Origin of the sequence: Mesorhizobium sp. M1342, from assembly GCF_040317955.1 — a bacterium.
Classification (GTDB): domain Bacteria; phylum Pseudomonadota; class Alphaproteobacteria; order Rhizobiales; family Rhizobiaceae; genus Mesorhizobium.
This window is the reverse complement of record NZ_JAMYLI010000010.1, coordinates 1-56503: the sequence shown is the minus strand read 5'-3', so window position 1 is coordinate 56503 and position 56503 is coordinate 1. Positions and strand designations below refer to the sequence as shown.

Sequence of the window (56503 nt, the reverse complement as noted above, 5' to 3'; positions counted from 1 at the left end):
CTTTGCCGCCGAATCGATCCTGGTCCTGGAAAACCGGCTGGCAGGTCTCGACAACATCCTGAGCAAGGCGCCCGCCGACCTCCCGGTCTATGTCGCCACCAGCGCGGTGATGGACGCTATCGCCGGATTTCATATGCATCGCGGCATCCTGGCCATTGGCCGCAAGGGAGAGCCGCAGCCGGCCGAAGACCTGCTCGATGGCTTGCCGCCTCGGGCGCTCGTCGTAGTGCTCGTCGGCATCGCCAACCATGACAATATGGGCTCGATCTTCCGCAATGCCGCCGCCTTTGGCGCCGACGCGGTTCTGCTGGATGCGACATGCTGCGATCCGCTCTATCGCAAGGCGATCCGCGTTTCGGTCGGCGCCGCCCTCAAGATCCCCTTCGCATCGTTCTCCGACACCGCCCGCTTCACAACGATGCTCGCCCGGCGTGGCTTCGAACAATTCGCGCTGTCGCCCCGCGGGAGGACCGACATCCGCGATGCGCAGCGTAGCGAGCGCCTGGCGCTCTATCTCGGCACCGAGGGCGAAGGCTTGCCGGACAACCTGCTCACAAGCCTGCGCAACGTGCGGATCACCATGGCGGAAGGCTTTGACAGCCTGAATGTCGCCGCGGCTTCAGCCATCGCGCTGCATCATTTTTCGGCTAGAGCAATTCTAGGAAAAGTGTGAAGCGGTTTTCCGTCCAGAATTGCGTCAAAGCAAAGAGTTAGGGCATTTCGCCGTTTCCGTGAAACGGTGAAATACTCTAAAGAAGCCTGATTCAGCTTGTGGCGTCAGCCTTCTGCAGCGCGCGCACGCGGTCGGCAAGACTGCGGTCACCGTTGCCGGAGCGGGCGTCCGACGGTACCGCCAATGCCTTGGCGACCGGCGAACCAGGCCCCTCGAGCTTCGCCGTCAGATGGACGACCTCCGCCGCCAGCGCGTTCATCTGCTCGCGCAAGGCAGAGCTGCTGTCCGTGGCCTTGGACGCGGCCAGTGCGGTGAGGTCGGCCTTCAGCCGCTTGTTCTCGCGCGCCAGCGCCGTCAGCCTCGCCTCGAGCTGCTCACGGTCACTGTCGAGCTTGGCGATTGCCTTGTCCAAATCATCACTCCTGGCGACATCGCCGCCCTTGCCGACCAGCCGCAAGGCTGGCGCGCTGTCTTCGGATTTCGATCTTTCGCGCATGCGTGCCAGTTCCTTTTCGCGGCGGTCGAGTTTGTCTTCGCGATCGGCAAGTGTGGCCAGCAGCCGCTCGACCTTCTTGTCGAGCTCGGCGGTCCTTTTCTTCTCGGCTTTCAGAGCGTCCCGCGCGGCCTTGCTTTCGGCCGCGATTTCCTGGCCGCGCCTGTCGGCTTCCTTGCGCTGGCCGCGCAGCATCGCAATGTCACTGGCGAGTTTCTGCATTTCGGACTCTCGCGCCACGAGCTCGATCTGCCGGCTGCTCGAGGAAAAACTGGCATCGTCATACATGCGCTCCAGCTTTTCCAGCTCAACTGCGCGCTTTTCCAGCTTGCGCTCGGTTTCCTTCAACCGCTCCGAAAGCTGCTGCAACTCGCCCTCTCGTTGACGCAGCGCTTCGTTCTTCGCGCCCAGCTCGGTCAGCGCCTGGTTCTTGTCCGTCCGCTCGACCGCCAGGCCCTTCATGGCCTCGCGACCGCGATTGATCTCGACGAGTTGTTCGGCCGCCTTCTCTCGCAACGCCTTGACGCTGATTTCCAGGCGGCGCGTCGTCATAGCGTATTCGGCGCGGATGCGATCCTTGTCCGCCTGGATCTCGGTTTGCGTCAGAGGGATCGAGGATTCGACGCGTCTGCGTGTAAGCGCGACCGCACGACGCCATATGGCCGGAGCCACCATGAGCGCCAGAAAGCCAGCGCAGAGAAAGCCGAGGACGAAGAACAGGACCGACTGGACCAAGTGACTACCCGTTGTGGCCGGTAAGCATCAAACAAGATAAACCAAAAGCGCATAGAGCGCTTGACTGTGCCACGTTGACATGGCGGAAATCCAGCGTTGCGGCAAGGGTTTGCCGCAACGCCACGAGTTTAATGCATGTCGACCCAAAAGCGGTCCCGGTTTTGGGCAACGACAGCCAAGGACTTCAGCTTAGAACGGATTCCAGGTGGCGCGCTCGGTAAGCTTCAGATAGCCGAGATTGACGCCAAGCCGGGCACCGACACCGGTGCGGATCGGCACCAAAATCACATTGTTGTTCTTCAGCACGTTGAAGCCGACGCCAGCCACCACATAGGCCGAACCGGCGACGCCGCCATAGCGGTTGTAGAGGCTGCCCACATCGTCGAGATTGTAGACCAGCATCATCACCCGCGACCCCTCGCCGCCGAAATCCCAGCCGAGTGACGGGCCTTGCCAGAACACTTTGTGGTCGCCGGCATTCTTGGTGTAGAGCGTGCCTTCGCCATAGGTCAGGCCACCGATCAGCGCACCCGAGCCTTCTTCGCCCAGCAGATAGCCGTTGGGCAGGCCGTAGGAGGCAAAAATCTTCTCGATCACCGTGGCGAGCCCGCCCGATGTCGCGCCAAAAAATTTGTGACCGGAATCGACAATCTCCTGAGCGGTGTATTCCTGGGCCCGCAGGGCTGAAGTCGAGAAGACGAGAACGCCCAGGAGCGTGACCGCCATTGAGAAGACACGGAGAAAGCTCCGGTCGTAGTATCGGGAAAACATGCTTCCAATCTCCGTCAGGGAGCACCTTCGCCGACGCCTCGCACCCCGTACGGCTCTTTTAGCCGGCCGTTAAGGGTAACTGTTAGGGGCAAACTATGCCGTAATCCTTTTTCAACCATTAAGCTCACACATGAACATGGCGGTTCGAAGGCTGTTTGGGGTCGCTCAAGTGGGGCCGGCAGCCTGCGTGAACACGCCATTTGCCACAACCACAATTTGGATTTGTTGCTGCACGCACGGGCGCTGTGTATTCAGAAAGCCCGAGGAGAGAGTGCGTGATTCGTGTGGCAGGCGACGATCGATCGCCCGGCCATGAGTTGTGAGATTTTGCAGGGATTTTTCGCCGATGGCCGATCTGTTCACCCTTTCCGCACCCGATCTGGCAGCGCTTTTGTGCAGTCGGGTCTGCCACGACATCATCTCGCCGGTCGGCGCGATCAACAACGGGCTCGAATTGCTTGATGAAGGCGGCGCCGACGAGGACGCGATGAAGCTGATCCGCCAGAGCGCCCGCAACGCTTCGGCCCGCCTGCAGTTCGCCCGCATCGCCTTCGGTGCCGCCGGCTCGGCCGGCATGTTGATCGATACCGGCGATGCCGAAGCGGTCGCCATCGCCTTCCTCAAGAACGAAAAGCCGGAACTGACCTGGAACGGGCCCCGCGCGTTGCTGCCCAAGAACAAGGTCAAGCTGCTGCTCAACCTGATCCTCGTCGCCAATGCCGCCATTCCGCGCGGCGGCAAGCTTTCCGTGACGCTGGAAAATCTTGAGACCGAACCGCGTTTCGCGCTTGCGTCGGCCGGCCCGATGCTGCGTGTGCCGCCGAAGTTCCTCGAACTGCATTCCGGCCACAAGCCGGAGGAACCGATCGACGCGCATTCCGTGCAGCCCTACTACACGCTGCTTCTGGCGCGCGAAGCCGGCATGACGATATCGATCCACGCGACGCCGGAAGAAATCGTCCTTTCTGCGGCCTGATTGCGCAGCCGATAAAGCGAAGTATTTCTACATTGAAATCTGTAATTCCAGCTCATCGACTTGAGATGCATCTGGTCGTCCAGGCAGTGCCAAAGCATTCGCGAATAAAAGCAGGCACCTGCCTATCTTTGTAAAAATTTTACCTAACGCCTTTTCGGCTTCTTTACCAGATTGGCCTATGGTCCGCCCTGGATGCCCCCGACGCTACCGGACTGCCAGAAGACAAAGAGGACCCGGAAATGAAACGCTGCATGTTCGTCGACGATTCAAGCGTCATCAGGAAGGTTGCAAAACGCATCCTGGGCGGCTCCGAAATGATTGTCATCGAGGCCGCCAGCGGACTTGACGCGCTGGAGATGTGCGCCGCCGACATGCCCGACATCATCGTCGTCGATGGCGCCTTGCCCGACGTACCGGCGGTCGATCTCATCCGTCGCGTCCGCGCCATGGAGAGCCCGATAAGGCCGCAGATCCTGATTTCCCTGGTCGAGCTCGATATTGCTTCGATCATGCGGGCCAAGCGCGCCGGCGCCCAGGGCTATCTCTTGAAGCCGTTCAACCGCCCGCAACTGCTCGAGCGCTTTCGCACCTTGAAGAGCGCACCTGATTCGACACCCTTGAGCAATTCCAGAAAAAGTGCGTGACGGTTTCCTGCTCGGAAGCCCAAAAACAGACCGTTACCAGCCCGTCATGCAAAAACCCGGCCGAAGCCGGGTTTTTTTGAAAAGATTCGAACGATTCGTCGCTCAGGCGCTGACGCGAATGTCTTCCGGTTCGCGCAGCACATAGCCGCGCCCCCAGACCGTTTCAATGTAGTTCTGACCGCCCGATGCCGCATCGAGCTTTTTGCGCAGCTTGCAGATGAAGACGTCGATGATCTTCAACTCAGGCTCGTCCATGCCGCCATAGAGGTGGTTGAGGAACATTTCCTTGGTCAGCGTGGTGCCTTTGCGCAGCGAAAGCAACTCCAGCATCTGGTATTCCTTGCCGGTCAGGTGCACGCGCTGGCCGCCGACTTCGACGGTCTTGGCATCGAGGTTGACCACCAGGTCGCCGGTGGTGATGACCGACTGGGCGTGGCCCTTGGAGCGCCGCACGATGGCATGAATGCGGGCAACCAGCTCATCCTTGTGGAACGGCTTGGTCATGTAGTCGTCCGCGCCGAAGCCGAGGCCGCGCACCTTGTCCTCGATGCCGGCCATGCCGGAGAGGATGAGAATAGGTGTCTTGACCTTGGAAAGGCGAAGCGTTCTCAAGACCTCGTAGCCCGACATGTCAGGCAGGTTGAGATCGAGAAGAATGATATCGTAGTCGTAGAGCTTGCCTAGATCGACGCCCTCTTCACCGAGATCGGTCGTGTAGACGTTGAAACTTTCCGATTTCAGCATCAGTTCGATGCTTTGTGCGGTTGCACTGTCATCTTCTATCAGCAGAACACGCATTTCATTCCCCTTTTCTGCTGCCGGACCATTTCACGACCCGTCCGGACCCGGAGCAGTGGTTGCCTTGTGCAGAGGCTGCCATTGAATGGTTAACAAATCCTAATTTCCCGTCCATGACGGTACCAGATTTTTTAACCTCTTTCTACACCCTCTTGAATCTAATAACGAATCTCAGAACCAAATTCCTAATGCAACACATTAACAACCTGGACTAAGCGACTCCAGGGACTCATCGACGTCGCTTCCGCATCGGTGGCCGGAATTTTTACCCGGCCTTAAGTCCTGACCCGTATGATTAACAATGCCCGTAAACGAATGGTTACCGCCGGCAAAAAACTTTAGGGTTTTGTTTCCCATAGTTAGGGGAAAGGCGGTGGACACGGGTGCGGCCTGGGCGTTTCCAGGTGGTTTGGACGATAGATGCGGGTGTGCGTTTCCGGGAGTACCGAATCATGAAGTCACGTGAAAACCTCGTTCGGCTGAAACAGTTTCAGGTGAATGAGAAGCGGCGGCAGCTGCTGCAGCTCGACATGATGATCGCCGAGTTCGAACGCATGGCCGTCGAACTGGAGCTTCAGATCACCGCCGAGGAAAAGAAGGCCGGCATCACCGACATCAACCATTTCGCCTATCCGACCTTCGCCAAGGCGGCTCGCCTGCGCCGCGACAACCTCAGGAATTCCCAAAGCGACCTCGCCCAGCAGCGAAGCGCCGCCGAATCATTACTCGGCGAAGCTGAAGCGGAGCTTTCCAAGGCGGAAATGCTGGAATCGCGCGACACGAAGATCCGCGAAGCGGAAGTCGGTGGCCGCAGCGCCATGATCGGCTAAGACTTGGCGGTTTGCCGCGCCAACGCCCGCCATCAGGCTGGCGCATTGTCGCGGCTTGCGGCTCCGGCGGGAAAAATGAATCCGCCCTACGCGGCCCAATCCCCTTCACTCTCGGCAATTGCCCTTGCACGGGCATCCTTGATATCCGGCGCATGCTGCTCCGCCCATGACCTGATCTGGGTAAGCAGCCCCGCCAGGTTCTGGCCGAGCTCGGTCAATTCATATTCGACGCGCGGCGGAATGACCGGGAAAATCTCGCGCCGCACCAGGCCGTCGCGCTCGAGCACCCGCAGCGTCTGCGTCAGCATCTTCGGCGTGATGCCTTCGAGCTTGCGGGCGAGCTCGCCATTGCGCAGCCGGCCTTTGCGCAGCGCGCAAACCACCAGATAGACCCATTTGCTGGCCAGCATCTCCAGCACGGTGTGCGAAGGACACGTCCGCCGGAACGCATCATAGCCGAAACCGCAATCATCTTCACTATCCATGGGTGCGTATATATCAGAAAGGTACATACTGGACAAGAGACTATTACTATCCAAATGATAGTGGCATCAACCGAGCAGGAGACATCTCAATGCGTGCCGTTATCCAGAAATCCGTCGGCGGACCCGACGTCCTTGTCATCGCCGATCAGCCGGATCCCACGCCAGAGGCCGGCGAAGTGCTGGTTCGCGTCAAGGCCGCAGGCATCAATCCGGTCGACGGCGCCGTCCGTGCCGGCTACTACCCCTTGCTCGGCGAGCCGCCCTTCATCCTGGGTTGGGACATCTCGGGAACTGTCGAAGCACTCGGCCCCGGCGTCACCGGCTTCAAGATCGGCGACGAGGTGTTCGGCATGCCGCGCTTCCCCAAGCAGGCGGCGGCCTATGCCGAGCTGGCTGCCGTGCCTGCCGATCAAATCGCACTGAAGCCGAAGGGCGCGGACCACCTCCAGACGGGCGCCTTGCCGCTGGCCGGCCTCACCGCCTGGCAAGGGCTTGTTCGTCACGGCAGACTGAAATCGGATCGGCGCGTATTGGTGCATGCGGGAGCCGGCGGCGTCGGTCATCTGGCGGTGCAGATCGCCAAGGCGCGCAGCGCCTACGTCGTCGCCACGGCCAGCCCGGGCAAGCTCGATTTCGTCCGCAAACTGGGCGCCGACGAAGTCATCGACTACACCAAGGGCGATTTCACCGATCAGGTCCGCGACATCGATCTGGTGCTGGATCCAATGGGCGGCGACCACGCCCAACGCTCGCTGAAGGTGCTCAAGCGTGGCGGCGTGCTGGTGTCATTGCTCGATGTCAGCGACAACACAAGGGCCCAGGCCGGCGCGCGAGACATTCGGGTCGAGCGTATGTCCGTCGTGCCCGACAGTGAGGGCCTGCTGGAACTGGCTCGGTTGATCGATGCCAACAAGCTTGCCGTCCATGTGGCGAAGAGCTTCCCGCTGGACCAGGCGGGGGCCGCTCACGCCTTCCTCGCCACCAAGCCGATCGGCAAGGTTGTGCTGTCGCTCTGAGCGGGAGCGGTGAAAAACAGAAGGGCGCGGGGTTAGCCGCGCCCTTCGTCTAAATTCGCGATGGTCAGTGCCGGTATTGCTGGATGCGTGTCGTGCGCAGCCCGGCAAGGCCATATTCGTCGATCGACGCCTGCCAGGACAGGAATTCCTCGGTGGTAAGCTTGTAGCGTTGGCATGCCTCGTCCAGGCTCAAAAGCCCGCCGCGCACGGCCGCAACCACTTCCGCCTTACGCCGGATAACCCAGCGACGTGTATTGGTCGGCGGCAGATCGGCAATCGTAAGAGGGCTGCCGTCAGGCCCGATAACATATTTGACTCTCGGTCTAACCAGATCGGTCATCGTACTCTCTACAAAAAACTCAAAGACCCAATCCCCGCCACGTTACCGCCACAGCTTTAAAAATTGCCTAAGCAGACCCTAATGACTAGGTAAGGATCATGAACGCCGCGTTAGTCTTTTCGCCGGCATTTGAAACATCTGCCCGCAAACCCTGATTTGCCGGGGAAAATGCATCCCCTGGCGGAGATCGGACGCAACCGGTGAATCGCCCTGCACGCTGGCGCGCCGGTAAAGCTTGACCTATATTCTCGACATTGGCATTGAGGCGCCGTGCAGAACGAAAGCATCATGAACAGTCTCGATCTTCCCGGACGTCCCGAAAACACCCGCATCGTCGTCGCCATGTCGGGCGGTGTCGATTCCTCTGTCGTCGCCGGCCTGCTGAAACGTGAGGGCTACGACGTCGTCGGCGTCACCTTGCAGCTCTACGACCACGGCGCGGCGACGCACCGGGCCGGCTCATGCTGCGCCGGGCAGGACATCGACGATGCCCGCCGTGTCTCCGAGACGCTCGGCATCCCCCATTATGTGCTCGACTACGAGGAACGCTTCCGCAAGGCGGTCATCGATCCCTTCGCCGAGAGCTACGTCGCCGGCGAGACGCCGATCCCGTGCGTTTCCTGCAATCAGACGGTGAAGTTCGCCGACCTCCTGGCCACCGCCAAGGAGCTCGGCGCCGACGCGCTGGCCACCGGCCACTACATCCGTTCCGGCGCCAACGGCGCCCACCGCGCGCTCTACAGGCCGGTCGACGCCGACCGTGACCAGAGTTATTTCCTGTTCGCCACCACGCAGGCACAGATCGATTATCTGCGCTTTCCCCTTGGCGGCCTGCCGAAGCCTCAGGTTCGCGCCATTGCCGAGGAGATGGGGCTGGCGGTTGCCGCCAAGCAGGACAGTCAGGACATCTGCTTCGTGCCGCAGGGCAAGTATTCCGACATCATCGCCAAGCTGAAGCCAACCGCCGCCAATCCGGGCGACATCGTCCACATCGACGGCCGCGTGCTCGGCCGCCATGAGGGCATCCTGCGCTACACGATCGGCCAGCGCCGTGGCATCGGCATCGCTTCCGGCGAGCCGCTTTACGTCGTCCACCTCGATGCCGACCGCGCTCGCGTCGTGGTCGGCCCGCGCGAGGCGCTGGAGACGCACAAGATCTATCTGCGCAATATGAACTGGCTGGGCGACGGACCGCTCACAGACGTCCCTGCTGGCGGCCTGGAGCTGTTCGCCAAGGTCCGCTCGACGCGGCCGCCGCGCCCGGCCGTGCTGCATCATCGTGCCGGTGCCACATGGGTGGAACTGATCGACGGCGAGTCCGGCATCGCGCCGGGCCAGGCCTGCGTGCTCTACTCCGACGACGGCAACGAAGCTCGCGTGTTCGGCGGCGGCTTCATCGAGCGTTCGGAGCGTGGCGCCGAGGCCGAGGCGATGCTGACCCGGCTTGCCGCCAGGCCGGCCCAGATACCTGCCGAATAAGATACCTGCCGAATAAGGTTCCCGCCGAATAATCCGCGCTTCAGGAATTCGACTTGGTGTGGGTGACCGTGCCGGCGGTCAGGATGCGCAGCACCCTGATCGCTTCCTCGCCGCTGGTACGCGGTTCGGCACGCGTCTCGATGCACTGGATGAAATGCTCCAGCTCGCGTGTCAGCGGCATGCCCTGGGCAACCGCGACATAGGACGGCTCATTGGTGGTGAAGGCCCATTGGCCGCTGTCCTGCCACACCGCGTGGCGGTAGACGGCTAGCTTGCGTTCCCATGGCTCGACGTCGTCGAACACCGCCATCGCCTTGGTGCCGACCACGGTGAGCCGCCGCTCGCGATAGGGGTTGAGCCGCGAGGTGAAGAGATGGCTGCGCAGGCCGTTGGGAAAGCGCATGTGCAGATGGGCGAAATCGCTGAGACTGTCGAGCAGAGCGGCGCCCTCGCCGCGCACCTCGATCGGCTCGGTGCCGGTGATCGCCAGGATCATCGACAAATCGTGCGGCGCCAGGTCCCACAGCGCATCGTTCTCGGTGTGGAACTTGCCGAGGCCGAGGCGGTGCGAGTGGATGTAGCGCACTTCGCCGAGTTCGCCCTTGTCGATCAGCCCTTTCAGCGTCTCGAAAGCGGGGTGGAACCGCAGGACATGGCCGACCATGAAGACGCGGCCATTGTCCTTGGCCGCCTGCACCGCACGCTCGGCGTCGGCAACCGTCAGCGCGATCGGCTTTTCCACCAGCACGTCCTTGCCGTTCTCGACGGCGCGTACCGCAAGGTCGGCATGGAATTGCGGCGGCAGCGCCATGACGATGGCGTCGATATCGTCACGCACGAACAGCTGGTCCGGCTCGATCGCCAGGCAGTCCTGCTCGCTGGCGAAGCCTTCTGCCCGAGCCCGGTTGGTATCGGAGACCGCGTGCAGCGCGCCGAGCGCCTTTAGAGTGCGGATGTGGTTGCTGCCCCAGTATCCGCAACCGAGGACTGCTATGCGCGGCTTCATCTGTTTCAAACTCTAAAAACTCTTGGCCGAGACATAGCGACGTGCCCCTTCGAACTCAACCCCGGCGGCGGCAACCAAATGTCCGCACGGCAAAGCTTTTCGATAATGACGATAAGCCGCCAAGCCGGTTGCTTCGAAGCTTGACAGGCTCACCCTCCCAACCTTATATCCGCGCGACCTTGGCGAACGCCCCCGACATGCCTTTCGATTTGAGGCGGATTTCGGGCCTTTCGCCGCCTTGGCGGGGTAGCTCAGTTGGTTAGAGCACGGGAATCATAATCCTGGGGTCGGGGGTTCAAGTCCCTCTCCCGCTACCACTTCAAACCCCACTATCGTACGCAATGGCCGATTGTGGCGGGCTGCCCAATGCGGTGTCCTGTGCGATAGCGGCTATATCTGACCTTCCTAGGGCGAGTAGAAGCCTTCAGCGACCTACATCATCTCGCTCAGTGACGCCAATGTGGCTAACGATGGCGTCACCAGACATTCTCGCCGTCACCCACGCGTATCGGCTTCACCCCTCGGGAGTTTCGCGCTCGCCTGCCGGGCTTCGCCTTCGATCTCGATCTTGCTCCGCGCTTGAAGATCGAAGCGCACCGTTACGGTGCGCATGCGCGCATGCAGGACTCCGTCCAGCGTACCGCGCATTTCATGTAGATAAGCCAGCGACGATTTCCCAAGCTTTTCTATAACGCTGCGAACGGTGACCAGAGTTCCCACCGCGGTTTCATGCACGTAGTCGATCTCCATCCTCACATCCGCCCAGCCGAGGGTCGGCGTCAAACGAGGATCGGCAATCCTGCCCAGCAACTGGAAACTGGCGTCATCAAACATGGCCACATAATGACGAACGTTGAGATGGCCCATCGCGTCGCACATCCAAGGATGCACGACGCCGACATAGGTTTCGATGCCGGGCGTCAAAACCCGACCTCGTTTGCGCCCTTGAGATCCAGCAGTTGACGGGCTTCGTCGGGCGTCGCGATTTCGAGCGACAACTCGTTGAGAATGCGCTTTATCTTGGCAACCTGTTCGGCATTGCTCTTAGCGAGCGTGCCCTTGCCGACATAGAGGCTGTCTTCCAAACCGACCCGTACATTGCCGCCCATGATCGCGCCCATCGTGCAGAGATTTATCTGGTGCTTGCCCGCGGCAAGGATCGACCAGAGATAGTCGTCTCCGAACAGCCGATCAGCCGTCCTGCGCATGTGCATCATGTCTTCTGGGTCGGCGCCGATTCCGCCCAGCAGCCCGAAGATCGTCTGGACGAAAAGCGGCGGCTTCAGCAGCTTGCGGTCTAGAAAGTGCGCAAGCGTGTAGAGGTGACTGACATCGTAGCACTCGAACTCGAATTTCGTGCCATAAGCCTGGCCGACTTCGACGATGATACGCTCGATCTGCTCGAACGTGTTGGAGACGATGCCCTTCTTTGTGTCTTCCAGGTAGCCCTTCTCCCAGTCGTACTTCCAGTCGGTGTATTTCGGCGCGATGTGGTGCAGGGCGAAATTCATAGATCCCATATTGAGCGAGCAGAGTTCCGGCTTCGAAGCGTGCGCGGCTTCAAGGCGCTCTTCGAGGGTCATCTTCAGCCCGCCGCCGGTGGAAATGTTCATCACGGCGTTGGTCTGCTGCTTGATGCGCGGCAGGAAATCCATAAACAACTTTGGATCAGGGGTAGGCTTGCCGGTCTCCGGATCGCGGGCATGCAGATGGATCACCGACGCTCCGGCTTCGGCTGCTCCGACGGCGGCGTCGACGATCTCGGACGGCGTTATCGGCAGATACGGGCTCATCGTCGGCGTGTGGATCGAGCCGGTGACCGCACAGGTGATGACGACTTTCGGCGATTTCTTCATGGTTGAACTCTCCCTTGTCTGCCTTTTGTTGTTATCTATCGAGCGCGAGGCAATCCTCACGACCACAGCCCAATCGAACCGCCTCGCCCGCATTGAGTTCGGACCGAGACGACGATGCCGCAAGCTTGACAATGAATTTCAGGCCGCCCGCCGTCACAGCGACGAGCCGGATGTGATCCCCGACATAAACGGACTGAACGACGGTTGCCGCAATCACGTTGAGGGCGGTGGAGCCATCGTGCAATAAGGACATGCGCTCGGGCCTGATCGACAGCGTCACCCTGGCGCCCGCAGGGGGCGTCGCGCCAGGGGAAATGGCGTTCAACACCAGATCGCCATCGTCGAGATGGACGGCCACGCCACCGTTTTCACCGTCGGCAAGCACGGTGCCGGACATGCGGTTGTTCTCGCCGATGAAGCTCGCCACAAAGCTGCCCGTCGGACGCTCATACAGTTCGCGTGGTGTCGAAAGCTGCTCGATGCGGCCGGCGCTGAACACCGCGACCCGGTCCGACATGGTCAGCGCCTCGGTCTGGTCGTGTGTCACATAAACGAACGTGACGCCAAGCCGGGCATGGATATCCTTGATTTCGAACTGCATCTGCTCGCGCAATTGCTTGTCGAGGGCGCCGAGCGGTTCGTCCATCAGGACAAGATTTGGTTCGAAGATCAGGGCGCGGGCAACCGCGACGCGTTGTTGCTGCCCACCCGAAAGCTGCGCCGGACGACGGTTGCCGAATTCGGGCAACTGGACCATGTCGAGAACGTTCCTGACACGTCGCGTCACCTCGTCGCGGCCAAGTTTGCGGACCTCGAGCGGGAAAGCCAGGTTTTCGGCGACCGTCATGTGCGGGAAAAGCGCGTAGTTCTGGAACACCATGCCGATGCCGCGACGATTGGCGGGAACGTTGTCGATGCGCTGACCGTCAATGAGGATTTCGCCCTCGGTCGTATCTTCGAATCCCGCAAGCATCATCAACGCAGTCGTCTTGCCAGACCCGGAAGGCCCCAGCAGCGTCAGGAATTCGCCGCGCATGATTTCCAGGTCGAGCTGACGCACCGCCTGGACCGTCTGCCCGTAGCGCTTGCTGACGCCACGAAACTCGACATGAACCGGGCCACGCGGGGATCCGCCCATCACCGCGCCTGCGCCTTGGGATCACGGCGTGCCGAAGCCGGGCGTTTGCGCGCAGGCTGAGCCTCAGCCGCCGCCGCGGCGCGAAGAATGATGTCGGCGGCCTCGCGCAGGTCGGCCACCAGCGCCTTGCGCGCAGCGGCGCCATCGGCGCGACGCAGCGCCGCGAGCATTTCGTCATGATGGTCCAGGCCCAGGCCGTAGGTCACGTCCGAGCGGACGATGTTCAAGAACGGTCCTGCTTGCAGCCACAATTTCTCGATGATTTGCTGGATGAGAGGTGACCGCGCGGCATGGTACATCGTGAAATGGAAGCGCCTGTTCAAGCCGAGATAGCTAGCCATGACATTGCTCTCGACGCATTCGCGCATCAGCCCGTTCAGCTTCGCCAATTCATCGAGTTCTTCGGGCGTGATGGTCGTCGCGGCCCACTCGGCCGCCGTTCCTTCGACGCTGCAGCGCACACGCACCAGATCCGAAATACGCGCCACCGTGGCCTCGGGGACGATGACGCCCCGATTTGGGTGGTCGAACATCGCCTCGTCGCTGACGAGTTGCCGCAAGGCCTCGCGCACCGGCATGGCGCTGGTCCGGTACTGTTCGGCAAGCTGTCGCACGACCAGTCTTTGGCCGGGCAGGAAGTCACCGTTCATCAGTGCTTCCTTCAAGCCCGTATGGACACGAACATGAGCTGTCTTTTGCGCGGCTGAGCCGGCACTGGCATCCTTGCGATCAAGCATCAGTTTGTCCGGCGCGGCAGTATTTTGAGGTTGCTCGACAGGAAATCGTCGAATGCGCCGGCGAAGCCGTCGAGTTCGGCGTCGCCAAATGGCAGTGACAACGCCAGCATGCCGCGCGGCGTCACGTAGTACCCTCGCAACAGCATTTCGATATGCCAAAGCGCAATCACCGATGGATCGGCGTCGTCGAGCCGCGCCGGCGTGTCCACCGGCCCCCTGACGAAATGCAGGTTCATCAACGACCCTCGCCCTATGACGATGCCCTCGACGTCATGCCTTTCAAGGGAGACGTTCATCGCTTCGCGCAGGCGGTCGCCGCGCGCATTGACCGCGCGGCTCGCCTCTTGCGTCAGCACCTGGGTCAGACCGGTGAAGCCAGCAGCCATGCTGAGAATATTGTTGTTGAACGTCCCACCATGCGAGAACGCACCGGGCAAAGCCGGATCGAAGCGATCGACGAGGTCGGCGCGTCCACCGAATGCGCCAAAACTAGCGCCGCCGCCGATATACTTGCCGAGCGTCACGAAATCGGGAAAAATCCCATGCGCCCCATGGAGCGCGCGGTAGTCGAGGCGCGAAGTCATGACCTCGTCGAAAATCAGCAGCGCGCCGGTCTCCTTCGTCGCCGCGCGCAGCGCTTCCAGGAATTCACGCGTCGCCGGGATGCAGCCGCCGCCGCCCATCATCGGCTCGACGATCACCGCGGCAAGCTCGTCGCCCTGTTCCTTTATGAGCGCCACGGCGCCTGCACTATCGTTGTAGTCGGCGAAGACAAAGGGGAACGGTAGATTGAGTGGCGAGCCGCCATGCGCAAAGGTGAGTACACCACCGTGGTAGCCCTCGCGGAATGCGAGTATCTTCGAGCGCTGCGTGATGGCGCGAGCCGCCGAAATAGCCATGATGTTGGCTTCAGTGCCGGAATTGCAAAAGCGAACGCGCTCGATGGCCGGAAAGCGGTCAACCACCGCGGCAGCCAGGCGCGCTTCGTAGCGGTTGGGCGCACCCAGCATGATGCCGCCCTCTATGACGTTCACCAGGGCCGCCGAAATCGCCTTGTCGGAATGACCGTAAAAACCGGCACTGTATTCCGAGACCAGGTCGACATAGATGTGCCCGTCCAGATCGGTCACCCTGCAGCCTTCGCCGGAAACAAACGATACGGGGAATGGCGGATACCATAGAACAGCCCTCGTATTGCCGCCCGGCAACGATGCCGCGGCCTCGTTCTGCCGCGCCAGGCTGTTCGGGTTGGCGTCAGCGAAACGCTGTCGGGCCTCGTCCAGAACAGCAGCGAGACTGACATTGGCGCGTACGTCTCTGGTGCCTTGCAGCATTCGATCAAATCCCTTTGGCTTTTTCACTTTTTTGCACCGTATCGCAAATTCCTGTTGCTAATCAACCAATTTTGCGCTTGAAATTTGATCAAATATACAACGAAAAAGAAAGGGGAACTGCAATGAGGACTTATCTGCAAACCGTATCTGCCGCCGCGATCTGCCTCGCGACCTCGACTTTTGCCGTGTCCGCGGCCGAACCCGTCACAGTGGTCGGCTGGGGTGGTACATGGGATAAGGCCTACAAGGATGGGGTCTGGGACAAGTACACCGAAAAGACGGGCGTTCCGATCGTCATGGAAGAATGGGGCGGCGAGGTCGCCAAGGTGCGTGCCCAGGTGCAGGCGGGCAACATCACTTATGACGTCGTCTCGGTCGAAGCGCCCGCCATGGAAGTCGGCTGCGCCGAAGGCCTGTTCGTTCCGCTGACGCCAGAAATCACAGGCGACGCGGCCAATTATTTGCCGGGCACCCTGCACGAATGCGGCGTCGCGTCTGATACCTGGGCCACGGTCCTTGCCTATAACACAGATGTCTACAAGGGCGACGCCGCGCCGAAGAGCTGGGCGGATTTTTGGAACGTCGAGAAATTTCCGGGAAAGCGCGGCCTCTACCAGCAGGCGCAGTTCACGCTGGAAAACGCGCTGATGGCCGACGGCGTTAAGCGCGAGGACATGTACAAGGTGCTGGGCACGCCGGAAGGCGTCGACCGGGCTTTCGCCATGCTCGACAAGATCAAGGCGCACGTCGTCTGGTGGTCCACAACGACGCAGGGCATCCAGAACCTCGACAGTGGTGAAGTGGCTCTCAGCGACGGGTTCAATGCGCGCATCACCAACGAAGCCATCAACGAGAAGAAACCCTATACGATCGCATGGGACGCTGGCTTCTTCTATGGCACCGACTACTGGGCGGTGGTGAAGGGCGCGCCGCACCAGCAGGCCGGGCTGGATCTCCTCAAGTGGTTCTCCATCCCTGAAAACCAGGCCGGCTTCTCGAAACTCTATGCCTATGGCACCGGCCGCAAGGAAGCCGCCGACCTCATTCCCGCGAATTGGAAGGCCAACCTGCCGACGTCGCCGGAGCACCTTCAGTACGGCGCCTCCTATGACAACGACTTCTGGACCGAGCACAAGGAAGCACTGGAAGAACGCTTCAAGGCCTGGCTCGCGAAGTAACCTAGGCATGTTGGTCGGGGCAAAGCCGGCTATGAAGCGGCGTCAACGGGGCGGCATGCTCGCCCTGTTGACGGCCCCGCTTATCCTGTTCGTCGTCATTCTGTTTCTGTGGCCGGTGGCGCGCTTCCTCGCTCTGGCCGTCGACAACTCGGATTTCTCGAACAACCTGCCGCGTACAATTGCCGCTCTGGCGGGCTGGAAAGCAGATAGCGGCCTGCCTGGCGAACCCGTCTTTGCAGCACTCGTCGAGGACCTGGCCGACGCGCGGCGCGCCGGGAAGGAAGGCGTCCTGGCGCAACTCGTGAACCAGCGCGTCGTCGGCAGCCGTTTCCTCGTCATCAAGACGGCAAAGGATGCGGCCGACGGCAAGCTGACTATGCGTCCCGTGCGCGACGAGGTGCTCTCCAAACAGGCCGGCTGGAAAGACATCGATCTCTGGCAGGTCATCGCGCGTCAACAAAGCGCGCGAACGGACTATTATCTGCTTGCGAGCCTGGACCTGAAGCGAGGCGCGGACAATTCGATCGAAGCCGTTTCCGCCGACCGCGCCATCTTCGTCGACGCGCTGCTGCGCACGATCTGGATCAGCATCGTGGTGACCGTCATCTGCGCGGTGCTCGCCGTGCCGCTGGCGCAGGCAATTGTCAGCGCGCCGCCGGCCTGGTCGAAGCTCATGTTCGCGCTGATCCTGTTTCCGCTCTGGACATCGCTGCTGGTGCGCACCGTCATCTGGATTATCGTGCTGCAGAAGAACGGACCCGTGAATTCCACGCTGCTTGGCCTCGGCATCGTCAGCGAGCCGCTCAATCTCATTTACACACGCTTTTCGCTCTATTTGGCGATGGTTCAGGTTCTGCTGCCCATGATGGTGCTCTCCGTCGTCGCTGTCATGCGGCGGGTTCCGACCACCTACATGCGCGCGGCACTTTCGCTGGGTGCGCCGTGGCTCACGGCATGGCGCCGCGTGCAGTTGCCGTTGATCCTGCCAGGAATCCTGTCTGGCGGGGCGATCGTTTTTGTCTTCGCTCTCGGCTATTACATCACCCCGACGCTTGTCGGCGGGCCGACCGACCAGATGATCTCCAGCTACATAGCTTTCTACACGAACAGCACACTGAACTGGGGCATGGGTGCAGCGCTTTCGCTGCAACTGCTGATGATCCTCGTCCTGTTTGCGTTGCTGTTCTGGACGGCGTCCGTCCTCTTCCGCCGCAAGGCGCATGTCGCATGAGCGCCGACCGCTTCCGGAAGTGGCTGATGTATGCCTATGCGGCGACGTTGCTGGCGTTCATCATCCTACCCCTGCTGATCGTGATCCCTATGTCGCTGACCTCGAGCAATTCGCTGGCATTTCCGACGCCGGGCTGGTCGCTGCGCTGGTATGCCGAACTGTGGGTCGACCAGCGTTGGCCGAACGCGCTGTGGAACTCGATCGTCATCGGGATATCCACCACGGTTCTGGCGTTGCTGCTCGGCATACCTGCGGCGATCGGACTCGCCTGGGGCAATTTTGCCGGCAAACGGATCCTCTACGCGGTCATCGCCGCGCCCTTGGTGACGCCGGTTGTCATCGTCGGCGTCGCGGCCTTTTCATTCTTCGCCACACTGGGACTCGTCGGCAACAAGCTATCGATCATTCTGGTGCATACGGCGATGGCCGTGCCTGTGATGCTGACGACTGTCGTCGCCAGCCTTTCGACCTTCGACCGGACATTGGTTCGCGCGGCGGCATCGCTCGGCGCCGGCACCATGCGCACATTCTTCAAGGTAGTGCTGCCGCTGATAGCGCCGGGCGTCATTACAGGGGCCATCATCGCCTTCATCATCTCTTTCGACGAAGTCGTCGTCGCAAGTTTCCTCTCGACAGGCGCGGAGCGAACCTTGCCTCGCATGATATTCTCCGGGGTTCGCGAGTCCATCAGCCCTGCTATCGCGGCCGTCGCTGTGCTGCTGATCGCCTTCTCGGCGACCCTGCTTGGTGTCATCGCCATCCTTCAGAGCCGCTCGCAAACTCTCCGCGCAAGGGCATCGGCATGAGACTGGTTCCATCGGTGCAGCAGTTGGAGACAGAGATGACGGCCTGGCGGCGGCATCTGCATGCCAATCCAGAACTCGGCTTCGAAGAGTTCGAGACGGCGCGTTTCGTGGCGGACAAACTGCGCTCGTGGGGCATCGAGACGATCGAAGGCGTCGGTCGGACAGGCGTCGTGGGTACGCTCAGGGGCAGGCTCGGCGCTGGTCGCGGGCTTGGCATCCGAGCCGACATGGACGCCCTGCCGATGACCGAGGCGCGGCCGCTGCCGCATGCGTCCCGCATTCCCGGGAGGATGCATGGCTGCGGCCATGACGGTCACACGACGATGCTGCTCGGCGCAGCCTCGGCGCTTGCCCGCTCGCCCGACTTCGCCGGCACCGTGCATTTCATTTTCCAGCCGGCCGAGGAGGGCCGAGGTGGGGCACTCGCCATGCTGAATGAGGGCCTTTTCGAGCGTTTCCCCTGCGATGAAGTCTACGCGCTGCACAATTGCGAACGGCCGCTGGGCGAGATCGCCGTCCACCATGAGACGGTGGCAGCGGCGGCCGATCGCTTCGAGATCGTCGTGCATGGAAGGGGCGGCCATGCGGCGATGCCGCATCTTGCGATCAATCCACTTCCCAGCGCCGCGCGCATCCTGCTGGCGATAGAAGCCCTGCCCGGACGCCTGACCGATGTGCACTCTCCGGCAATCGTCACCGTTGGCGGCCTGCGCGCCGGCGAAGCCTTCAACACCATCCCCGATGCGGCGTTTCTGACCGGCACCGTGCGCACCTTCGACCATCAGGTTCAAAAGACGCTGGAGACGGCAATCCGCCGCATCGCGAAAAACGAGGCTGAAGCTTTTGGCGCCAGCGTCGATATTCGCTACGAAACGCCCTTCGCGCCGACGATCAACACTCCGGCGTAAGCCGACGCGATGATCGCGATTGCGAACGAGGTGATGGGCTCGGAACGTCTCGTCGTCGATCCGCCTCCCGAGATGGGTTCTGAAGATTTCTGCTACATGTTGGAACAGCGGCCGGGCTGCTATTTCTTGCTTGGCCAGGCGGACGACGCGCACCAGGCCGCCGCGCACGACACCAATTACGATTTCAACGACGCTATCCTGCCGATGGGCGCCAGTCTTTGGGTCAGGCTGGTGGAGCGCCGCCTGTCCGCGGCAGGCGCATCGTGATGCAGTTGCCGGAAAAAGACATCCGCTGGCGGAGCCATTGGCTGCGGCAGGCATTGCCCGAGGACCCGGACCTTGCGCCTCCGCTCGAAGAGACAACGCAGGCCGACATCTGCATCGTTGGCGGCGGGTATCTCGGACTGTGGACCGCCATTCGCCTCAAGCAGCACAATCCAGGCTTCGATGTTGTCATTGTAGAGCGCGACATTTGTGGTGGTGGCCCGAGCGGCCGCAATTCCGGAATGGTGCTTTCGGCATGGACCAAATACAGCGCGCTTGCCGCGCTGCGCGACGGAAACGACGCGCTTTCGATCATCAAGGCATCCGAAGCCGCGATCGGCGGCATCGAGGCTTTCTGCAAGGCAGAGGCAATCGACGCCTGGTTCGATCGCATCGGCTGGATCTGGGGCGCTACGTGCGAAGCACAGCTTGGCGCCTGGGACGACGCGTTAAACAAGCTGGCAGCGCATGGCTACGTTCCGGCGCGGCGAGTTTCGCGCCCTGAGATCGCGGCGATGGCCGGTACGACGAGCCACCTTGGCGGTGCGTTCGACGCTTCGTCGGCAACTGTGCATCCAGGGTTCCTGGTGCGCGGCCTGCGTCGTGCAGCGCTGAACCGCGGCGTTCGGATCTATGAAAAGTCGCCGATGAAGCGGTTTTCACGACGTGGCAAGCTCACGGTGGAAACGGCGAAAGGAACTGTGTCCTGCGGCAAGGTCGTGCTTGCCATGAATGCCTGGTCCGGCGCGATTCCGGAACTGGCCCCTGCGATCTTCAACATCTCCAGCGACGACGCCATGTCACAGCCCATTCCAGACCTTCTCGACAAGGTCGGCTACCGCCGGGCGCCGCTGATGATCGATTCCCGCGTCTTCGTTGGCGGTTGGTCTCCGACGCGCGATGGTCGGCTGTCCGTCGGCGTCAGCGGTGGCGTCATTGGCTTCGGCGGCATCGTCGACCAGCGTTTCCATGGCCTGTCGCCACGGGTCGCCGAAATGCGTCGCGCGCTGCGGGATGGCCACCCAGCGCTCGCCGATTTCCCGCTCGAGACATCGTGGAACGGCCCGATCGACCGGACGGTCAGCGGCGTGCCGCTGTTCGGCGCTTTGCCCGCTAACCGCGATGTCGTCTACGGCTACGGCTTTTCCGGCAATGGCACGACAATGGCTTATATCGGCGGCGAGATCCTCACCGGCCTGCTGACTGACGGCGAATCGGAACTGACGCATTCGGCGCTGGTGCGTCCGGTGGCGCGCGGTTTCCCGCCCGAACCCTTTCGCTTCGTCGGTGCGCATTTCGTCCGTGGCGCGGTGCGTCGGCGCGACGATCTCGAACATGCCGGGCGCAAGCTGGATCCGGTGACGAGATGGCTCGCCGGGATGGCTCCGTCCGGCGTCACTCCCTCCAAAGCCAATCTTCGCGCAAAGAAAGGATGACGATGTCCAAGGCCAAGATTTTCAAGCACAGCGAGTTGACTCTGAAGCCATCAGTCACGCCGACCGGAACGTCGTCGATCGCGCGCGTGATCAATGCCGAGATCAGCCGGACCATGGGCGGTGGCATCGAGTATCTGGAGAACGCCTCGATCGACTGGACCGTGACCTATGACGAGGTGCTGTTCATCCATGAAGGCACGCTGACGATCGAACTGGATGACGGCCGCCACGAATGCCGCCCTGGCGACATCGTCTGGCTGCCCAATGGCACGCATCTGAAATACATCGCAACCGAACGCACCGGCTATTTTTACTGCCTGTACCCGTACGACTGGGCCGCGCGGCAAGGGACGTTAGAACCTTGAAAGTGACAGGCATATCATAGGTTGGCTTTTTACGGCGCCGATCCGCCTGGCAGACGGCGGATTGTCATTATAGCAACATGCATATTAGCTATTCCTTGACAATCTGCCTGGGCTCTGGTTTCCTGATTTAACGGGTGTTTAACCAAGTTCGTTGCGTTTTTTACGGACGGTGTTCGCATGTCGACGTTGGTCGTGGCGGACCCGCGAGGGGTATATCTCGCCGGTCTGGAATGGGTTTTGCAGAAGGCTGGACACGATGTCGTCGCCCAGTGTCGCCGCCCTGTGGACGTTCTCGCTCATGTGGAGCGCCATCAGCCTGATATCGTCATCGTGGGCGTGGATCTCGCGGACCAGCAAACATCAGGTCTCTCCTCACGGCTGAAGGCCGGCAACAGCGCTCTCGGCATCATCTTCATCGTGCAGCCAACCGGCAGGCTCGATGTCAAGGAGATACAGACGCTCGACGTCGACGGCCTGTTTCTGGACGGCATCAGCCACCGCTTTCTCATCGAATGCGTGAATGCGGTGGCGGCGGGCAAGAAGTGGATCGACAACAAGATCGTCCAGCAACTGCTGATGCCCGGGTCGCAGCCGCAGCCAATGTCCCGGCTGACCGGGCGGGAGACCGAGATCGCCGATCTCGTCTCGCGCGGGCTGCGAAACAAGACCATCGCGCAGCGGCTGCATTTATCCGAAGGCACGGTGAAGATGCACCTGCATCACGTCTACGAGAAGCTGCACCTCGGCGGCCGGGCGGAACTGGCCTGGATAACGCACGGCAAAAGCCTCGCCCCCCCCCCAGGAACGGGCCTCCTCTGAAAGCAGCACTTTTTTAACGGGCATCGACGTGAGGCCGGCAGCGGGCCGGAAAGCCGCGCGATGGCATCGGCCGCGATTGCGACAGCCTGCTCTCGGTCCGACCCGCCTGATAACCGGGGCATTGGAGATTGGCTTGGCGGTTGCTGGCTCTCCCCTCCTCCGGTTCCTTCAGCCAAAGAGGCTGGTTGTCGGAAAGCCGCCACAGCATACACCGCAAGCCGCCGCTTTGCATGTCGCCTAGTTTGAGTCCAGAGCCTTGGTGTCTTGAACGTCCGGCCCCTCGAAGGGGGCCGGATCGTCTGCGTTGAAGCTAATGAAGGCTGCGAGAACGTCATCAAACGATGAAGTCCTGGCTTGCGAGGATGCTCAGTGTTTGCGTAGCAGCATCCCCGTCGAGGTCGGTGTTTGCCAGAGTGAATTCGAACGGCTGATCGTCAACTGGGCCCTCGATGCTCGTCGAGAAGTCGAGGATGCGAACACCCGAGTTGGCACCGCCGACGTGGAACTGAACGTAGGCCGTGTCGAAGGCTTGCCCACCATCGTCATCGATGGTCACGGTCTGATTGCCCGAGCGCAAGCCAGTAACGTTTTCGATGGTGTGATCGATCAGATTGCCGCCATCGTCGTAAAGCCACGATTCTACGGTGATGGCGTTGATGTTTCCAATTCCTGCGACCGCGAAGGTTAGATTGTTGATGTCAGACCCGTCCGCAGTGGAGAAGGTGAAGCCCTCGTTGTTATTGATCTGCGAAGCCTGACCGCCTTTCACGCCGAAACCAACTGCATCGGGGTTAAGGTCGTCAGCCGCTACAGTCGGGCCTCCCAGTGGAGTGGTGTTGAACGGCACAAAGGCTGCCTCGGTCGCGTCCGCTGCGGGCGTAGCGTTGAAGATCAGGCCGTCAAAGACGATGCTGCCGGTGTTATCCACCGTGGGTACTGTCAAGGTCTCCTGGGGACCGCCCGACTTGACCGCATTGAAGTTGAGGTCGGACTGCTCACCCTGGGGTGTGAAGAGCACGTCGAAGGTGTATCCCGAGTCGGTCACGTTCAGTTGGTAAAGATCCGTATCGGTGGCCACGTCGTGGTACGTCAGCGTGGTTCCGTCGTTGGTGAGAATCTCCTCGATGTCAGCGCCACCGAGATCGGTATATTGGGTGATGGTGACGTGTGAGCCGTCGGCTCCGGGAGTAAGGTCGAACGTCCCTGTGTCCTGTTGATTGGCGGCCAATCCGACCTGGAACGGCGTTGCATCACCAGTGATGCCGTCGAACGTCGGCCCGGCATCCTCGAACACGAGGTGCGTCCCGAGATCCTCGTGGTTGACGACCGTTACCTCGCTCGATGATGGGAACGCGACTTCAAGGTTCTCAACGCGCACACCGGAGGTGCTCTGCTTCGTGTCGTAGGTAAATCGAACGTAGATTTGATCGACGCTATCCGCCGACTCGATGGTATAATTCTCAAAGACGGCGCTGCCGGAAGGTAAAGTTACTGTGTCGGTCCCGTGCTCAATAACTATCCCATTATCGACAGTCCACCACTCGATGTTGACGCTCTTCACGCCGCCTATGCCCTGGACGTCGAACCTGATGCCGCCGATCTCGTTCGCATCCGGAGTGGCAGAAGTCCAGGCCGCGTCTTGGACGAAGAAGCCCTCATTTTGATTCATCTGAGAGGCTTGGCCCCCCTTCACACCGAAGCCGACGGCGTCGGGATTCAGATCATCATTGGTTCCGGGGTTCTTGTTGATGGTCGTCGGATCAGTGACTGCACCTGCCGGGAAGATGATGCCATCAAACTTGGCGCTGTGATTGTCAGTGAGATCGGCTGTCGCAACCGTGAGTGTCTCCTGTGGGCTACCTGACGGGATCGACGCGAAGTCCAGCACCTGAAACGTCGTTACGAGCTCAGTGGTCGTTACATCCAGTGTGATCTTGCCCTGGGCAAATGACAGGATGTCGTCATCGTCAATGACAGGAGGATCACCAGGAACGTTGTGCTGCAGCGGTTCGTATTGAATGAGGTAAATCTGCGCCGATGACAGGTCAGTCTCGTCAAGCGCAACCGCGAACGCCAAGGCGCCAGCGGGATCGGCGTCACCATTCCCGTCGGCCTCGCGTCCATAAATGATGCCGCCCTCATTGTAGAGGAAGATTTCCACACCGCCGACGGTAAAGAGGCCGCTCGTGGTGCCGCCCGGGCCGTCATCGGGAATCGACAGCGCCAGATCGGTCGCGCCGGTTGTGTCAAGGAGGGCGGTGTTGACAGCCACCTGCGGGAACCCTGTCGTGGGGTCGGTAGGACTGATTCCAAGCACGCCGAGAGCGGTGAGCGCGTCGCTCAGCGTCTGGTCGAGGAGGACATCATTATCATCGGTGACGGTCTGTACGCCGATCTGCTCGTCGAGAACGAGATTGGTGGCGGTAATCGTAGTCATAATCTTCCTCCCAATTGTGATCGAGCTGTTCCAGGGTCAGTTGGGATTAGGTCAGGGCGCGCCGAAAATGGTGGATTTCGAGAACCGGAACAGAGCACGCCTTGACGTGCGTAAGTTCCGGAGGCTTGGAAAGCTACGATTGCCCGTCCGCCATCACTTGAGATGCCACTTGAAATGCTAACAAACCCCAGATGCTCAGGGGTCAATTTGGCGCAGCCTAAGGATGGCAAGTCAACTTTCCGTCTGGTAGTATTCTGACCTATATCGAACGATATATATCGTTTTCGATAGGGTTGCTGTCGTCAGTGTAAATGGGAATATTGACCTGGCGGAGAAGCGCCGTAGTGAATGCCCGCGCCGGAGCAAACCATATGTGTCAAAAGCCTTGGCCCGATCGGCGTCGCCCTCTATGTAGGGCACGTCGCTTAGCGCTCGCCGGAGCTTATCGGGTTGCGCAGCCCGGCGAGCGCGGATGAGCTTGGCCGTGTTGGGTGATCAGGCGCGGTTCTTGAAGCGCCCGCACTCATTGACAGTCTCGATGATCTCACAGTGATGCGTGAGACGATCCGAGTTCATCGAGGACGACGAAGCCGAGGCGAGTGAGATAGTCGGCGCGACACTCGGTCTTGAGCTGGTTGAGCAGATCGACGACGTTGCACCTATACCACGTTTACGAGAAGCTGCACCTCGGCAGCCGGGCGGAGCTGGCCTGGGCATGGCAAAGGCGCTGAGCGTCCAGGAACGGGCCTCCTCTGACACCCCACTCTCAACTGGCATCGACATGAAGCGGCAAAGGGGGCCGGAAAGCCGCGTGATGGCATCGGCCGTGATACCCACCGCAGCGCCTGCGTCAGCCTGATCTATCGAAAGATATATATCGTTCGATCAGGTGCGGACATTGACCTCAATACTATCGAACCGGGAATGGACGCCTCCTCTTCGGCGGCGCCACAATCGAGGATCAAAGGCCGCAATTCAGCGCGTTAGGGCATCTGGGGATGGGGATCCTCTTTTCTTGATGCGTTCAAAAAGGGGGAATCTCGATGGCACCCACCATAGCAGCTCATGGCTGGCCTCACTGCAATCCCCTGCGCCGGATGTCACTCCGCACACCAGAGAAATAGCGATGAAAACCAAGCAACAGCCCCCTGCCCTGCAGGTGGTGATGAAAGAGATCAAACGCGCCATTCGGCCGCTGATCTGGTTCAGCGGAGGCATCAACGTGCTGATGCTGACCGGGGCGCTTTACATGCTCCAGGTCTACCACCGCGTGCTCGGCAGCCATAGCCTGGAGACGCTGGTGATGCTGTCGCTGATGGCGGCGGCCGCGCTCGGGACGCTCGCCGGGCTGGAAGTAATACGCGGGCGTCTTCTGGCCAAGGTCGGATCATGGATGAACGCGCGCTTGGGACCGGTTCTGCTGACCGCATCGGTGGAATACGCCGCGTCGGCGCCTGGCCAGGCCAACGCCCGTCCGCTGCGCGATCTGGACCAGGTGCGGAATTTCTTCACCAGCCCGAGCGTCTTCCCGATCCTCGACGCGCCTTGGGCGCCGCTGTTTTTCGCTGCCATTTTTGTCATGCACCCATGGCTTGGATGGCTGGCGCTCGGCGGCGGGATCGTCCTGTTCGCTTTGGCGCTGCTCAACGAATACGTCACGCGAAAGCCCTTGACCGAGGCTGCGGGTGCGCAGTCGCGGGCATATGTGCAGGCCGAGGCTGCAATCCGCAACGCCGAGGTCGTCCAGGCCATGGGCATGCTGAAGCCCCTGTTGGAGGGCTGGAAGGCACAGCAGGACGAGGCGAACAAAGGACAAGTTCTTGCCGCCAACCGGGGTGGGGCCATCGCGGCTATCGCGCGTTGTCACCGGCTGGCCCTGCAAATGGCGATACTCGGCCTCGGCGCCTATCTGGTACTTCGCAACGAGGCCTCGCCCGGTATCATGATCTCCGCCTCGATCCTGATGGGCCGCGCATTGTCACCGGTCGAGCAAGCCATCGGCACATGGAAGGCGACGCTCGGAGCGCGTGCCGCCTACCGGCGTCTCACCGCTGTCGCCGGACAGCACCGGGAATCCACACCGGTTCTGCCGCTACCACGACCGAAAGGCAGGTTCGAGGCCGAGAACATTGTGCTTGCCCGACAGGGTGGCGAACATATCCTGAAAGGCATCAACTTCCGCCTCGAGCCGGGTGAAGCGATGGCGTTGATCGGTCCGAGCGGGGCTGGCAAGACGAGCCTGGCGCGCATACTCGCCGGTGCCTGGCGCCCGTCCGCGGGGCGCGCCTTGCTGGACGGAACGGATGTTGCCCAATGGGCGGCGGAAGACCGTGGCCGTCATGTCGGCTACCTACCGCAGGACATCGAACTCTTCGCCGGCACCGTGTCCGAAAATATTTGCCGCTTCGCGACGCTCAACCCGGCGGTCTTCAACAAGGTGGTCGAGGCCGCGCAGTTGGCAGGAGTCCACGAACTGATCAAGGGACTGCCGAAGGGTTACGCCACCGAGATCGGCGAATCCGGCGCCGTCCTGTCAGGCGGGCAGCGCCAGCGCATCGGGCTGGCGCGGGCACTCTACGGCGACCCCGCGCTGCTTATCCTCGACGAACCCAATTCCAACCTCGACAGAGAGGGCGAGGAGGCATTGATTGCTGCTCTCGGCGTGGCCAAGGCCACGAACACAACCGTTATCCTGATCGCGCACCGCCCCAACCTTTTGGACAAGATAGACAAGATACTGGTGCTCAACAGAGGTCAGCAAGATCTCTTCGGGCCGCGCGACCATGTCTTCAACGAACTCGCCAACCGTGTCAGCAAGGTGGCCCATCTGCCCAAAGCGGCCCAGTTGCCAGCCCTTGAAGTGGTCAAGGAAATCAAAGAGGTCAAGGAAGCATGAGCCGCCCCCCCGGATTGAACGTCGTGCCGCTACCCCTTCCTCCGCCCTCGCTGCTGGAACCGGTGCCGCTGCGTCTCACCGGCGTGACCTGCACCGGGTTCGCGATCATGTTCCTGTTCTTCGGCGTGGCCGGGGGTTGGGCGGCGCTGGCGCCGTTGGACAGCGCCGCTGTGGCGCCGGGCGTTATCAAGGTCGCCGGCGACCGCAAGCTCATCCAGCACCTCGAGGGCGGCATCATCGCGGAGTTGAACGCCGCCAACGGGGATATCGTCAAGGCGGGCAAGATCCTCGTCCGGCTCGACGACACGCAGGCAAAGGCGCAGCTCGACCTGATCCAGAACCGGATAGCAACGCGTGAGGCGCTGGCCGCCCGTCTCAGGGCCGAGCGCGACGGCAAGGCCGAGATCGAGTTCAATCCGGCGTTGCTCGCAAACCCCGCCACCGCCGTGAAGGACGCGGTGGCAGCACAGCGTGACGTGTTTGCCGCGAAGCACCACAATCTGAAGGACGAGCGGGAAATTCTCGGCCAGCGCCGTCACCAGGTCGAGGAAGAGATAACGGGACTGGAGCAGCTTATCGTCACCGAAGACAAACAGATCGAGGCAATCGAGGATGAAAGCAAAGACCTTGAGGGGCTGCTCAAGAAAGGGCTGACCACCCGCGAACGGAACCTGTTGCTCAGACGCCAACAGCGGGAGATCGAAGGGGAGCGCGCTACCAACATTGCCGCAATCGCCCGTGCCGGAAGCGCCATGGCCGAGATTGATATGCAGATCCTGAACCTCAACACAGTGCGGCTGAACCAGGCCGTCGATGAGTTGAGCAAGGTCGAGGCGGAGTTGTTCGACCTCGGACAGCAGGAGCGCTCCGCCAGGGACGTGCTTGACCGCACCAACGTCGCCGCACCGGTTGACGGCATCGTCATGGACCTGAAGGTCCATACGGCAGGCGGCGTCGTGAAACCCGGTGAGACATTGATGACGATCGTGCCGCTCGGACAACAACTCGTGGTCGAGGCTATGGTCAAGCCGGAGGATGTCGAGACGATCGCACCCGGACAGCTCGCGCGCGTCAGCTTCCCGGCCTTCGCTCGCTACAACCTGCCGCCGCTCGAGGGCGTCGTGGAGATCGTGTCGGCTGACCGCATGGTTGAGGAACGCAGCGGCGCACCTTATTTCGCCGCGACGGTTGTGATCGACAAAAGCGAACTCGGCAAGCTGGAGGGCCGCAAGCTGCTGCCCGGCATGTCGAGCGAGACGATGATCCGGACGGGGGCTCGCACCGTGCTCTCTTATCTCGCCGAGCCAATCACGCAGAACTTCCGCCGGGCCATGCGGGAAAAATAGCCGTACGCCGCCCAACGAAATTCAAGACAGCAACATTCGCCCGGCCGTGATCGCCAGGAAGAACGCAAAGGCGAGTTTCAGGTAGCGCGGGTTGAGCGCGTGGGCGAGCTTGGCGCCCAACGGTGCAAACAGAAAGCTCATGGGCGCTATGATGGCAACCGCCGGCAGGCTGACGTAACCCAGGCTGAGCGGAGGCCTGCCGGCGATTTCAAGACCCGACCAGATGAAGCCGGCCACTGCCGGAAGCGCGATAAGCAGGCCAAGCGCCGACGATGTGCCGACGGCACGATGCACCGGAAAGGAGAAGCTGGAAAGCGTCGGCACCGACAGTGTGCCGCCGCCAATTCCCATGAGCGAAGAGACAAAGCCGATCACAGCAGCGATCGCGCGGTTGATCCAGCCGCTTTGCGGCAGGTGATCGGAGATCACGAGGTGCTTCGGCAACGCCATGTTGACGGCCACCAGCAGGCCGACGACGCCGAAGACCAGCCGTAAGCCGGCGCCCGGGATGAATTTCGACATGATGCCGCCGACGAGGGCACTGACGAAAATCGCCGGTCCCCAAAGATTGAGCAGAGGCCGATCGACATTGCCGCGCCTGTTGTGTGACCGCATCGACGAGATCGCGGTGGGGATAATGACCGCAAGCGATGTCGCGACCGCCAGATGGCTGATCACAGCAGGCGAAAAGTGGAACAGGCTAAGCACCCAGAACAGCACCGGAACGATGACGATGCCGCCTCCGACTCCCAGCAGACCGGCGAGCACGCCGGAGGCAATTCCGGTCATGGCCAGGCCGGCGATCAGCATTGCAATCGTCAGCCCGTCGAAAACCGACGTGTCGAATCCGAAGTCCACTGTGATTTCCCTTTGATTGGCCGCGCTCATCCGCTGTTGCGACCCAAAATGCAGGTCGCCCAGAAGGGTCGTAGCGTTTTTGGGATGCGCTCTGGCTAGTGGCGCACCATCCCGGCGTCGACATTGAGCGTCTGGCCGGTGATCCAGCGCGCATCGTCGGAGGCCAGGAACGAAACCACGTCGGCGATATGTTCCGGCTGCCCTTTGCCTTTCATTGCCTGAAGCATCTCGACGAAGCCGAACGCCTCGTTGTGCGGGCTCGCCTTGACGCCGTCGCTCTCGATGAGGCCGGGCGTCACCGCATTGGCGGTGATGTTGTATTTGCCAAGCTCGGTGGCGAGCGCCCTGGTGAAGCCGATGACGCCACCCTTGGCCGCGACATAGGCCGCCATGTTCGGCGTGCCGGCAAAGAAGGTGTTGGATGCGATGCTGATTACCCGTCCGGCCTTCCCCGCCGCACGCATCTGGTCCGTACCGGCACGGCTGACGATAAAAGTGCCGGTCAAATTGACGTCGATGATCTTGCGCCAATGGTCGAGATCGACATCGTCCCAGGCGACGAACGGCACGATGCTGGCATTGTTGACCAGGATGTCGATGCCCCCGGTCAGGGTCTGGATTTCGGCGAAGAGTGCCTTGACGGATGCCGGATCGGAAATGTCGGCGGCGATCGCCCTCGCCTTTCCGCCTATCGCCGCGGCCGCCGCCCCGGCGCCTTCGGCATTGATGTCGCTGACGATGACGGTTGCCCCATCGGCGGCAAGCCGCGCGGCGATCGCCTTGCCGATACCCTGCGCGGCGCCCGTAACCAGGGCCGTCTTTCCCGCAAGCCGTTCAGTCATGAAAATGCTCCCTCAATTCGTGATCTGGTGATGTCTGTTCAAGCGTCGGCGTCGATCACGGCCAGCGCCGCGTCGATGCCCTTGCCGATCGCCAGTTTCTGGCCGGCCGCGTTCATGGCGCCGCCAAGTGCCGTCAGCGCCGCGATCGCGTAGATCGGCTGGGCGGTCGGACCCATATGGCCGATGCGTGTCAGCTTCCCCAATGTTTCGCCGCGGCCCGATGAGAAGACGACGCCGTAACGGGCGCGCACGGCTTGGCGAAGCGCTTTCTCGTCGACACCTTCGGGCGTGCGGACAGCGGTCGTGGTCGGCGACGCGATGCTGTCGCTGGCAGCCCAGATCGACAGACCCATCGCGGCAACGCCGGCGCGCATGGCCTTGGCGGTGAGTGCATGGCGCCCCCACACAGCCTCCGGTCCCTCATTGAGATAGAGGTCGAGCGCGACATCGAGCCCGTTGATCTCCGAGACCGACGGCGTGAACGGAAACGGCTTGTCCCGCGACCACGCATGCTCCCAGTCGACGATGCTGAGCATCGACGCGCGCGGCGCCAGGGGATTGGCCTTCATCTTGGCCCAGGCCCGCTCGCTGACACCCATCATCGTGAGGCCGGGAGGCGCGCCCAGGCATTTGTTCGGGCCGGTGACATAGATATCGGCCTTGCAATCCTCCGGATGCGTCTTCATGCCGCCAAAGGACGAGACGGCATCGACGATGAGGTAACCGCCATGGGCTGAGACCAGCGCGCCGATGGCGTCGACGGGATTGATGGTGCCGGACGGCGTGTCGTGGTGGCAGACGGAAACGACGGTGATCTCCGGATGCGCCTTCAGCATTGCCTCGACCTCCTGCGGATCGATCGCCTCGTTATAGGGCACCTCGATCTCGAGCAGATGTGGCGAATAGCGCTTCGCCCAATAGCCGAACCCCTTGCCGTAAACGCCTGAGGCAAGGTTGAGCACGACATCGTCCGGCGTGATCAGCGAGGCCGCGGCGGCCTCCAGGCCAAGCACGGGCTCGCCATGCAGGATGACCGGCTTGTTCGACAGCCGCATCGCCTTTTGCGCCTTGTCGACCACACCCTCGTAGAAGAGCTGGAACGCCGGGTCGTAGTCGTAGAGCACCGTGCGCCCGAGGCCGCGCAGCACTTCGGCATAGGCGTTCACCGGCCCCGCGGTCAGGGTGATGACCGGATCGGCATGTTCGAGATAACGCATCGTCTTGGTCTCCGGATTGGCGGGGGTCAGCCGTAGAATTGCGTGCCGGTCCTGTAGGTCTTGAAGTTGTCCATGTCGTGCGAGTACATCAACTCGGCGCCATGGTCCTCGGCGAGTTTCTTCACCTTGCGCATCGAATTGACGCCCGCCACCGGATCGATGTGGAAGGCCGCCTGGCACAGCGTTTCAAGGCTCTTCTGCGTATAGGCCGCGTCGATGGTGAACATGATCGGCTTGCGCTTGGGGAACTCTACCAGCAGGCTGTAATGGCCGATCGAATGACCGGGCGTCGAGATCAGCCGGACACCCCTGGCAAGCTCGACGTCGCCATCGACGCCTTCAAAGGTCGAGTTCGCCCGTGTCGTTCCCGCAAGCAGTTGTCCGGTCGCGCCACGCGCTTCGGCAGCCTCCGCCGAAAAGCTCAGGTCGGAATAGCCGAGATGCTCGAAAGGCTGCGGATTGCAGGCCTGCGGCACCTCGGTCCGATGACAGATCTTCTTGGCATGCGGAAAATACTTGTTGCCGCCGCAATGATCGAAGTGGAAATGCGAGTTGACGACGACGTCGATGTCCTTCGGCTCAAGGCCGAGCAGCGCCAGGGCGCCTGGGATGGTCTGGTGCTTTTCCTGGATCGGCTTTTCGAACGGCAGCACCTTCATCACGTGGTCGTAGTCGTAGCCGGTGTCGATGAGGAACCGACCCTCGGCATGCTCGATCAGGATCGAATAGACGGGGAAGCGCACTTCACCGCCAGGGCCGCGATTCCAGAACACATGATAGCCGTCGAGAACGAGCGAGCCGCCGTCGAGCAGGTAGACCTTGGTATCCGACATTCTTGCCTCCTTTATTGGCGCGGGTCCCGTCCGCGCATGAATTGTGCTCAGCGCGCGCCGCGCTCGTATGGAATGCCGAGCGCCGCCGGCAGGCTGGCGCGCCGGCCGAACAGAACCAGCATGATCATCACCGCCAGGAACGGCAGCATCTGGATGATGTCGGTCGGTATGTTGATGCCGGCCACCTGCATGGCCGTCGTCAGCGACAGGCAGACGCCGAACAGCAACGCGCCGAACAGCACCCAGATCGGGCGACCGCGCGCCAGCATGGCCAGCACGATGCCGAGGAAGCCCGCGCCATTGGTGATGAACGGAATGAACAGCCCAGCCCCGACATTGGCGAGATAGGCGCCGCCGAGCCCAGCCAGCGCTCCGGTCGTCAACACGGCGATGGTGCGGGTCCGCACGACATCGATGCCGGCGACATCGAGCGCGGCCGGCTTGTCGCCTGCCGCCTGCAAATTGAGGCCGAGTTGCGTGCGCCGATAGAGGTAGCTCATGCCGAAAACCAGCGCGACCGCCAGATAGACGATCAGATGATGCTTGAAGAATGCAGGCCCGATGACCGGGATGTCCGAAAGCAGCGGAATGACGGTCGCATCCGCCGCGGGCAGGCGCGGGTAGCTGCGTGAGAACTGGAAATGGTGGAGCAGTGCCGTCAGGCCCTCTAGCCCCAAGGTCAGCGCGATGCCGATGACGATCTGGTTCAGCCCGATGCGCACGCAAAGCAGCGCCATGACAAGCGCCACCGCAGCACCCCCGACGGCACCGGTGAGAAAGCCCAGCCACAGCGACCCGGAATAGAAAGCGCCGACAAAGCCGAGATAGGCGCCGGCCAGCATCATGCCTTCGATGCCGATATTGAGCACCCCCGCCTTCTCGGAGATCTGCTCGCCGAGCCCGGCAAGCAGCAGCGGGATCGCCGCGGTGACGGCGCCGAAAAGGAGCGCGCTGAGAAAGACTTCGCTGAACAGCCCGGTCATGCCCTAGGCCCTCCGCGACTGGTTGTATCTGTGATCGAAATATTCGGCGAGCGCGAGCACGATCAGCACGATGGAAACCAGCACCAGCGTGAAATGATTGGGAACGCCAAGCCGGCGCGCCGCGCTCTCACCGCCGATCGAAAGCACCGAAAGCAGGAACACGAAGCCTATCGCAGCAAAGCCGTTCATGCGGGCGAGAAACACGGCGGGTATCACGGCAAGCCCATAGGCGGGATTCCAGTCGGCGCGGACATTGCCCTGGACGCCGATGATGTCGACGGCACCGGCAAGTCCGGCAAGCCCGGCCGAAATGGCAAAGACGGCAACCGTCAGGCCGGGGACGCCAAGCCCTGAGTGAACCGCCGCCCGTGGATTGGCGCCGACGATCCTCAGCTTCAGCCCGAACGCCGTGCGTGTCATCACCAGATGCACGATGACGATCGCCGCCAGCCCAAGCAGCAGGCCACTGGTGATGGTCGTTTCGAACAGGCGCGGCAGCCGGCCCTCCACCGGCAGCGTGCGCGTCTGCGGCACGGTCGTTCCCGGATCGCGAAATGCCAGCTTGACCAGCACATTGGCGAGCGAAGTGCCGAGGAACGTCATCATCAGCGTGGTGATGATCTCGTTGACGCCCTGATAGGCACGCAGCAGGGCCGGCACCAGCGACCAGATCATCGCCACCACCATGGCGACGAGGAACGAGCAGAACAGCGCCAGCCAGGCTGGCATGATCTGCACGAACACGGGAGCGCTGGCAGCCGCCGTCACCGCGCCAAGCAGGAACTGGCCGTCGCCGCCGAGATTCCACATGCCGGCGCGAAAGGCCACGATCAGGCCGGCGGCAAGAAACAGCAGCGGCGCCATGCGCGTCAGCGTCTGCTGGATGCCGAGCGGCGAGAACAGTCCTTTCTCCAGCACGAAGCCATAGTAGGCGAGCGGGTCGACGCCGACGGCAAGCAGGATACAGCCGGCTATGACGAGAGCGATGAGGATCGGACCGAGCGTCATCAGCAGCCGGTGCAGGATGTCGCGGCGCGTCGTTGCCCCGCTCGTGGCGTCGAGTGCGGTAGCACTGACAGTGGGTGCGGTGTCGATGCTCATGCGGCAAGTCCGATCATCAGGCGACCGACCTTGGTGCGGGCGTCGTCGGCATTCTCGACGGTGCCGACCAAAGCTCCGTCGGCGATGACGGCGATGCGATCGCACATGCCAAGCAATTCCTCGAGGTCGGTGGAGATCAGCAGCACCGCAAGGCCACGCGCCGCCGTGTCGCGGATGCGCTGGCGCGACGCCAAAGTGTTGGCGAGATCGAGCCCATAGGTCGGCTTGTTGAAGATCACCACCTTGGCGCCCTCAGCCAGTTCTCGCGCCAGAAGCACCTTCTGGATGTTGCCGCCGGACAGCCGCGCGACAGGCGTCTTCAGGCTCGGCGTACGCACATCATATTCGCGCACGAGCTGGGCGGCGCGCTTGTCGATCTCCGCGCGTTGCTCGACGCCGTTGCGCCAGAACGGAGCCGCGCCGACCTGCTTGAGAAAGAAGTTGATCGAGACCGGGAAGGTTCCGACAGTGCCCTCGCCCAGCCTGTCGTCGGTCAGGTAGCGAAGGCCGCGCCGGCGGCGCTCGCCGACGCTCAGCGTCTCGATGGCGGCGCCGTCCAGCCGCACCGAGCCGCTGGTGGCTGTACGCTGGCCGGCCAGTGCTTCCGCCAGCTGCTTCTGGCCGTTGCCGTCGATGCCCGCTATGCCCAGGATCTCGCCCGGGCGGATGGCGAAGGAGATCGACGACAGGCCCGGAGCATTGTCCGTCGCCGCGACCGCCAGAGCCGTCACCTGAAGCAGCGGGGCTGCTCCGGCGCGGGCCGTGCGGACAGGACGCTCGACGGCTTCCGGGTCATCCTTCTGCTTGCCGAACATCAATTCCACGATCTCCGAGACGATCTCCTGTTCGCCCAGCGCGTGAAACCGCTCGGGCGGGATCTCGCCGACCTTGCGGCCGAGCTTCAGCACCGAGATGCGGTCACCGAAGGCAGCCGCCTCATTGAGCTTGTGGGTGATGAAGACGATCGCCAGACCTTGCTCGACGAGGCGGCGCATCAGCGCGCCCAGTTCGTCGATGCCTTTCGGCGTCAGCATGGAGGTGGACTCGTCAAGGATGAGCAGCCGGCTGTTGCGCAGCATCGCGCGCAGGATCTCGACCTGCTGCTGCTCGCCGAGCGACAACTCCGATACCTTGGCTTGAAGCTTGACGGTGATGCCGAGCGTGCCGGTGATCTCGGCGACGCGCGCCGCCAGTTCCTCGGTCCTGGGGCGCTGCCACCACGGCCCGCCAAGCAGAAGGTTCTCCGCCACCGTCAGCGTCGGCACCAGCATCATGTGCTGGAATACGGTGCCGATGCCGAGTGCCAGCGCATGGCGCGGCGAGGTGATCGGCGTCGGTTTGCCGTCGACCAGTATGCGGCCTTCGTCCGGCTGCTGCAGGCCGGACAACATGCCGATCAATGTCGATTTTCCAGCGCCGTTCTCGCCCAGCAGCACATGCACTTCGCCCGGGCGGATCGACAGGTCGACGCTGTCATTGGCAACGATGCCGGGGAACCGTTTGGTCACGCCTTCAAGCGCGACGATGTCGCGCCCGGCAACGGACGATGAAGAAAAACCGCTCATGAAAGCCCAGCACCAAAAAACGGGAATCGTCCGGAGGGGTGAACGGATCACCCCTCCGGCAGCCGACCGTGATCGCCTTACTGGGCGACGCTGGTCATCAGTGCCCTGACGGCGGCCGCGTCATAGACCGGCTCGACCTTGATCTTGCCGGAAATGACATCTTCGCGCAGCGCCTGGATTTCCGTCCAGACATTGTCCGGGATCGCAGCGGTTTTCAGCAGCTTGATCGAGTCGTCCTTGAGGCCGATCGTATAGTGTTTGGTGCCGAACGTGTCGGCCTTCAGGTCGGCAATCATTGCCGCATAGACCGGCTCGATGTTCCACACCACCGACGACAGCAGGAAGCCCTTGTCGATCGGTGACTTGTCGCCGATGACGTCGATGAAATAGACCTTGCCGCCATCGGCTGCCTTGGTCGTCTCGACCGCCTGCAGCATGCCGAAGCTCGAACCGTTGCCTTGGCCGAAGATGATGTCGGCACCCGATGCGATCACGCTTTCGGTGACGCGCTTGCCGCCGGCCGCGTCGCTGTAGGCAGCCGGGCCGATCACCGCATAGGTGATCTTGACGTCAGGGTTCTCCGCCTTCACGCCTTGTGCGAACGCCGCCGACTGCGAATTCCACGATGGCGGTTCGCCCGAGACGACGATGCCGACCGACTTGGAACGCGACACCTTGGCGGCGAGACGGCCGGCGAGATAGGCACCCTCGTGGCCGCTCAGCGTGTAGTCGGCGACAAGGCCCTTCTCCAGGCCGGCTGGCGTGTCGACGATCGCCACGGGAACTTTCAATTCCTTGGCGATTTCGGGCGCCGAGGTGTTGTAGCCGCTGGCATGCGCGATCAGCAGGCTGGCGCCGTCGGAGGCGAGTTCCCGCAAGGTCGGACGAACGTCGCCATAGCCGAGACCCTGGGCCACGACCACTTCGACACCCGCGGCTTTGCCCGCCGCCTTGGCAGCGTCGATGCCTTGCTGGTTCCAGCCATAGTCCGTGCCTTCTTCGGGCGTCAGGATGGCGATCGACTTGACCTCGCCGGCAAACGCGCCGCTCATCAAGACACCGCTCAATATAACTGCACTTACACTGCTCTTGAGAATCTTTAACATGTTACCCTCTCTGTTTGATTTACCAATCAACATTCTTATTGTTATTGCGCAAAAGCGAGATAGACTGCCTGTGAAATTTATATATGGAGCTCAGGCAAAGTGAAGATCCGTTATGTCCTTCCGGTGATGCTGGCGTTGTCGTCCTTCGCCAACGCGGTTGAGTTGCACCATGTCACCGTCCGCACCGGCACTGACGGGCTCGACATGGTTCCGTTGACGATTTCGAATGCGGGCAGCGAAGGCCTCTCCTGCAACGCCGACTTCGCCCACTGGTATTCAGCCGGGATCGCAACGATCGAGCCAGGCAAGAGCGCTCGCGTCGAGCTCTGGTTCGATGCGAAGACCGGCACGTTCACGATCCTCAACGACAAGCGCGAGAACCTGCCCGTCGAGCGGCTGTGGTGCGGTCTGGCGAGCCGGGCATATGCCACCCGCGTGCAGGTCACGCTCGACCGCGCCGATGCGGCGAAAGGCGAGCGTGATGTGTCCTGCGCCATCGCGCAGGACAGCCTGGTCTGCCGGTAGGCGCTCATCGATCTTTCCGTACGAACACCGCGCGCCCCTTATTCTTTTGCCAGGAATGCGTCGGTGAAGACGTCGTCCGCCGATAGAGCCGCCTTGAGCACGCCCTGGTCCGTCAGCGTCTTCAGGGTCTCCTCCCACTGCGTCTTCGTCATCCAGCCGAGACCGTGTTCCTTGGTGTCGGGGCTGCTGAACGTCGATGCGATGTCGGCGTTGATCTGCGCCAGCAGCACGTCCTTCTTGTCCGCATAGCCGGGCGCTGCCTTGGCCGTGATCTCGGCGGCCTCTTCCGGATGAGCCACGACATAGTCGAAGGCCTCCCTGTACGCCTTGACGAAGCGGCGCACGACGTCCGGCTTGTCCTTGATCATCGCCTGCGAGGTGAACAGGCCCGAGCCATAGGCTTTCCACCCATGGTCCGCCCCCATCATGATGCTGAGCGAGCCGGGGCCTCCGGCCTTCGCCTCCAGCTCGGGAACCTCCGCGTCGATATAGCCGATGACCGTCTGAACCCGGCCCAGCAGCAGATAGCTTTCATAGGGAGGCGAGACGCTGTTCAGCGTCATGTCCTTTTCGGTCAGGCCATTGGCGGCCAGGAAGCCCTTGAAGAAGATGTAGGTGGAGCCAGCCGGATGAATGCCGATGGTCAGTCCCTTGAGGTCGGACGGCTTGGTGAGCTTCAGCGTCTTGGCCAGCGAAATGATCCCCAGCGGCGAGTGCTGATTGACGGCCGCCAGCGCCACGACCGGGACATTCTGCGACCGTGCGACGGCAAGCGTGGGAAGATCGCCGAAGCCGAAATCCGCGTTCTCATTGCCCACCAGCCGCATCGCGTCCGGCGAGCCGGACCCCTTGCGGATCTCGGCCACATCGATGTCGTTCTTGGCGAAGAAGCCTTTTTCCTTGCCGACGAAAAACATGGCGTGATTGCCGCGCACCACCCAGTCGAGCTGAACGTTGACCTTGTCCGCCGCCAGAGCAGCGTTGGAAAAACCGAGTGCTGCAACAAACGCCGCGAAGGTAGCGGCCTTGATAAGTGAGCGTCTCAGCATTTTTTGTTCCCTTTTATGAATTTGGTTGATCGAGCGGACCTAGGACTGGCTGAATTTCGGCGCCCACGGCACCACGATGCGTTCGAGGATTTCGGCGGCGTAGTAGAAGGCGATGCCAAGCACGGAAACGAGCAGCAGCGCTGCGAAGACCAGCGCCGTGTCGAGCTGGGTCGAAGCGAACTGGATGACGTAGCCGAGACCGTCCGACGCCCCGGCGAACTCACCGACGATGGCGCCGATCACGCTCAACGTGGCGGCGATCTTGGTTCCGGCCATCAGGTTCGGCAGCGAATGCGGAACACGGATCCTGAACAGGATCTGCGTCGGGCTGGCTCCGACGGAATTCATCAGCGACAGCAGCGAGCGGTCGACCGATTGCATGCCCGCCAGCATCGACAGTGTCACCGGGAAGAAGGCGATGACCAGGATGAGGCCGATCTTGGGCGCCAGCCCATAGCCGAACCAGAGGATGAAGATCGGCGCGAGCGCGACTTTCGGCACGTTCTGGAACAGCACCACCAGTGGATACAGCGCGCGTCCCAGCCAGCCGAAGCGCACGATGACCAGCGCAATGGCAATGCCGACCACGACCGAGACCAGGAAGCCGAACAGGATCTCGCCCGCGGTCACCAGCGTCGCTTGCATCAGCGTGCCCCATTGCGCCACCAGCGACTTCGCGATCTCGGACGGGGCGGGAATGATGAAGGCGGATATGGCAAAGATCCGCACGGCGGCTTCCCACGCCACGATCGTCACCAGCAGCAGGATGACCGCCGGTAGCCAACTGCCGGTCGCCGCACTCCAGCTGGAGGCGAGGCGCGGCTCGGGAAGGTCCGTGATGGGTTGGTCGCTCAAGACGCGCCTCCCGGCTGATGGCTGGAGCGCAGCATGGTTCGCAACTGGACCACCAGCCTGACGAACTCCGGATCTTCGCTGACCGACAGGTCGCGTGGATAAGGCAGCGCAATGTCGAGGCTCTCGGTGATCCGCCCGGGCTTGATCCCCAGCACGTGCACATGGCGCGACAGATGGATGGCCTCGTCGATGGAATGGGTGACGAGCACGATCGTCTTGCCGGTACGCTGCCAGATTTCCAGCAGCGACTGCCCCATCGAATCGCGGGTGATGGCGTCGAGCGCGCCGAACGGTTCGTCCATCAGCAGCACCGCCGGATCGAGCGCCAGGGCCCGTGCGATGGCGACCCGTTGCCGCATGCCGCCCGACAGTTCGTTTGGGCGCTTGTGGGCGCTGTCGCCCAGCCCAACCAGCTCCAGCATCTCCTGCCCGCGCGCCCGCAATTCCGAGCGCGACAGCGACTTGTCGGCGATGCCGAGCAGCATCGAGGCATTGTCGACGGCGTTCTTCCACGGCAGCAGGTTGGCGTCCTGGAAGACGAGGCCGATCATGCGCCTGCGCGCCGCCTCGACCGGTGCGAGCCCGGCGATCGCAACGCTGCCCTGGGTCGGCTTCACCAGCCCGGCCAGCACCTTGAGCAAGGTGCTCTTGCCGCAACCGGAAGGGCCGATAAGGGAGACAAACGACCCCTTCGGCACCGAGAGATCGATGTTGCTGAGGATCAGCTGCCGGGCGATGACCACCGAAACGCCCTTGGCGGAGATCAGATTGTCATGGCGGATATGGGCCGGCCTGTCACCGGCGGCTCGAATGGTTTCAATGCGCATGGCTTGTCGCCCCGCGCGCTTTCGTCGGCCGCAGCCACGCCGTCTTGATGGCGAAGGCACCCTTCACACAAACAGCCGACCGGTGGAACTCCTCGAACCGGCCTGCCCTCTGCGCACCGTTTGACATTAGCTACTCCCGGCCTTCCAGGATGCGCCGCACCGCGACGAGCTTGCGCGCCCGTTCGCCTTGCAGCGCCTTTGTCTGCTCGGGCGTGTAGGCAAACATGCCCTCGCCCGACTTGATGCCGAACTTCAACGCAGCCGTCTTCTCCAGCACCATCGGCGCGACATCGTCGCGGTTGGAGAGATCGGCATTCAGGAAGGATGAGACGGATTTGTAGATATCCAGCCCCGCCATATCGAGCAGCGCCATCGGACCGATGACGGCGATCTTGTAGCCGATGCCCCAGGATACGCAGGTGTCGAGGTCTTCCGGCTCGATGACGCCGCGCTCGACAAGATCAACCGCCTCGCGCAGCAGCGCATAGAGCACGCGGTTCTCGACGAAGCCTGGAACATCCTTCTTCACCACCACCGGCAGCAGGCCGATCGAGCGAATGAGGTCGCGGATCGTGGCCACGGTTTCAGGTGCGGTCTTTTCGCCGCCGATCACTTCGATCATCGGAATGATGTGCGGCGGGTTCGACCAGTGCATGCCGACCATCCGCTCGGGATGCGAAATATGCGCCTGCAGCTTGGTGATCGGGATGCCCGACGTGTCGGAAGCGACGATGACCGACGGGCCGATCAGCGGATCGATGTCACGATAGGTCTGCGCCTTGATGTCGATATTCTCGGGCACGTTCTCGATCACCAGTTCGGCGCCATCGACGGCCTCGGCGATCGTCTCGACGAATCGCACGCTGCCGGCGCCTGTCCCGGGCGCCTTGATGTCGAGACGATCGAGCACGCCGCCGGCGAGATCGAGCATGCCGCGGGCACGCTCGACCGACGCCTGTGAAACATCATACGCCGTGACATCGAGGCCGCCGCGCGAAAGCCGCGCGGCGATGCCTGGACCCATCGTTCCCAATCCGATGAGAGCGGCGCGCCTGATCATTATGCGGCCTTTGCGGGAGCAGCAGTGGTTGCCGCCTTGAAGGCCGGCCGGGCGGCGATCGCGGCCACCCAACGCTCCAGATCGGGCATCGACGGCCGGTCGATCTTGAAGTCGACGCAGCGCTTCAGGATCGGCGCGCAGGCGATGTCGGCAAGGGTCAGCTTGTCCAGCGCCAGGAAGTCCTTGCCGGCCAGGTGGCCATCGACGATCTTGAGTTGCGCGACAAGGTCCTTCACCTGTTCCTTGTATTCGGCGGTCTGTTCCTCGGGTGTGAGCTTGGCGCCCTTGAAGGCCGCCAGGTAGCCGGGATTGACCGCCGCCAGCAGGAAATCCATCCAGCGCTCGACCTCGGTCTTTTCCGCCGGCGTGGCGCCATTCAACTGTTCGCCACCGAATGCCGCGAGATAGCGCAGGATGGTGTTGGACTCCCAGATCACGGTGTCACCGTCGACCAGCGTCGGCACCTTGGAGGTCGGGTTGAGCGCCTTGTATTCCGCCGTCTGGGTGTTCTCGAACTGGCGGCCATAGTCCTCGCGCTTGTAGGATGCCCCAAGCTCTTCGAGCATGAAGAGCACCTTCTGGACGTTGCCTGATGTCTGGCGGCCTAACAGCTTGTACATGTCGTCTCCTCGATTGTGTCCAATGCCTACTTGCTCGCTGGGAGCGGCTTGTAGACGATCGCGTCCATTTCGATCTTGGTGTTGATGACGGCCTTTGCCTCGACGGTCGTGCGCGCCAGCACGGCATCGCCGATCCCTTCGAGGAACGCCTTGTTGTAGCGGCCGAAATCGCGCGTATCCTCGAGATAGGTGGTGATCCGCACGACATCCGACAGCGTCGCGCCCTCATGCGCGATGACGCGCGCGATGGTCTTCAGCGTGGCCAGCGTCTCTTCCTCGATCGTGCCGCTGATCATGTTGTTGTTGTCGTCCTTCGGCACCTGGCCCGAGACGAAGATGAAGTCGCCGGCACGCACCGCCGGATGAAACGGCAGGTTCGGGTTCTTGTTGCCGATGGCGTAATGGCTGGCGGATTTTCGCGTGCTGTCGCTCAATGCCTGCTCCTAGAGAACACTGGTTTCGATGATGTCGACGCCACGGATGCGATCGATCAGGTAGACGATGCCGCGGTCGTCGATGGTCACGTCGTTGGACGAGGAACGCTCCGCCCCCTCGGGCGCGTCGGGCACGAAATGGCCGACCTCCTTTGGCGCGAACGGGTCGGCGATGTCGACGAGGCGCAGCCCCTGCGCGAACCATGCAAACGGAATGATCGTGCCCTTGAACCGTTCGGAAGGCTGATGGCAGCCGGTCATCTGCGGCTGCGGTGAACCATCCGGGTCGAGGCCCGGCACCTGGAAGGTCGAGATCGGCAACGGGTTGGTCTCGTCGGTGATGTCGTAGATCCACGTGAAGGCCGGCGGTGATGGCCGAAGCTTGGCGACGTCCTCGTCCGCCACCACCATGATGTTGCGGCCCTTGAGCGGCTGTGGAATCGGCAGGCAGGTGTGGGTGGGATGCGGAAAGCTCGGGCTCGAATTGACGTGCGAGACCAGCTTCGGCTTGGTGATGTCCGAAATGTCGAGGATGAACAGGCCGTGATGCCAGTAGCTGACATACAGCCGGTCGCCCATGCGCAAAGGATGGTGGCAACGCGGCGTGACATAGTCGTGCCAGGGGTATTCCTCGCCGCCACCGGTCCACTGGCCGGGTATCCACCAGCGTCCGACCTCGACCGGCTTTGTGGGATCGATCAGGTCGAGGATCATCACGATGTTGCCGACATAACCGTCGGCGGTCGGCGAGATGTAGACGTAACGGCCGTCGAAGTCGTAGCGGTGGACGCCCTTGCCGCCGGTTATCCATTTCGAGATGAGCTTGGGCTGTGCCGGCTTGGTTGTGTCGTAGAGTGCCAACCCGCCGCCGAAATCGGCCGGGCCGGCATCGCCAAAGCGCTCGTGGTTGATGATCATCAGCCCGTCCTTGGCGCGCACCTTGTGCGAGTGCCAGCCGGGCGGAACATCGATCGTGGCTATCTTGCGCGGATTGCGCGGGTCGGAAATGTCGACCAGCGTCGTACCGCTCGGCGGCCGCATGTGGCCGATATAGAGGATGTTGCCGTCGACCCAGACCTGGCCGCCGCCTGGGCAGTCGACATGGCCGATCTGCTTGGTGTTGAACGCCGAAACCAAATGCATACGCCCTTGCTGCTGAAACGTCATTTCAATGTCCCCGCCGCCAATGGCGGCGGGGCAGTAGGATGGGAACTAGACGAGACGGAGCAGATCGCCGGCCTGGTTGCGGCCCCAGCGCTTGTAGAGGAGCAGCGCCTTCTGCGTCGGCGCATCGGTGGCGCCGAAGAAGATCACCGGCTCGCTCGACGAGCCGTTGACATGCTCGACCCAGGAACCCCCGGGTATGGCGATGGTGTCGAATTGGTTCCAGTCGTAACGCTTGCCGTCGATGATCGAATGGCCGTTGCCACGGAACGGCGCCAAGAGCAGGCTGGCGGTCTCGCGCTGCGGCAAGGTCTTCTCGCCGGGGCGCAGCATCTGCACGTAGAAATTGATGGTGTGGAAGACGGGTCCGCCGGTCGTCGGATCGACATAGTCGATGACGATGCCTTCATGAGGGTCGCCGTCCCAATCCTTGTGGGCATCGAGGACCGCTTCCATCTTCTCCCAGCGGTAGACATACATCGGCGACGACAGGCCGCCGCCGCGCTTGTGATCGACGAAACGCGGCATCAGGCCGCCCTCGCCATAGATGCGCTGTGAGTAGTCGCTCGGATAGCGGGCGGTCTGCACCTTCTTCTCGACTTCCTTGCCATCGACCATCTCGGTGTATTTGTGGTCGAAATGGACGGCATGCAGCGTTTCGACCAGCGGCAGGTCGAGCACCGACAGGTTGACCGCCTGCTCACCGCCGACGGTGCCATGATTGTGCCAGGCGTCGTTGGGCGTCAGCACCATGTCGCCCGGGCCGAAGACCACGTCTTCGCCCTCGACGCCGGTGAAGTTGCCCTTGCCGGTCAGGCCGAAGCGGATGGCGCTCGGCGAGTGCTTGTGCGGCGGCATGATCTCGTCGGGATCGTTCAGGCGATAGGCAGTGTACATGGTGCTGACCGAGGCACGCTTGGGCGCAAGGCCGGGATTGACCAGGATCAGCGAACGGCGCTCGCTGTCGTCCATGGTCACCAGTTCGGCGGCGCGCTGCAGCAGCGGCTCGATGTCCGAATAGGACCACACGAAGGGAACGGCCTTCGACGTCGCCATCAGCTGCTTGATCTCGTCATGGTCGACGCCTTCCGACGTCGCCCAGAACGGAAACATGTTCTTAGCGTAGAGGGCGTCATAGAGGCCCTTGAGTGCTGCCTTCTTGTTGGTGAGCACATCGTTAGCTGGTTGCGCCAGGGACATATCGGACACCTCTCATCGCGAAGAAAATACTTCTAACCAACTCAACCGTATTCGCATTGGTTTTGCTCGACAATACCCAAATTGCGAATTTTATAAGTTTTTGGTTGGGGTGCATTTTTGAGAGGCAAATGCCCAGAAATAGGCAGAAATAGCCTAGAAATGCACGAAATACAGCTCGCAATCAGGGCGTGAAACCACTTCGTCACGGCCATGCGGATGCACATGACCGTCCAACCAACGCAGTTTTTCAGTGTCAACCAAAAGACTTTGGTTGTATTCCGGCCGTCTTATCAGGCCGCCACGCTCTGTTGAGCGCGGCTGCGGATCAGATCCGCGGCCTTTTCAGCGATCATGATGACCGCCGCATTGATGTTGCCGCAGACGAGATCCGGCATCACCGAGGCGTCCACGACACGAAGTCCGGCAACGCCGCGCACCCGCAATTCCGGATCGACCACCGACCCCGCATCGACACCCATACGGCACGTGCCGGCCGGATGATGCACGGTGATCGACGTCTTGCGGATATGCTCGTCGATCTCTTCGTCGCTCTCACATTTCGGGCCGGGGAAGAATTCCGCGCCAACGAACGGGGCCATGGACGGCTGGCTGGCAAGGTTGCGCGCAACACGAAAGCCGGCGCGAAGCGACTGCCAGTCGCGCTGCGAGGACAGGAAGTTCTGATGGATCAGCGGAGCGGCGACCGGATCGCTCGACGCCAGCTTGACGCTGCCACGGCTCTCCGGCTGCACGGCGACGATACGGGTCGCAAAGCCGTCGGCGAACGGTGCCTTGAATGGCGACATGTAAGGCCATGCCCCAAGCGGTGCGGCGGTGAACAGCAATTGCACGTCCGGCAACGGCCGGCTTGCGTCGCTTTTCAGGAATGCCACGACGCCGCCAGGCACATCTCCCGAAAAGCCCTTTCCGGTGAGATAGGTCTTGACGAAATCCAGCCCGATACGATCGGCCCGCATCATCTTGAGAAACGGTCCCGGCTGTTTGCGCCGATACATCAGGATGACCGAAACATGGTCCTGCAAATTCTTGCCGACCTGCGCACGATCAACCTTGGTCTCGATGCCATGCGCCGCGAGCTCGCCGCTGTCGCCTATGCCTGACAGCATCATCAGCTGCGGCGTGTTGATGACGCCGCCGGCAAGCAGAACTTCGCGCCGCGCCAGAACTTCATGGCTCGCTCCGCCTCTGGTATAGGCAACGCCGGTTGCGCGCCCATTCTTCAGCAGGATCTTCGTCGCCATCGCGCCGGTCAGCACCTTGACATTGCGGCGGCGCATGGCGGGCCGCAGATAGGCGGTCGCGGTCGAGCAGCGCCGGCCGTTGGCAATTGTCATCTGCAGCCGGCCGAAGCCTTCCTGTATGGCGCCGTTATAGTCGTCGGTCTGCGGATATCCGGCATCACGGCTGGCCGTGGCGAAGGCATCGATCAGTTCGTCCTTGTAGCGGCAGAACTGGGTGTTCAGCGGTCCGCTGCCGCCGCGATACCGGCTTTCGCCCGCCTCCCAGCGCTCCTGCTTCTTGAAGTAGGGCAGCACCTTGTCGAACGACCAGTCCGTCAGGCCGCTTGCCGCCCAGCGATCGTAGTCGCCGCGATTGCCGCGCACATAAGCCATGGCGTTGGTGGAGGAAGAGCCGCCGATGACCTTGCCGCGCGCGCATTCGACCTTGCGCCCGCCGACATTGGCCTCGGGCTCGCAGAAATACATCCAGTCGTGGCGGCGTTCGGTCAGGATCTTGCCCCAGCCGAGCGGGATGTGGATCATCGGATCGCGGTCCCAATCCCCCGCCTCCAGCAGAAGCACCGACACGGCAGGGTCTTCGCTCAGCCGGTTCGCCAGCACGCAGCCGGCCGATCCCGCACCGACAATGACGTAGTCAAAGGTTTCGTCAGCCGGCATGCGTGATCCTCGGGAGAAAGACGGTCCGCCGCGATGGCAACCGTCGACATGGGCAGTCAACCATTGCGCAACTGGTGTTGTCAACCATTGCGTGCAGTTGTAGATTGGTTGAATTGGTTGAGTGCCGTCGAACAGGTTTTCGTGTCACAATATGATGTCGGGACGTTGAGTCGGCGGTCTGCCGATCGGACAGGAGATTTGGTTTTGAGCGCATTCGAGCCGCAGGTCGGACCATCGGATCTCGACGACATCATCGCCGCGGTCCGCCAGTTGCAGCAGGGCGGCGGCAAGCTTCCGTCCGAGCGCGATCTTGCGGAACATCTGAGCGTCAAGCGCCATCAGCTTCGCAAGGCGCTTGAAGTGCTGCGCCTTTCGGGCGACCTCAAGCCGGCGCGCGCCAGGCGGGCGCCGACTGCCCTTCCGAGATATGGCGAGGAACTGGTCAGGGTAACCAATCCGATCGAGGTCCTGGAATTGCGCCTGATCATGGAGCCGGGCCTTGCCCGACTGGCGTCGCTGCGCGCCTCCTCTTTCGAGACGGCGCGGATCCTCGACGCGGCAACCACGCCTGAGAACGCCCCGTCGGGTGAGGTCGACTTCGCTTTCCATCTCGCGATCGTCGCCGCGGCCCGCAACCACCTTGCCGCGGAATTCTACAAGATGCTGCGCCAGGTCGGTGTCGATGCGCGGGTGAAGGTTGCGCGCACCGCGGCACCCACCTGCCCCAAGCGGATCGCCCACCGCGACGGCGAGCATCGCCTGATCGCCGAAGCGATCTCGCAGCGCGATCCCGAAGCGGCAGAGACCGCAATGCGCGCGCACCTTTTGTCCGTGCAGAGACAGATCATGGAACGGTCGAACGCCGGCGCCTTTGCCGCGTGATCGTATCACCTCTGACATCGAGCCTGTGCGGGGAATTTCAAATTGAAACGTCATTTCGACGTGCTGGTGACCGGCGCGGGATCCGCAGGCTCGGTTGTTGCCAGCCGGCTCAGTGAAGACCGGTCGTGCCAGGTCGGCCTCATCGAGGCCGGGGCGATGCCGGCCGATCCCGACATCGCCGATCCGCTGAAATGGACGATGCTCCAGGGCCGCGCCTATGACTGGAGCTACCAGACCGTGCCCCAGCCCTTCACTGCCGACCGCGTCCATGAATGGCCGCGCGGCAGGATAGTCGGCGGCTCGAGCTGCCTGCATGCAATGGCCTATGTGCGCGGCCATCCCGATGATTTCGAACCTTGGGCACAAGCCGGTGGCGAGCGCTGGTCCTATCGGGGGTTGTTGCCGGGCTTCATCCGCAGCGAAGCCTTCACCGCCTTCGATGCGCCGACACGCGGCAAGAGCGGCCCGCTGGACGTCTATCTGCCGGACGCCGAGGTCAGTCCGGTCGTGCGTGCCTACATCGCCGCCGGGCGATCCCTGGGCGCTCCCGCCCTGAGCGACCACAACGGCGGCGAACTGGTCGGCACCAGTCCCAATTCACTCAATATACGTGACGGCAAGCGCCTGAGCGTCGCCGACGCCTATCTGCCGCCGCGGGTCATGGCGCGGCCGAACCTGACCTTGCTCGCCGGCCACGAGGTCGAGCATCTGGTGCTGGACGGCCACAAGATCACGGGCGTGAGCGTGGTGTGCGGGGGTGAGACCGGAACACTCTCCGCCGACCGGATCGTTCTTTGCGCCGGCGCCGTATCCACGCCGCTCATCCTCATGCGGTCGGGCATTGGCTGTCCCGATACGCTGAAGCAGGCTGATATACGCTGCCTAGCCGATCGGGGCGATGTGGGCCGCAACCTGCAGGATCATCTGCTGGCTCTCGGAAATGTCTACAGCACGAAAAAGCCGGTGCCGCCCTCCCGCCTGCAGCACTCCGAATCGCTGATGTATCTGCACAGCGACGATCCGACCCGCTCTACGGGAAGTCCCGATATCGTGCTCGCCTGCGTCGTCGCCCCGTCCGCGGCCGAGGGCCTGAAGACCCCGCCCTATGGCTCCGCCTTTACCATCCTGTGCGGCGTCACCCATCCGACAAGCCGAGGGCGCATCACACCAAGCGGGCCGGGCCGCAACGATGCGCCGGTCATCGACCCACATTATCTCGAAACCGAACACGACCGCGCGACATTCAGGATGGCGTTGAAGCGGGCGCGCATGGTCGGCCATCATGCGGCTCTGGACGAATGGCGCGATATGGAGATCCTGCCAGGCGCCCCGGTTCAGTCCGATGCCGAACTCGATGCTTTCATTGCCAGGGCTGCTTCCACCCATCACCATCCGGCCGGCACGTGCCGGATGGGTCGTGACACTGAGGCCGTCGTCGATCCTGACTTGCGGCTGAACGGCTTCGACAATGCCTTTGTCGTCGACGCCTCGGTGATGCCGGCGATCCCGAGCGGACCGATCAATGCCGCGATCGTCGCCGTAGCCGAAACCTGGGCGGCGTCTTCACGGGCTACCCCGTCGTCAGCGTAACCGCGGCCGCGTCCGACAATTCCCCTGGGTTCCGAATGGCTCTGGTTCCCGGCGAATGTCAGCTATGGAGATGCGTCAGTTCAAACGCGGCTCCGTCCTGGACGCCGGCCATGCGCTGCTCGGCGGACCGGAACATGTCCGCGAACTCCACCTGGTTTTCGAACACCACGCCGCCGACCTTGACGGTCAGGGCATCCTCGGTCCCCTTTGGCGCGAAATAGACTTGCGCGATGCGCGCCTCGATACGCTGGCCGATTTCCCTGGCTTCTGCTTCGGTCGCGCCGGCGAGGAAAACCCCGAACATCGACGTCCCCATGCGTCCAACCAGGTCTTCCGCGCGCACCGACGATTGTATGGTCGAGGCTATGAGCCGCAAGGCTTGATCGCCCCATTCAAGACCAAAGCGCAGGTTGATGGACCGCAGATGCTCCGAATGGATAACCAGGAAGGCGCCCGATTTAGGCCCCGGCACCGACGGCCTTGCCGTTCTTTTTTCGACCATTGACGTGAAGACCGCTCCGTTCAGGCAGCCGGTCGTGGTGTCGAAGGTTGCCGACTTGTCGAGTTCCCGGCGATAGCGACGAAGCTCGATCTGTTTCAATCCAACGAACAGAAAAAGCGGAACACCAAGGACAACAGGCAACAGGATTGCCGTGATCATGCTGCGCCCAAATGGCGTCAGCGCCTCGGAGAACAGGAGCAGATAATTGAGGCCGACGGAAACGCCCAGGATTGCAGTGGTTCCCAGAAAGGTCAACAAAGCGACGCCTTTCCATGCCTGGTCGGTGGTGCTCGCCATAGTCTTTGTCACTGGCCGATCTCCTGTGGATGGGCTGGTATAGGGCCGGTGTGTTGCAATTTCAGTTTCAAGGAACCTTGCAATTTAATCGATTGCGCGATGACCCCATCAAGGCTGCGGACGAAATCGGCTTGCTCCCAATGCATGACCTCGGCTTTGGGAAAAGGACATGCAGAAAAACAAAGATCTAAGCTGCGCCCGTGGCGGTTAACAAACAAAACATCAGGGTTGAATGGCAGGCTATTGTGCCGGGCCGAATATGCCCATCTCAGCCTTTCTGGCTGTCGCCTCCGCCTTGCCGTAGATGCCGCTCGGCAGCGCCGTGGCCCAGCCGTTGGAGACAAGCCAGGCGCCAACATCCTGCTTGCCCAGCCTGCACGGTGCGGCGACGGCAAAACGCTCGACGTCCGGAGGTACGAAACAGTGCAGCCCGCGTCCCCTCAGCCAGGAATTGAAAACGGCGCGTGCGCGCAGGCCGCAAGGCCAGGTGACGTCATGAAACGAGCAGGAGCTGTCGAGATCGATGCCTCGCACTCCGCTGATGACCACCTTGCGGCCCATGGATTCGAACATCGCCGACGATGTGGCAACCGGGCGGTAGAGCAAGACCTCCCGCCAATCCCCAGGCATTGGCGTTTTCGGGGGCACGGCGAGACCGAGCTCGCTGAGTGGCGGACGGGGCTCGGTCCGTTCGATCTCAGCGGGATCAAGCCGTGGCGGAGCGATCAGGTCTTGAGCAACCTTGCGCGCCGGCTCCAGGCGTTGTGCGCCGGCTACCGGGGCAACCGGCCGGATAGGCTGCGTATCGTCAACATCCCGCGACGGGGCACGGACAGGCCGATCGACCGAAAGCAACGCCCCACCTTGAATGATCAGCAGTATCCCGGCCAGAAGCAGCAGGCTGCCGAGCCCGATCGCCTGACCGCTGCGGCCCAGCCTGCCCATCAGCGCGAACAGCTTCTCAAGGCTTCTCGCCGGTCAGAAACCCGACGTCGATTTTGCAACCAGCTTGAGCGCACCTTTTTCAATCCGATAGAACGGCATCGAGCGTTCGCTGGATCCGTCGGCCCGAAACCGGAACAGGCCGGTCGACCCGCGAAAGCCGTTTGGATTCTCGAGAACCTTTTTGCTGAAGCCATCAGGCCCGATCGCGCTGGCAATCCCTGCCGTCAGGGCAACCATGTCATAGGCATAGGCCACATTGACGTCAGCGGGATAGTTGTATGCCGTCCTGAATCGGTCGGCGATCGGCCCGGTTTCACTTGGATCGAGCGTGGCGATAAACGCCCCCTCGAAGAGCGGATCCATGGGGTGCTCCAGCCAACGGTTCGTTCCGACGACGGAGATGGTCTTTCCCGGAATGCCCTTCGATTTGAGGGCGGCAAGGACAGGCGACGGACTGCCATTGCCGCTGGCGACAATGACGGCGTCGGGGGCGTCCACGAGTGAGCCCATTTCGTCGACCGCCTTCGCGGCGCCGTCGCCGGCGGAATATCGGAGAGTGACCGCGAGCGCCGCGCCGTAGATGCTGAGGCTGTTTGCGACCCGCTTCTCCATGGCGCCGGCGTTTGGGCCATCCGCGACAAGCAGTACGAACTTCTTGCTGCCTTTCGCGGCTAGTCCCGCGGCGCCCGCGGCGGCGCTGTCCGCTTCGCCAAGGAGCACGGCATAAACCCCGGCGCCACCGGCGAAATTATCGGCGAGCGCCAGGACCGGTGGCCGCTTCGATCCAGACAGCGTGGCAATATGCTGGGCTGCCGTCAGTTCGGTCGGGCCGATCACGACCTTCGAGCCCGTCGTTATGGCCGTTATCGCCATTTTGCTGGCCAGTGCGCTGTCGCCTTTGGTGTCTTCTACCGTCAGCGTAAGCAATCCATTGCCAATATCCGTCATCGCCAGCTTGGCCGCATCCAGCATTTTCCTGCCGTTTTCGCCCGCTGTTCCGGAGCCGGACAACGGCAGCAGCATCGTGACTTTGGTCGAACCGGTGCCCAGCGACTGGGTCGCCTGGACGGGGCCGGCACCGGCGGCGCCATTCTGCCCGGCAGGCGCGGCAATCGCCGCCGGATCGAGCACTTCGGACACGCCGCCTTTCGACTGGCAGCCCGATAAGATCGCGGCGAGCGCCAAGGCGATTGCCCATGTCCGCGGACAGTGGACCTGTCGGCCAGCTTCCATGAATGCTCCACCCCTATGTGCCGCCGGATATTGTTCCCGGTCTGGTCTCCAACGCATGTTACGGCGGACTTGCAGTGCCGTCTGTAGTTCTTTTAGCCGCCGAAAAGCCTGCCTCTGAGCGTCCTGATCTGCCTTGCTTGCCCGGCACTTCGATAGTCGGCGCATTTCATGTATCGCGGCCCGGGCACGAACAGGCGGCGCACGCAAACGCCCTTTGCCCCCTTCCCCGGCCAGAATTGGGCAGCGGCTCCACCCTCACCGCCTGAAAAGGCGGAAAAGCCGAACGTCGCCACCGGCAACGGCCCGGTCACTTCAATCCCCTCCCTTGCCAGGATTGCCCGCGCACGCTGGCAGTAGCGGACCGAAAGGGCCGAGAACCGGCTTTCATTGTGCCCGGCGCGATACTTCATGACGGTGGTGCACAGATCGCCCCCGGCCAGCCTGTTGGCCTGTGCAAGATATCTGACTCCCAGCGCGATGTTGGTCGCCGGCGCGCTCAGATCGTCCAGAGAACCTCGAAAGCCGAGCATCCTGGCCGTCGCCGGCATCACCTGCATCAGGCCGACTTCGCCGTCGGCGCCTTGCACGCCGGGATCGAAGCCGCTTTCGATCTCCATCACCGCATGCGCCAGCAGCGGCTCCAGGCCATGGATCGATGCCTGGCAGCTGGCAAATGCCTTGAATGTCTGCCGGGTCCACTCCGTGGCCGGATCACAGCGCACTGCCTGCTTCAGGCCGGACGAAAGCTGTTGTTTCACGGATGGTCGTTCCAGCCAGTTGGCACTGGCCGGCGTGACCGTTTGGACAAAGCCAAGCAACACGATCGCGCCCGCGACCGCCTTCAGGAAGGATCCGTCGGCTGTCATGATGGCCAACAGGCGTGGTTCGCCTAGCCGGTCAGTGCATGTACTCGACCATGCGATCGTGAAAACACTCGCATTTGTTGAGGGTGTCTTCGTCCTTGTAGTTCGTCTTGAGGTAGCCGTAAGCCATGCCGCAGGCGACCTTGGCTTCCGATGCCCAGACGAAGACGGGACGCGACGAGTTGATCCACTCCGAACTGTTGGCGGCGGCGACCGACTCGTCCATCAGCTTCACCACTTGCTGCTTCAGATCGACGATGTTGTCGTTCAGCACCAGGTTGGACGTCCCCACGACACGGCAATAATCGCCGGTCGGGCCATCGATGATGTCGGCGGCATACCCCGTCGACCCGACTGCCAGCAACAGCGTCGCAGCGGAAACCAGCAGTCTTGCAGAACGTTTCATGTTGAGCTCCCCTAGATATTAGCGATGTATAACATAGTCGCGTGGCCGTGCGCCATGGCGTTAAACCACGTTTGCAGTCGTCGTATGCTGGGTTACGCCATCGTCGTAGAGCAGCGTGATGGTGTTGGCAGCGGGCAGGTTCGTCAGCGTTGCCACGTCAATGAAATTGGCTCCGCCGGTTGTCCCATTCGCATCTACGCTGAGCGTGCCCGTCCCCGCATCGTAGTTCACGAAGTCACCGATATTAGCCCCTCCGGGTGCTGTGTCGAACAGCCCGGTCAGGTCGATCTTGTCGCCCTCGCCGCCATTGAAGTCAGTGATGAGATCCTTGATGTCGAGATGATCGAGCTTGAACGTGTCGGCGCCAGTGCCTCCGGTAAGCGTGTCTTGGCCCGCGCCACCGATGAGCAGGTCGTTGCCAGCACCTCCATCGAGCGTGTCGTTGCCAGCACCACCGTCAAGGAAGTCGTTGCCACCTCGCCCAATGATGATGTCATTGCCGCCATTGCCGTTAAGATGGTCGATGCCGGACGTTCCATAGATCTGGTCGGCCAGTGTGGCATCGCCATTCACCGTGATCCCGGGGTCGCCTGGATCATGCGAGAAGAAAGAGAAGCTCACTTTGCGCGCCTGGAAATTGCCGCCATCATTGTCGAAATAAGACAGGGTCCAGTTGTCGCCGACTGACGGCGGATGCGTGATCAGGTAGCTGGCAAGCGTTGTGGAGGTGGCATTGCCGCTGCCGTCCAGAAGGTAAATGTGGTCGTAGTCGACGGTCGCCTTCATCAAACCTGTGGTCGGATCGTAGAACCAGCTCTGCTCGAAAGTCCCAGGGCTGGTGTCATCTTCGACGATCGCGAAGCGATCCGAGCCAATTCTGATTTCGACTTGCACTTCCTGCTCACGATGCGAGCCCGCGCTGCTGTCTCCGTAGACACCCGGATTCCGTTCGCCCAAGGGAATAGGCGTGATGAAAGGCGACTCCTGGAAGTCGGTATAGACCACTACCGTCGAGTTGTGTGGATCAGCCAGGATTGCGCTGACCGTCGCTTGCGACAGGGAGAGCGTTGTGATCTGATCGTTGCCCGACGTAAGCGGACTGTTGCCATTGCCAATCTGCGACGTGTCGCTCGGCAGGCTAGTCGGCGGCACTTCGTGGATGCCGACCGTCTGCGCTATGTGAGTATGACCGTCATATACATCCAGCGACAGGTTGTTGTTGACCGTGTCAGTTTGCGATGCTGTTGGCCGATAAACCAGGTCGTCCAGCAAATCGATACCGCCGGACGGATTGTAGAGCACCGTGCCGGCTGTTAGGGCGACATAGGTCACGCCGTTGAAATAGAATGTGCCGGTGGGGATCGTTCCCGTGGCGGTGACAATGAGGTTATCCCCGTCCGCATCCGTCGGAATGGAAACCAGCAACGGATACCCATTCGGATAGCTAGGCGTGCTCAAGGTCTGCTGCGCCGGGTCGCTCGACATCCAGTTCTGGGTGTTCGCGACAACGGGTGCGTCATTGATGTCCGCCAGGTTGATGGTCAGCGTCGTCGTCGACAGGTCGCCGTCGCCGTCCTTGATGGTGTAGACGAACACGTCCGTGGTGTTGGCGCTGATGCTGTGGGTCGTCGACTGGTAGGTATAGGAGCCGTCGGCGTTGAGGTGCAAGGTGCCGTGCAGGCCGGCAATGTCGGTGTTAACACCGGTCGTCACCGCCGTCGTCGTATTGCCGCCCGCTGCCCGCACGCCGTCGATGGTTGCACCGTCGGCGCCGGCAACGTCATTGACCAGCACGCCCGCCGCCGCCGTCACGGTCAGCAGAGCGCCTTCGTTTACATTGCCAGTGTCGGCATGTGCCGTCGGAATGTCGTCGGTGACGTCGATGGTGATGGTGTTGGTGATCGTGTTGCCGTTGGCGTCGGTCGCCTGGTAGGTGAAGGTCTCGACATTGTTGACGGTGTTGGTGCCGTTGTTGGCATCGGCGCCGTCGACCGGCGTGGTCAGCGTGTAGCTGTAGGTGCCGTTGGCGTTGAAGGTCAGCGTGCCGTGCGTGCCGGTGCCGCTGCCCACCAGGGCGTAGGTGTAGGGGCCGGTGCCGCCCGACACATTGTCGACGACCGTTCCGGCGATGGTCTCGGCGGTGCTCGACGGGTTGCTGCCGATCGGCAGCGCCGCCTCGTTGACCGTCAGGTCGTCATTGGAGGCGGCAAGGCCGCTATCCGACAGGTTGATGGTCAAGGTCGTCGTCGACAGGTCGCCGTCGCCGTCCATGATGGTGTAGACGAAGGTCTCCGTCGCGCCGGCCGGCGGGACCACGTTGGGCAGGCCGTCATAGCTGTAGCTGCCGTTGGCGTTCAGTGTCAGCGTGCCGTAAGTGCCGGGAATGCCGGCGCCAAGCCCGCCGCTCACAGGAACCGCGGTGTTGCTCCCGGCGGCCACGCCGACAACCCCGCCGCCCGCCGCCGCGCCGTCGGCGCCGAACACGTCGTCCGTGCCGTCCGTCAGCACGTTGCCGCTCACGATGCCGCCCTCGACAACGCTGTTGGTGTCGGCATGTGCCGTCGGAATGTCGTCGGTGACGTCGATGGTGATGGTGTTGGTGATCGTGTTGCCGTTGGCGTCGGTCGCCT

Annotated in this window: 54 protein-coding genes and 1 tRNA gene (1 of these 55 cut by a window edge); 20 read left to right on the top strand and 35 right to left on the bottom strand. The window is 62.1% G+C overall.

Annotated features, from left to right (window positions below):
- A protein-coding gene (locus tag NKH06_RS12210) for a TrmH family RNA methyltransferase (RefSeq protein ID WP_352440338.1) crosses the window boundary here: on the top strand, positions 1 to 673 show its 3' portion. It extends 143 nt beyond the left edge of the window; 673 of the gene's 816 nt are visible here — the last part of the coding sequence; its start codon lies off the left edge, out of view; it ends in the stop codon at positions 671 to 673.
- A 91-nt stretch (positions 674 to 764) separates the two neighbouring features.
- Here the strand turns inward: NKH06_RS12210 and NKH06_RS12205 are convergent, their stop codons facing one another.
- Both NKH06_RS12205 and NKH06_RS12200 read right to left on the bottom strand, forming a co-directional pair.
- Positions 765 to 1901 (bottom strand): coiled-coil domain-containing protein, encoded by a 1137-nt coding sequence (locus NKH06_RS12205; RefSeq protein ID WP_352721703.1) that lies wholly within the window; start codon positions 1899 to 1901, stop codon positions 765 to 767.
- 189 nt (positions 1902 to 2090) lie between these two features.
- Positions 2091 to 2627 carry a DUF1134 domain-containing protein gene (locus NKH06_RS12200; RefSeq protein ID WP_245273156.1) on the bottom strand — a complete coding sequence of 179 codons (537 nt, stop codon included), beginning with the start codon at positions 2625 to 2627 and terminating at the stop codon, positions 2091 to 2093.
- Between the two features lie 391 nt (positions 2628 to 3018).
- Between NKH06_RS12200 and chpT the strand changes: the two genes are divergently transcribed.
- Both chpT and NKH06_RS12190 read left to right on the top strand, forming a co-directional pair.
- Complete coding sequence (gene chpT / locus NKH06_RS12195) at positions 3019 to 3648, top strand: histidine phosphotransferase ChpT (RefSeq protein WP_024504504.1); 630 nt, start codon at positions 3019 to 3021, stop codon at positions 3646 to 3648.
- 239 nt (positions 3649 to 3887) lie between these two features.
- On the top strand, positions 3888 to 4292 hold the full coding sequence (locus tag NKH06_RS12190) for a response regulator (protein ID WP_023809910.1): 405 nt from the start codon (positions 3888 to 3890) through the stop codon (positions 4290 to 4292).
- Positions 4293 to 4394: 102 nt separating this feature from the next.
- On the opposite strand, the gene ctrA is transcribed toward NKH06_RS12190, so the two are convergent.
- Positions 4395 to 5090, bottom strand: a complete 696-nt coding sequence (gene ctrA / locus NKH06_RS12185) for a response regulator transcription factor CtrA (protein WP_006203583.1) — start codon at positions 5088 to 5090, stop codon at positions 4395 to 4397.
- Positions 5091 to 5542: 452 nt separating this feature from the next.
- Between ctrA and NKH06_RS12180 the strand changes: the two genes are divergently transcribed.
- Complete coding sequence (locus tag NKH06_RS12180; RefSeq protein WP_013529907.1) at positions 5543 to 5920, top strand: flagellar export protein FliJ; 378 nt, start codon at positions 5543 to 5545, stop codon at positions 5918 to 5920.
- An 86-nt stretch (positions 5921 to 6006) separates the two neighbouring features.
- Here NKH06_RS12180 and NKH06_RS12175 read toward each other — a convergent pair whose 3' ends face one another.
- Entirely contained in the window at positions 6007 to 6405 is a 399-nt protein-coding gene (locus tag NKH06_RS12175) for a winged helix-turn-helix transcriptional regulator (protein WP_023809911.1), read from the bottom strand.
- An 89-nt stretch (positions 6406 to 6494) separates the two neighbouring features.
- Between NKH06_RS12175 and NKH06_RS12170 the strand changes: the two genes are divergently transcribed.
- Positions 6495 to 7421 (top strand): NADP-dependent oxidoreductase, encoded by a 927-nt coding sequence (locus NKH06_RS12170; protein ID WP_352773819.1) that lies wholly within the window; start codon positions 6495 to 6497, stop codon positions 7419 to 7421.
- 64 nt (positions 7422 to 7485) lie between these two features.
- On the opposite strand, the gene sciP is transcribed toward NKH06_RS12170, so the two are convergent.
- On the bottom strand, positions 7486 to 7761 hold the full coding sequence (gene sciP / locus NKH06_RS12165; protein ID WP_013529904.1) for a CtrA inhibitor SciP: 276 nt from the start codon (positions 7759 to 7761) through the stop codon (positions 7486 to 7488).
- A gap of 288 nt (positions 7762 to 8049) precedes the next feature.
- On the opposite strand from sciP, the gene mnmA reads away from it, so the two are divergent.
- Positions 8050 to 9240, top strand: coding sequence for a tRNA 2-thiouridine(34) synthase MnmA (gene mnmA, locus NKH06_RS12160; RefSeq protein WP_023809913.1), 1191 nt, complete (start codon positions 8050 to 8052; stop codon positions 9238 to 9240).
- Positions 9241 to 9280: 40 nt separating this feature from the next.
- On the opposite strand, the gene NKH06_RS12155 is transcribed toward mnmA, so the two are convergent.
- Positions 9281 to 10246: a Gfo/Idh/MocA family protein gene (locus tag NKH06_RS12155; protein ID WP_128303694.1), complete on the bottom strand. Its 966-nt coding sequence runs from the start codon at positions 10244 to 10246 to the stop codon at positions 9281 to 9283.
- A 240-nt stretch (positions 10247 to 10486) separates the two neighbouring features.
- On the opposite strand from NKH06_RS12155, the gene NKH06_RS12150 reads away from it, so the two are divergent.
- A tRNA-Met gene (locus NKH06_RS12150) sits at positions 10487 to 10563 on the top strand.
- A gap of 178 nt (positions 10564 to 10741) precedes the next feature.
- Here NKH06_RS12150 and NKH06_RS12145 read toward each other — a convergent pair.
- From NKH06_RS12145 to NKH06_RS12125, 5 genes are all read right to left on the bottom strand, one after another.
- Entirely contained in the window at positions 10742 to 11170 is a 429-nt protein-coding gene (locus NKH06_RS12145; protein ID WP_128303675.1) for an acyl-CoA thioesterase, read from the bottom strand.
- Positions 11167 to 12102, bottom strand: coding sequence for a 3,5-dioxohexanoate:acetyl-CoA acetone transferase (kce, locus tag NKH06_RS12140; protein WP_352893151.1), 936 nt, complete (start codon positions 12100 to 12102; stop codon positions 11167 to 11169). Before kce ends, NKH06_RS12145 begins: the two co-directional genes overlap by 4 nt.
- 31 nt (positions 12103 to 12133) lie before the next feature.
- On the bottom strand, positions 12134 to 13138 hold the full coding sequence (locus NKH06_RS12135) for an ABC transporter ATP-binding protein (RefSeq protein ID WP_352893252.1): 1005 nt from the start codon (positions 13136 to 13138) through the stop codon (positions 12134 to 12136).
- A gap of 101 nt (positions 13139 to 13239) precedes the next feature.
- Positions 13240 to 13977, bottom strand: coding sequence for a GntR family transcriptional regulator (locus NKH06_RS12130; RefSeq protein ID WP_127321023.1), 738 nt, complete (start codon positions 13975 to 13977; stop codon positions 13240 to 13242).
- A complete protein-coding gene (locus NKH06_RS12125; protein WP_128306013.1) occupies positions 13977 to 15311 on the bottom strand; it encodes an aspartate aminotransferase family protein in 1335 nt (444 codons plus the stop codon). The genes NKH06_RS12130 and NKH06_RS12125 overlap by 1 nt, the downstream gene beginning before the upstream one ends.
- Positions 15312 to 15325: 14 nt before the next feature.
- Here NKH06_RS12125 and NKH06_RS12120 point away from each other — a divergent pair, with 14 nt between their 5' ends.
- The 8 genes from NKH06_RS12120 (at position 15326) to NKH06_RS12085 (ending at position 22318) form a co-directional block, all read left to right on the top strand.
- Positions 15326 to 16489, top strand: coding sequence for an ABC transporter substrate-binding protein (locus tag NKH06_RS12120; RefSeq protein ID WP_128306012.1), 1164 nt, complete (start codon positions 15326 to 15328; stop codon positions 16487 to 16489).
- Between the two features lie 31 nt (positions 16490 to 16520).
- On the top strand, positions 16521 to 17720 hold the full coding sequence (locus NKH06_RS12115; protein ID WP_164893116.1) for an ABC transporter permease: 1200 nt from the start codon (positions 16521 to 16523) through the stop codon (positions 17718 to 17720).
- On the top strand, positions 17717 to 18526 hold the full coding sequence (locus tag NKH06_RS12110) for an ABC transporter permease (RefSeq protein ID WP_128306010.1): 810 nt from the start codon (positions 17717 to 17719) through the stop codon (positions 18524 to 18526). Before NKH06_RS12115 ends, NKH06_RS12110 begins: the two co-directional genes overlap by 4 nt.
- A complete protein-coding gene (locus tag NKH06_RS12105; protein ID WP_352893147.1) occupies positions 18523 to 19434 on the top strand; it encodes an amidohydrolase in 912 nt (303 codons plus the stop codon). Before NKH06_RS12110 ends, NKH06_RS12105 begins: the two co-directional genes overlap by 4 nt.
- Before the next feature lie 9 nt (positions 19435 to 19443).
- A complete protein-coding gene (locus NKH06_RS12100; protein WP_352893145.1) occupies positions 19444 to 19701 on the top strand; it encodes a M20/M25/M40 family metallo-hydrolase in 258 nt (85 codons plus the stop codon).
- Positions 19701 to 21134, top strand: coding sequence for an NAD(P)/FAD-dependent oxidoreductase (locus tag NKH06_RS12095; protein ID WP_352440328.1), 1434 nt, complete (start codon positions 19701 to 19703; stop codon positions 21132 to 21134). The genes NKH06_RS12100 and NKH06_RS12095 overlap by 1 nt, the downstream gene beginning before the upstream one ends.
- 2 nt (positions 21135 to 21136) lie before the next feature.
- Positions 21137 to 21499, top strand: coding sequence for a EutQ-related cupin domain-containing protein (locus NKH06_RS12090; protein WP_164893115.1), 363 nt, complete (start codon positions 21137 to 21139; stop codon positions 21497 to 21499).
- A 177-nt stretch (positions 21500 to 21676) separates the two neighbouring features.
- Positions 21677 to 22318 (top strand): response regulator transcription factor, encoded by a 642-nt coding sequence (locus NKH06_RS12085; RefSeq protein WP_352792918.1) that lies wholly within the window; start codon positions 21677 to 21679, stop codon positions 22316 to 22318.
- Between the two features lie 334 nt (positions 22319 to 22652).
- On the opposite strand, the gene NKH06_RS12080 is transcribed toward NKH06_RS12085, so the two are convergent.
- Positions 22653 to 24755 (bottom strand): hypothetical protein, encoded by a 2103-nt coding sequence (locus NKH06_RS12080; RefSeq protein WP_352893143.1) that lies wholly within the window; start codon positions 24753 to 24755, stop codon positions 22653 to 22655.
- A 1126-nt stretch (positions 24756 to 25881) separates the two neighbouring features.
- Here NKH06_RS12080 and NKH06_RS12070 point away from each other — a divergent pair.
- On the top strand, positions 25882 to 27651 hold the full coding sequence (locus NKH06_RS12070) for a type I secretion system permease/ATPase (RefSeq protein WP_127290280.1): 1770 nt from the start codon (positions 25882 to 25884) through the stop codon (positions 27649 to 27651).
- Positions 27648 to 28997 carry an HlyD family type I secretion periplasmic adaptor subunit gene (locus tag NKH06_RS12065; protein WP_352893142.1) on the top strand — a complete coding sequence of 450 codons (1350 nt, stop codon included), beginning with the start codon at positions 27648 to 27650 and terminating at the stop codon, positions 28995 to 28997. The genes NKH06_RS12070 and NKH06_RS12065 overlap by 4 nt, the downstream gene beginning before the upstream one ends.
- A 21-nt stretch (positions 28998 to 29018) precedes the next feature.
- On the opposite strand, the gene NKH06_RS12060 is transcribed toward NKH06_RS12065, so the two are convergent.
- From NKH06_RS12060 to NKH06_RS12025, 8 genes are all read right to left on the bottom strand, one after another.
- Positions 29019 to 29855: a sulfite exporter TauE/SafE family protein gene (locus NKH06_RS12060; RefSeq protein ID WP_352773825.1), complete on the bottom strand. Its 837-nt coding sequence runs from the start codon at positions 29853 to 29855 to the stop codon at positions 29019 to 29021.
- A 95-nt stretch (positions 29856 to 29950) separates the two neighbouring features.
- A complete protein-coding gene (gene pldH / locus NKH06_RS12055; RefSeq protein ID WP_352721711.1) occupies positions 29951 to 30697 on the bottom strand; it encodes a pyridoxal 4-dehydrogenase, SDR-type in 747 nt (248 codons plus the stop codon).
- A 38-nt stretch (positions 30698 to 30735) separates the two neighbouring features.
- On the bottom strand, positions 30736 to 31914 hold the full coding sequence (gene ppaT / locus NKH06_RS12050; protein ID WP_352893140.1) for a pyridoxamine--pyruvate transaminase: 1179 nt from the start codon (positions 31912 to 31914) through the stop codon (positions 30736 to 30738).
- A gap of 26 nt (positions 31915 to 31940) precedes the next feature.
- Positions 31941 to 32747 (bottom strand): 4-pyridoxolactonase, encoded by an 807-nt coding sequence (pldA, locus tag NKH06_RS12045; protein WP_292338109.1) that lies wholly within the window; start codon positions 32745 to 32747, stop codon positions 31941 to 31943.
- A 47-nt stretch (positions 32748 to 32794) separates the two neighbouring features.
- Positions 32795 to 33730, bottom strand: a complete 936-nt coding sequence (locus tag NKH06_RS12040) for a putative B6 ABC transporter permease subunit 1 (protein WP_128305800.1) — start codon at positions 33728 to 33730, stop codon at positions 32795 to 32797.
- A 3-nt stretch (positions 33731 to 33733) separates the two neighbouring features.
- Positions 33734 to 34831: a putative B6 ABC transporter permease subunit 2 gene (locus NKH06_RS12035; RefSeq protein ID WP_023809927.1), complete on the bottom strand. Its 1098-nt coding sequence runs from the start codon at positions 34829 to 34831 to the stop codon at positions 33734 to 33736.
- Complete coding sequence (locus NKH06_RS12030; protein ID WP_352893138.1) at positions 34828 to 36396, bottom strand: putative B6 ABC transporter ATP-binding protein; 1569 nt, start codon at positions 36394 to 36396, stop codon at positions 34828 to 34830. Before NKH06_RS12030 ends, NKH06_RS12035 begins: the two co-directional genes overlap by 4 nt.
- A 77-nt stretch (positions 36397 to 36473) precedes the next feature.
- On the bottom strand, positions 36474 to 37448 hold the full coding sequence (locus NKH06_RS12025) for a putative B6 ABC transporter substrate-binding protein (protein ID WP_502914460.1): 975 nt from the start codon (positions 37446 to 37448) through the stop codon (positions 36474 to 36476).
- A 153-nt stretch (positions 37449 to 37601) separates the two neighbouring features.
- On the opposite strand from NKH06_RS12025, the gene NKH06_RS12020 reads away from it, so the two are divergent.
- Positions 37602 to 38027, top strand: a complete 426-nt coding sequence (locus NKH06_RS12020) for a hypothetical protein (RefSeq protein WP_352893136.1) — start codon at positions 37602 to 37604, stop codon at positions 38025 to 38027.
- Between the two features lie 38 nt (positions 38028 to 38065).
- Here the strand turns inward: NKH06_RS12020 and NKH06_RS12015 are convergent, their stop codons facing one another.
- From NKH06_RS12015 to NKH06_RS11975, 9 genes are all read right to left on the bottom strand, one after another.
- Positions 38066 to 39076 carry an ABC transporter substrate-binding protein gene (locus NKH06_RS12015; protein ID WP_352893134.1) on the bottom strand — a complete coding sequence of 337 codons (1011 nt, stop codon included), beginning with the start codon at positions 39074 to 39076 and terminating at the stop codon, positions 38066 to 38068.
- Between the two features lie 39 nt (positions 39077 to 39115).
- On the bottom strand, positions 39116 to 39931 hold the full coding sequence (locus tag NKH06_RS12010; RefSeq protein WP_352440318.1) for an ABC transporter permease: 816 nt from the start codon (positions 39929 to 39931) through the stop codon (positions 39116 to 39118).
- Positions 39928 to 40758 (bottom strand): ABC transporter ATP-binding protein, encoded by an 831-nt coding sequence (locus NKH06_RS12005; RefSeq protein ID WP_352440317.1) that lies wholly within the window; start codon positions 40756 to 40758, stop codon positions 39928 to 39930. The genes NKH06_RS12010 and NKH06_RS12005 overlap by 4 nt, the downstream gene beginning before the upstream one ends.
- A gap of 130 nt (positions 40759 to 40888) precedes the next feature.
- Positions 40889 to 41818, bottom strand: a complete 930-nt coding sequence (gene fhmpcd1, locus NKH06_RS12000) for a 5-formyl-3-hydroxy-2-methylpyridine 4-carboxylate 5-dehydrogenase (RefSeq protein WP_352440316.1) — start codon at positions 41816 to 41818, stop codon at positions 40889 to 40891.
- Positions 41818 to 42438, bottom strand: a complete 621-nt coding sequence (locus tag NKH06_RS11995; protein WP_023809935.1) for a glutathione S-transferase family protein — start codon at positions 42436 to 42438, stop codon at positions 41818 to 41820. The genes fhmpcd1 and NKH06_RS11995 overlap by 1 nt, the downstream gene beginning before the upstream one ends.
- 26 nt (positions 42439 to 42464) lie before the next feature.
- Positions 42465 to 42872 (bottom strand): RidA family protein, encoded by a 408-nt coding sequence (locus tag NKH06_RS11990; protein ID WP_023809936.1) that lies wholly within the window; start codon positions 42870 to 42872, stop codon positions 42465 to 42467.
- Between the two features lie 9 nt (positions 42873 to 42881).
- Positions 42882 to 44039, bottom strand: a complete 1158-nt coding sequence (locus NKH06_RS11985) for an LVIVD repeat-containing protein (protein WP_050592656.1) — start codon at positions 44037 to 44039, stop codon at positions 42882 to 42884.
- A 45-nt stretch (positions 44040 to 44084) separates the two neighbouring features.
- Positions 44085 to 45236, bottom strand: coding sequence for a cupin domain-containing protein (locus NKH06_RS11980; RefSeq protein WP_024505127.1), 1152 nt, complete (start codon positions 45234 to 45236; stop codon positions 44085 to 44087).
- 290 nt (positions 45237 to 45526) lie between these two features.
- Positions 45527 to 47155, bottom strand: coding sequence for a GMC family oxidoreductase (locus NKH06_RS11975; RefSeq protein WP_352440315.1), 1629 nt, complete (start codon positions 47153 to 47155; stop codon positions 45527 to 45529).
- A gap of 204 nt (positions 47156 to 47359) precedes the next feature.
- Between NKH06_RS11975 and NKH06_RS11970 the strand changes: the two genes are divergently transcribed.
- Positions 47360 to 48037 carry a FadR/GntR family transcriptional regulator gene (locus NKH06_RS11970; RefSeq protein WP_023809939.1) on the top strand — a complete coding sequence of 226 codons (678 nt, stop codon included), beginning with the start codon at positions 47360 to 47362 and terminating at the stop codon, positions 48035 to 48037.
- A 42-nt stretch (positions 48038 to 48079) separates the two neighbouring features.
- Positions 48080 to 49627: a GMC family oxidoreductase gene (locus NKH06_RS11965; RefSeq protein ID WP_352440314.1), complete on the top strand. Its 1548-nt coding sequence runs from the start codon at positions 48080 to 48082 to the stop codon at positions 49625 to 49627.
- A 58-nt stretch (positions 49628 to 49685) separates the two neighbouring features.
- Here the strand turns inward: NKH06_RS11965 and NKH06_RS11960 are convergent, their stop codons facing one another.
- From NKH06_RS11960 to NKH06_RS11935, 6 genes are all read right to left on the bottom strand, one after another.
- The gene (locus NKH06_RS11960; RefSeq protein ID WP_128305808.1) at positions 49686 to 50438 is read right to left on the bottom strand and encodes a GGDEF domain-containing protein; all 753 of its coding nucleotides are present in this window, start codon (positions 50436 to 50438) and stop codon (positions 49686 to 49688) included.
- Positions 50439 to 50666: 228 nt separating this feature from the next.
- Positions 50667 to 51371, bottom strand: a complete 705-nt coding sequence (locus NKH06_RS11955) for a thermonuclease family protein (RefSeq protein WP_352440313.1) — start codon at positions 51369 to 51371, stop codon at positions 50667 to 50669.
- Positions 51372 to 51404: 33 nt separating this feature from the next.
- On the bottom strand, positions 51405 to 52604 hold the full coding sequence (locus NKH06_RS11950; RefSeq protein ID WP_502897074.1) for a type 1 periplasmic-binding domain-containing protein: 1200 nt from the start codon (positions 52602 to 52604) through the stop codon (positions 51405 to 51407).
- Between the two features lie 92 nt (positions 52605 to 52696).
- On the bottom strand, positions 52697 to 53470 hold the full coding sequence (locus NKH06_RS11945; protein ID WP_128305813.1) for a lytic transglycosylase domain-containing protein: 774 nt from the start codon (positions 53468 to 53470) through the stop codon (positions 52697 to 52699).
- A 31-nt stretch (positions 53471 to 53501) separates the two neighbouring features.
- Positions 53502 to 53873, bottom strand: a complete 372-nt coding sequence (locus NKH06_RS11940) for a hypothetical protein (protein WP_023809946.1) — start codon at positions 53871 to 53873, stop codon at positions 53502 to 53504.
- Between the two features lie 60 nt (positions 53874 to 53933).
- The coding region (locus tag NKH06_RS11935; RefSeq protein ID WP_352440311.1) for a cadherin-like domain-containing protein at positions 53934 to 56503 on the bottom strand (2570 nt) is incomplete at its 5' end.

Bases quoted from the DNA above. Each gene is read 5' to 3' on its own strand.
- NKH06_RS12200 (WP_245273156.1), bottom strand. From the start codon at position 2,627: ATGGCGGTCACGCTCCTGGGCGTTCTCGTCTTCTCGACTTCAGCCCTG.
- chpT (WP_024504504.1), top strand. From the start codon at position 3,019: ATGGCCGATCTGTTCACCCTTTCCGCACCCGATCTGGCAGCGCTTTTG.
- NKH06_RS12190 (WP_023809910.1), top strand. From the start codon at position 3,888: ATGAAACGCTGCATGTTCGTCGACGATTCAAGCGTCATCAGGAAGGTT.
- ctrA (WP_006203583.1), bottom strand. From the start codon at position 5,090: ATGCGTGTTCTGCTGATAGAAGATGACAGTGCAACCGCACAAAGCATC.
- NKH06_RS12180 (WP_013529907.1), top strand. From the start codon at position 5,543: ATGAAGTCACGTGAAAACCTCGTTCGGCTGAAACAGTTTCAGGTGAAT.
- NKH06_RS12175 (WP_023809911.1), bottom strand. From the start codon at position 6,405: ATGGATAGTGAAGATGATTGCGGTTTCGGCTATGATGCGTTCCGGCGG.
- NKH06_RS12170 (WP_352773819.1), top strand. From the start codon at position 6,495: ATGCGTGCCGTTATCCAGAAATCCGTCGGCGGACCCGACGTCCTTGTC.
- sciP (WP_013529904.1), bottom strand. From the start codon at position 7,761: ATGACCGATCTGGTTAGACCGAGAGTCAAATATGTTATCGGGCCTGAC.
- mnmA (WP_023809913.1), top strand. From the start codon at position 8,050: ATGAACAGTCTCGATCTTCCCGGACGTCCCGAAAACACCCGCATCGTC.
- NKH06_RS12155 (WP_128303694.1), bottom strand. From the start codon at position 10,246: ATGAAGCCGCGCATAGCAGTCCTCGGTTGCGGATACTGGGGCAGCAAC.
- kce (WP_352893151.1), bottom strand. From the start codon at position 12,102: ATGAAGAAATCGCCGAAAGTCGTCATCACCTGTGCGGTCACCGGCTCG.
- NKH06_RS12135 (WP_352893252.1), bottom strand. From the start codon at position 13,138: ATGCGCGGCGAATTCCTGACGCTGCTGGGGCCTTCCGGGTCTGGCAAG.
- NKH06_RS12130 (WP_127321023.1), bottom strand. From the start codon at position 13,977: ATGCTTGATCGCAAGGATGCCAGTGCCGGCTCAGCCGCGCAAAAGACA.
- NKH06_RS12125 (WP_128306013.1), bottom strand. From the start codon at position 15,311: ATGCTGCAAGGCACCAGAGACGTACGCGCCAATGTCAGTCTCGCTGCT.
- NKH06_RS12115 (WP_164893116.1), top strand. From the start codon at position 16,521: ATGAAGCGGCGTCAACGGGGCGGCATGCTCGCCCTGTTGACGGCCCCG.
- NKH06_RS12110 (WP_128306010.1), top strand. From the start codon at position 17,717: ATGAGCGCCGACCGCTTCCGGAAGTGGCTGATGTATGCCTATGCGGCG.
- NKH06_RS12105 (WP_352893147.1), top strand. From the start codon at position 18,523: ATGAGACTGGTTCCATCGGTGCAGCAGTTGGAGACAGAGATGACGGCC.
- NKH06_RS12100 (WP_352893145.1), top strand. From the start codon at position 19,444: ATGATCGCGATTGCGAACGAGGTGATGGGCTCGGAACGTCTCGTCGTC.
- NKH06_RS12095 (WP_352440328.1), top strand. From the start codon at position 19,701: ATGCAGTTGCCGGAAAAAGACATCCGCTGGCGGAGCCATTGGCTGCGG.
- NKH06_RS12090 (WP_164893115.1), top strand. From the start codon at position 21,137: ATGTCCAAGGCCAAGATTTTCAAGCACAGCGAGTTGACTCTGAAGCCA.
- NKH06_RS12085 (WP_352792918.1), top strand. From the start codon at position 21,677: ATGTCGACGTTGGTCGTGGCGGACCCGCGAGGGGTATATCTCGCCGGT.
- NKH06_RS12080 (WP_352893143.1), bottom strand. From the start codon at position 24,755: ATGACTACGATTACCGCCACCAATCTCGTTCTCGACGAGCAGATCGGC.
- NKH06_RS12070 (WP_127290280.1), top strand. From the start codon at position 25,882: ATGAAAACCAAGCAACAGCCCCCTGCCCTGCAGGTGGTGATGAAAGAG.
- NKH06_RS12065 (WP_352893142.1), top strand. From the start codon at position 27,648: ATGAGCCGCCCCCCCGGATTGAACGTCGTGCCGCTACCCCTTCCTCCG.
- pldH (WP_352721711.1), bottom strand. From the start codon at position 30,697: ATGACTGAACGGCTTGCGGGAAAGACGGCCCTGGTTACGGGCGCCGCG.
- ppaT (WP_352893140.1), bottom strand. From the start codon at position 31,914: ATGCGTTATCTCGAACATGCCGATCCGGTCATCACCCTGACCGCGGGG.
- pldA (WP_292338109.1), bottom strand. From the start codon at position 32,747: ATGTCGGATACCAAGGTCTACCTGCTCGACGGCGGCTCGCTCGTTCTC.
- NKH06_RS12040 (WP_128305800.1), bottom strand. From the start codon at position 33,730: ATGACCGGGCTGTTCAGCGAAGTCTTTCTCAGCGCGCTCCTTTTCGGC.
- NKH06_RS12035 (WP_023809927.1), bottom strand. From the start codon at position 34,831: ATGAGCATCGACACCGCACCCACTGTCAGTGCTACCGCACTCGACGCC.
- NKH06_RS12030 (WP_352893138.1), bottom strand. From the start codon at position 36,396: ATGAGCGGTTTTTCTTCATCGTCCGTTGCCGGGCGCGACATCGTCGCG.
- NKH06_RS12025 (WP_502914460.1), bottom strand. From the start codon at position 37,448: ATGAGCGGCGCGTTTGCCGGCGAGGTCAAGTCGATCGCCATCCTGACG.
- NKH06_RS12015 (WP_352893134.1), bottom strand. From the start codon at position 39,076: ATGCTGAGACGCTCACTTATCAAGGCCGCTACCTTCGCGGCGTTTGTT.
- NKH06_RS12005 (WP_352440317.1), bottom strand. From the start codon at position 40,758: ATGCGCATTGAAACCATTCGAGCCGCCGGTGACAGGCCGGCCCATATC.
- fhmpcd1 (WP_352440316.1), bottom strand. From the start codon at position 41,818: ATGATCAGGCGCGCCGCTCTCATCGGATTGGGAACGATGGGTCCAGGC.
- NKH06_RS11995 (WP_023809935.1), bottom strand. From the start codon at position 42,438: ATGTACAAGCTGTTAGGCCGCCAGACATCAGGCAACGTCCAGAAGGTG.
- NKH06_RS11985 (WP_050592656.1), bottom strand. From the start codon at position 44,039: ATGACGTTTCAGCAGCAAGGGCGTATGCATTTGGTTTCGGCGTTCAAC.
- NKH06_RS11980 (WP_024505127.1), bottom strand. From the start codon at position 45,236: ATGTCCCTGGCGCAACCAGCTAACGATGTGCTCACCAACAAGAAGGCA.
- NKH06_RS11975 (WP_352440315.1), bottom strand. From the start codon at position 47,155: ATGCCGGCTGACGAAACCTTTGACTACGTCATTGTCGGTGCGGGATCG.
- NKH06_RS11955 (WP_352440313.1), bottom strand. From the start codon at position 51,371: ATGGGCAGGCTGGGCCGCAGCGGTCAGGCGATCGGGCTCGGCAGCCTG.
- NKH06_RS11950 (WP_502897074.1), bottom strand. From the start codon at position 52,604: ATGGAAGCTGGCCGACAGGTCCACTGTCCGCGGACATGGGCAATCGCC.
- NKH06_RS11945 (WP_128305813.1), bottom strand. From the start codon at position 53,470: ATGACAGCCGACGGATCCTTCCTGAAGGCGGTCGCGGGCGCGATCGTG.
- NKH06_RS11940 (WP_023809946.1), bottom strand. From the start codon at position 53,873: ATGAAACGTTCTGCAAGACTGCTGGTTTCCGCTGCGACGCTGTTGCTG.